54 protein-coding genes (1 of these 54 running past the window's edge) are annotated in these 55,306 nt (G+C 72.7%); 30 read left to right on the forward strand and 24 right to left on the reverse strand.

What is annotated here, in order from left to right; genetic code table 11:
- The first annotated feature begins 18 nt into the window (after positions 1-18).
- Entirely contained in the window at positions 19-1,038 is a 1,020-nt protein-coding gene (locus ACWC97_RS07355) for an SMP-30/gluconolactonase/LRE family protein (RefSeq protein WP_450647951.1), read from the forward strand.
- Between the two features lie 83 nt (positions 1,039-1,121).
- On the opposite strand, the gene ACWC97_RS07360 is transcribed toward ACWC97_RS07355, so the two are convergent.
- A complete protein-coding gene (locus tag ACWC97_RS07360) occupies positions 1,122-1,712 on the reverse strand; it encodes a helix-turn-helix domain-containing protein (RefSeq protein ID WP_450647953.1) in 591 nt (196 codons plus the stop codon).
- Between the two features lie 189 nt (positions 1,713-1,901).
- Between ACWC97_RS07360 and ACWC97_RS07365 the strand changes: the two genes are divergently transcribed.
- Positions 1,902-5,174: a tetratricopeptide repeat protein gene (locus tag ACWC97_RS07365; protein ID WP_450647955.1), complete on the forward strand. Its 3,273-nt coding sequence runs from the start codon at positions 1,902-1,904 to the stop codon at positions 5,172-5,174.
- A 97-nt stretch (positions 5,175-5,271) separates the two neighbouring features.
- Here the strand turns inward: ACWC97_RS07365 and ACWC97_RS07370 are convergent, their stop codons facing one another.
- Positions 5,272-5,508 carry a hypothetical protein gene (locus ACWC97_RS07370; protein WP_352273433.1) on the reverse strand — a complete coding sequence of 79 codons (237 nt, stop codon included), beginning with the start codon at positions 5,506-5,508 and terminating at the stop codon, positions 5,272-5,274.
- Between the two features lies 1 nt (position 5,509).
- Positions 5,510-6,391, reverse strand: a complete 882-nt coding sequence (gene mca, locus ACWC97_RS07375; protein ID WP_450647957.1) for a mycothiol conjugate amidase Mca — start codon at positions 6,389-6,391, stop codon at positions 5,510-5,512.
- 112 nt (positions 6,392-6,503) lie between these two features.
- Between mca and ACWC97_RS07380 the strand changes: the two genes are divergently transcribed.
- A complete protein-coding gene (locus ACWC97_RS07380) occupies positions 6,504-6,920 on the forward strand; it encodes a DUF4307 domain-containing protein (protein WP_385214443.1) in 417 nt (138 codons plus the stop codon).
- A 230-nt stretch (positions 6,921-7,150) separates the two neighbouring features.
- Positions 7,151-7,648, forward strand: coding sequence for a transcription elongation factor GreA (gene greA, locus ACWC97_RS07385; protein WP_352273436.1), 498 nt, complete (start codon positions 7,151-7,153; stop codon positions 7,646-7,648).
- Between the two features lie 97 nt (positions 7,649-7,745).
- On the opposite strand, the gene ilvA is transcribed toward greA, so the two are convergent.
- On the reverse strand, positions 7,746-8,975 hold the full coding sequence (gene ilvA, locus ACWC97_RS07390; protein ID WP_352273437.1) for a threonine ammonia-lyase: 1,230 nt from the start codon (positions 8,973-8,975) through the stop codon (positions 7,746-7,748).
- A gap of 168 nt (positions 8,976-9,143) precedes the next feature.
- Between ilvA and ACWC97_RS07395 the strand changes: the two genes are divergently transcribed.
- The 3 genes from ACWC97_RS07395 to ACWC97_RS07405 all read left to right on the forward strand — a co-directional run bounded on the left by ACWC97_RS07395 (position 9,144) and on the right by ACWC97_RS07405 (position 10,480).
- Positions 9,144-9,641, forward strand: a complete 498-nt coding sequence (locus ACWC97_RS07395; RefSeq protein ID WP_352273438.1) for a MarR family winged helix-turn-helix transcriptional regulator — start codon at positions 9,144-9,146, stop codon at positions 9,639-9,641.
- Between the two features lie 99 nt (positions 9,642-9,740).
- On the forward strand, positions 9,741-10,235 hold the full coding sequence (locus ACWC97_RS07400) for a sigma factor-like helix-turn-helix DNA-binding protein (RefSeq protein WP_450648199.1): 495 nt from the start codon (positions 9,741-9,743) through the stop codon (positions 10,233-10,235).
- Entirely contained in the window at positions 10,232-10,480 is a 249-nt protein-coding gene (locus ACWC97_RS07405) for a hypothetical protein (RefSeq protein WP_450647959.1), read from the forward strand. The genes ACWC97_RS07400 and ACWC97_RS07405 overlap by 4 nt, the downstream gene beginning before the upstream one ends.
- Positions 10,481-10,551: 71 nt before the next feature.
- Here the strand turns inward: ACWC97_RS07405 and ACWC97_RS07410 are convergent, their stop codons facing one another.
- Positions 10,552-11,697, reverse strand: a complete 1,146-nt coding sequence (locus tag ACWC97_RS07410) for a cystathionine gamma-synthase (RefSeq protein WP_352273441.1) — start codon at positions 11,695-11,697, stop codon at positions 10,552-10,554.
- A 68-nt stretch (positions 11,698-11,765) separates the two neighbouring features.
- Between ACWC97_RS07410 and ACWC97_RS07415 the strand changes: the two genes are divergently transcribed.
- Positions 11,766-12,869 carry a hypothetical protein gene (locus ACWC97_RS07415; RefSeq protein ID WP_352273442.1) on the forward strand — a complete coding sequence of 368 codons (1,104 nt, stop codon included), beginning with the start codon at positions 11,766-11,768 and terminating at the stop codon, positions 12,867-12,869.
- A 122-nt stretch (positions 12,870-12,991) separates the two neighbouring features.
- Positions 12,992-13,657, forward strand: coding sequence for a peptide-methionine (S)-S-oxide reductase MsrA (gene msrA / locus ACWC97_RS07420; RefSeq protein ID WP_450647961.1), 666 nt, complete (start codon positions 12,992-12,994; stop codon positions 13,655-13,657).
- A 166-nt stretch (positions 13,658-13,823) separates the two neighbouring features.
- On the opposite strand, the gene ACWC97_RS07425 is transcribed toward msrA, so the two are convergent.
- On the reverse strand, positions 13,824-14,627 hold the full coding sequence (locus tag ACWC97_RS07425; RefSeq protein ID WP_450647963.1) for a MarR family transcriptional regulator: 804 nt from the start codon (positions 14,625-14,627) through the stop codon (positions 13,824-13,826).
- 831 nt (positions 14,628-15,458) lie between these two features.
- Between ACWC97_RS07425 and ACWC97_RS07430 the strand changes: the two genes are divergently transcribed.
- Both ACWC97_RS07430 and ACWC97_RS07435 read left to right on the forward strand, forming a co-directional pair.
- Positions 15,459-15,902: a peptidase inhibitor family I36 protein gene (locus tag ACWC97_RS07430; RefSeq protein ID WP_450647965.1), complete on the forward strand. Its 444-nt coding sequence runs from the start codon at positions 15,459-15,461 to the stop codon at positions 15,900-15,902.
- A gap of 107 nt (positions 15,903-16,009) precedes the next feature.
- Positions 16,010-16,405, forward strand: a complete 396-nt coding sequence (locus tag ACWC97_RS07435) for a YrdB family protein (protein ID WP_450647967.1) — start codon at positions 16,010-16,012, stop codon at positions 16,403-16,405.
- Positions 16,406-16,501: 96 nt separating this feature from the next.
- On the opposite strand, the gene gdhA is transcribed toward ACWC97_RS07435, so the two are convergent.
- Together gdhA and ACWC97_RS07445 are read right to left on the reverse strand one after the other, a co-directional pair.
- Positions 16,502-17,881: an NADP-specific glutamate dehydrogenase gene (gdhA, locus tag ACWC97_RS07440; RefSeq protein WP_450647969.1), complete on the reverse strand. Its 1,380-nt coding sequence runs from the start codon at positions 17,879-17,881 to the stop codon at positions 16,502-16,504.
- A gap of 209 nt (positions 17,882-18,090) precedes the next feature.
- Positions 18,091-18,270: a hypothetical protein gene (locus ACWC97_RS07445; RefSeq protein WP_352273448.1), complete on the reverse strand. Its 180-nt coding sequence runs from the start codon at positions 18,268-18,270 to the stop codon at positions 18,091-18,093.
- 205 nt (positions 18,271-18,475) lie between these two features.
- Between ACWC97_RS07445 and ACWC97_RS07450 the strand changes: the two genes are divergently transcribed.
- Positions 18,476-20,074, forward strand: coding sequence for a hypothetical protein (locus tag ACWC97_RS07450; protein ID WP_450648201.1), 1,599 nt, complete (start codon positions 18,476-18,478; stop codon positions 20,072-20,074).
- 36 nt (positions 20,075-20,110) lie between these two features.
- Here the strand turns inward: ACWC97_RS07450 and ACWC97_RS07455 are convergent, their stop codons facing one another.
- On the reverse strand, positions 20,111-20,623 hold the full coding sequence (locus ACWC97_RS07455) for a hypothetical protein (protein ID WP_352273449.1): 513 nt from the start codon (positions 20,621-20,623) through the stop codon (positions 20,111-20,113).
- Positions 20,624-20,784: 161 nt separating this feature from the next.
- Here ACWC97_RS07455 and ACWC97_RS07460 point away from each other — a divergent pair, with 161 nt between their 5' ends.
- Complete coding sequence (locus ACWC97_RS07460; RefSeq protein WP_450648203.1) at positions 20,785-21,288, forward strand: RDD family protein; 504 nt, start codon at positions 20,785-20,787, stop codon at positions 21,286-21,288.
- A 194-nt stretch (positions 21,289-21,482) separates the two neighbouring features.
- Here ACWC97_RS07460 and ACWC97_RS07465 read toward each other — a convergent pair whose 3' ends face one another.
- On the reverse strand, positions 21,483-22,742 hold the full coding sequence (locus tag ACWC97_RS07465; protein ID WP_352273451.1) for a L,D-transpeptidase: 1,260 nt from the start codon (positions 22,740-22,742) through the stop codon (positions 21,483-21,485).
- A gap of 276 nt (positions 22,743-23,018) precedes the next feature.
- Positions 23,019-23,441 carry a hypothetical protein gene (locus ACWC97_RS07470; protein WP_450647972.1) on the reverse strand — a complete coding sequence of 141 codons (423 nt, stop codon included), beginning with the start codon at positions 23,439-23,441 and terminating at the stop codon, positions 23,019-23,021.
- A gap of 107 nt (positions 23,442-23,548) precedes the next feature.
- Between ACWC97_RS07470 and ACWC97_RS07475 the strand changes: the two genes are divergently transcribed.
- A complete protein-coding gene (locus ACWC97_RS07475; RefSeq protein ID WP_450647974.1) occupies positions 23,549-23,860 on the forward strand; it encodes a hypothetical protein in 312 nt (103 codons plus the stop codon).
- 250 nt (positions 23,861-24,110) lie between these two features.
- Here ACWC97_RS07475 and hutH read toward each other — a convergent pair whose 3' ends face one another.
- The 5 genes from hutH to ACWC97_RS07500 all read right to left on the reverse strand — a co-directional run bounded on the left by hutH (position 24,111) and on the right by ACWC97_RS07500 (position 30,213).
- Positions 24,111-25,670: a histidine ammonia-lyase gene (hutH, locus tag ACWC97_RS07480; protein ID WP_352273455.1), complete on the reverse strand. Its 1,560-nt coding sequence runs from the start codon at positions 25,668-25,670 to the stop codon at positions 24,111-24,113.
- 100 nt (positions 25,671-25,770) lie between these two features.
- Entirely contained in the window at positions 25,771-26,928 is a 1,158-nt protein-coding gene (locus tag ACWC97_RS07485) for a diguanylate cyclase domain-containing protein (RefSeq protein WP_450647976.1), read from the reverse strand.
- Between the two features lie 107 nt (positions 26,929-27,035).
- Entirely contained in the window at positions 27,036-27,848 is an 813-nt protein-coding gene (locus tag ACWC97_RS07490; protein ID WP_352273457.1) for an enoyl-CoA hydratase/isomerase family protein, read from the reverse strand.
- A gap of 87 nt (positions 27,849-27,935) precedes the next feature.
- A complete protein-coding gene (locus ACWC97_RS07495) occupies positions 27,936-29,120 on the reverse strand; it encodes an adenylate/guanylate cyclase domain-containing protein (RefSeq protein ID WP_352273458.1) in 1,185 nt (394 codons plus the stop codon).
- Positions 29,121-29,346: 226 nt separating this feature from the next.
- On the reverse strand, positions 29,347-30,213 hold the full coding sequence (locus tag ACWC97_RS07500; RefSeq protein ID WP_450647979.1) for a biotin--[acetyl-CoA-carboxylase] ligase: 867 nt from the start codon (positions 30,211-30,213) through the stop codon (positions 29,347-29,349).
- A 156-nt stretch (positions 30,214-30,369) separates the two neighbouring features.
- Between ACWC97_RS07500 and ACWC97_RS07505 the strand changes: the two genes are divergently transcribed.
- From ACWC97_RS07505 to ACWC97_RS07520, 4 genes are all read left to right on the forward strand, one after another.
- Positions 30,370-31,962 carry an acyl-CoA carboxylase subunit beta gene (locus ACWC97_RS07505; protein ID WP_352273460.1) on the forward strand — a complete coding sequence of 531 codons (1,593 nt, stop codon included), beginning with the start codon at positions 30,370-30,372 and terminating at the stop codon, positions 31,960-31,962.
- 14 nt (positions 31,963-31,976) lie between these two features.
- Positions 31,977-32,195 carry an acyl-CoA carboxylase epsilon subunit gene (locus tag ACWC97_RS07510; RefSeq protein ID WP_352273461.1) on the forward strand — a complete coding sequence of 73 codons (219 nt, stop codon included), beginning with the start codon at positions 31,977-31,979 and terminating at the stop codon, positions 32,193-32,195.
- A gap of 71 nt (positions 32,196-32,266) precedes the next feature.
- A complete protein-coding gene (gene mmpB, locus ACWC97_RS07515; RefSeq protein ID WP_352273462.1) occupies positions 32,267-32,395 on the forward strand; it encodes a morphogenic membrane protein MmpB in 129 nt (42 codons plus the stop codon).
- 49 nt (positions 32,396-32,444) lie between these two features.
- Complete coding sequence (locus ACWC97_RS07520; RefSeq protein WP_385214501.1) at positions 32,445-33,059, forward strand: nucleoside triphosphate pyrophosphatase; 615 nt, start codon at positions 32,445-32,447, stop codon at positions 33,057-33,059.
- A gap of 30 nt (positions 33,060-33,089) precedes the next feature.
- Here ACWC97_RS07520 and ACWC97_RS07525 read toward each other — a convergent pair whose 3' ends face one another.
- A complete protein-coding gene (locus ACWC97_RS07525) occupies positions 33,090-33,557 on the reverse strand; it encodes a hypothetical protein (RefSeq protein ID WP_450647983.1) in 468 nt (155 codons plus the stop codon).
- A 412-nt stretch (positions 33,558-33,969) separates the two neighbouring features.
- Between ACWC97_RS07525 and ACWC97_RS07530 the strand changes: the two genes are divergently transcribed.
- The gene (locus ACWC97_RS07530; protein WP_450647985.1) at positions 33,970-35,724 is read left to right on the forward strand and encodes an acetyl/propionyl/methylcrotonyl-CoA carboxylase subunit alpha; all 1,755 of its coding nucleotides are present in this window, start codon (positions 33,970-33,972) and stop codon (positions 35,722-35,724) included.
- Between the two features lie 233 nt (positions 35,725-35,957).
- Entirely contained in the window at positions 35,958-36,524 is a 567-nt protein-coding gene (locus tag ACWC97_RS07535; protein WP_450648205.1) for a TetR/AcrR family transcriptional regulator, read from the forward strand.
- Between the two features lie 31 nt (positions 36,525-36,555).
- Here ACWC97_RS07535 and ACWC97_RS07540 read toward each other — a convergent pair whose 3' ends face one another.
- From ACWC97_RS07540 to ACWC97_RS07550, 3 genes are all read right to left on the reverse strand, one after another.
- Positions 36,556-38,622 carry a hypothetical protein gene (locus ACWC97_RS07540; protein WP_352273467.1) on the reverse strand — a complete coding sequence of 689 codons (2,067 nt, stop codon included), beginning with the start codon at positions 38,620-38,622 and terminating at the stop codon, positions 36,556-36,558.
- Between the two features lie 100 nt (positions 38,623-38,722).
- Positions 38,723-39,694, reverse strand: a complete 972-nt coding sequence (locus ACWC97_RS07545; protein ID WP_352273468.1) for a DeoR/GlpR family DNA-binding transcription regulator — start codon at positions 39,692-39,694, stop codon at positions 38,723-38,725.
- A gap of 225 nt (positions 39,695-39,919) precedes the next feature.
- Positions 39,920-41,359, reverse strand: coding sequence for an NAD(P)H-quinone dehydrogenase (locus ACWC97_RS07550; protein WP_352273469.1), 1,440 nt, complete (start codon positions 41,357-41,359; stop codon positions 39,920-39,922).
- A 236-nt stretch (positions 41,360-41,595) separates the two neighbouring features.
- On the opposite strand from ACWC97_RS07550, the gene ACWC97_RS07555 reads away from it, so the two are divergent.
- The 3 genes from ACWC97_RS07555 (at position 41,596) to ACWC97_RS07565 (ending at position 44,659) form a co-directional block, all read left to right on the forward strand.
- Positions 41,596-42,033 (forward strand): gamma-glutamylcyclotransferase, encoded by a 438-nt coding sequence (locus ACWC97_RS07555; protein ID WP_352273470.1) that lies wholly within the window; start codon positions 41,596-41,598, stop codon positions 42,031-42,033.
- A gap of 101 nt (positions 42,034-42,134) precedes the next feature.
- Positions 42,135-42,959, forward strand: a complete 825-nt coding sequence (locus ACWC97_RS07560; RefSeq protein ID WP_352273471.1) for a purine-nucleoside phosphorylase — start codon at positions 42,135-42,137, stop codon at positions 42,957-42,959.
- 59 nt (positions 42,960-43,018) lie between these two features.
- On the forward strand, positions 43,019-44,659 hold the full coding sequence (locus ACWC97_RS07565; RefSeq protein ID WP_450647988.1) for a phospho-sugar mutase: 1,641 nt from the start codon (positions 43,019-43,021) through the stop codon (positions 44,657-44,659).
- Positions 44,660-44,736: 77 nt separating this feature from the next.
- Here ACWC97_RS07565 and ACWC97_RS07570 read toward each other — a convergent pair whose 3' ends face one another.
- Positions 44,737-46,206, reverse strand: coding sequence for an NCS2 family permease (locus ACWC97_RS07570; protein WP_450647990.1), 1,470 nt, complete (start codon positions 46,204-46,206; stop codon positions 44,737-44,739).
- 303 nt (positions 46,207-46,509) lie between these two features.
- Here ACWC97_RS07570 and ACWC97_RS07575 point away from each other — a divergent pair, with 303 nt between their 5' ends.
- A complete protein-coding gene (locus ACWC97_RS07575; protein WP_450647992.1) occupies positions 46,510-47,187 on the forward strand; it encodes a helix-turn-helix domain-containing protein in 678 nt (225 codons plus the stop codon).
- A gap of 195 nt (positions 47,188-47,382) precedes the next feature.
- Positions 47,383-48,333 (forward strand): SDR family NAD(P)-dependent oxidoreductase, encoded by a 951-nt coding sequence (locus ACWC97_RS07580; RefSeq protein WP_450647994.1) that lies wholly within the window; start codon positions 47,383-47,385, stop codon positions 48,331-48,333.
- A gap of 29 nt (positions 48,334-48,362) precedes the next feature.
- On the opposite strand, the gene ACWC97_RS07585 is transcribed toward ACWC97_RS07580, so the two are convergent.
- Positions 48,363-49,028, reverse strand: coding sequence for a PH domain-containing protein (locus ACWC97_RS07585; protein ID WP_385208614.1), 666 nt, complete (start codon positions 49,026-49,028; stop codon positions 48,363-48,365).
- Between the two features lie 113 nt (positions 49,029-49,141).
- Between ACWC97_RS07585 and deoC the strand changes: the two genes are divergently transcribed.
- From deoC to ACWC97_RS07600, 3 genes are read left to right on the forward strand one after another with little or no spacing between them, the layout of a single operon-like run.
- A complete protein-coding gene (gene deoC / locus ACWC97_RS07590; RefSeq protein ID WP_450648207.1) occupies positions 49,142-50,191 on the forward strand; it encodes a deoxyribose-phosphate aldolase in 1,050 nt (349 codons plus the stop codon).
- A gap of 5 nt (positions 50,192-50,196) precedes the next feature.
- Entirely contained in the window at positions 50,197-51,636 is a 1,440-nt protein-coding gene (locus tag ACWC97_RS07595; RefSeq protein ID WP_402389331.1) for an aldehyde dehydrogenase family protein, read from the forward strand.
- Positions 51,626-52,537 carry an aldehyde dehydrogenase family protein gene (locus ACWC97_RS07600; RefSeq protein ID WP_450647997.1) on the forward strand — a complete coding sequence of 304 codons (912 nt, stop codon included), beginning with the start codon at positions 51,626-51,628 and terminating at the stop codon, positions 52,535-52,537. The genes ACWC97_RS07595 and ACWC97_RS07600 overlap by 11 nt, the downstream gene beginning before the upstream one ends.
- A 72-nt stretch (positions 52,538-52,609) precedes the next feature.
- Here the strand turns inward: ACWC97_RS07600 and ACWC97_RS07605 are convergent, their stop codons facing one another.
- The gene (locus tag ACWC97_RS07605) at positions 52,610-53,035 is read right to left on the reverse strand and encodes a hypothetical protein (protein WP_352273478.1); all 426 of its coding nucleotides are present in this window, start codon (positions 53,033-53,035) and stop codon (positions 52,610-52,612) included.
- 63 nt (positions 53,036-53,098) lie between these two features.
- Between ACWC97_RS07605 and ACWC97_RS07610 the strand changes: the two genes are divergently transcribed.
- A complete protein-coding gene (locus ACWC97_RS07610) occupies positions 53,099-53,809 on the forward strand; it encodes a uridine kinase family protein (RefSeq protein ID WP_352273479.1) in 711 nt (236 codons plus the stop codon).
- A 202-nt stretch (positions 53,810-54,011) separates the two neighbouring features.
- Here the strand turns inward: ACWC97_RS07610 and ACWC97_RS07615 are convergent, their stop codons facing one another.
- The gene (locus ACWC97_RS07615) at positions 54,012-54,773 is read right to left on the reverse strand and encodes a SigE family RNA polymerase sigma factor (protein ID WP_352273480.1); all 762 of its coding nucleotides are present in this window, start codon (positions 54,771-54,773) and stop codon (positions 54,012-54,014) included.
- Between the two features lie 202 nt (positions 54,774-54,975).
- On the opposite strand from ACWC97_RS07615, the gene afsQ1 reads away from it, so the two are divergent.
- Positions 54,976-55,306, forward strand: the 5' end (the start) of a protein-coding gene (afsQ1, locus tag ACWC97_RS07620; RefSeq protein WP_352273629.1) for a two-component system response regulator AfsQ1. The gene runs 347 nt beyond the window's last position; the window shows 331 of its 678 coding nt (coding positions 1-331); its start codon is at positions 54,976-54,978; the stop codon falls past the right edge of the window.

Raw genomic sequence — 55,306 nt, forward strand, 5'->3', positions numbered from 1 at the left:
CAGGAAGTGTGATCTCCCATGCAGCAGTTCTCGGCCCGTTCCTTCGCCGTGCTCGCCACGGTCGGCGCCCTGCTCCTCACCGGGTGCGGTACGGAGAGCTTCGACCCCGGGGGTACGGCACCCACCGCCACCGAGGGAAGGACCCTCCGGGCGCAGAAGGTCATGCGGCTGACCCGGCCGCACGCCGGGACCGGGATGACCCTGCTGGAGGGGCCCACGTTCGACGGGAACGGCGACCTGCTCGTCGTCGATGTCACCGCCCCCGCCAGCGAACCCAAGGTCATGCGGGTGGACGTCGGGAGGAAGACCTTCCGCACGTTCCACACCGACGACCGGGGCGCCTACACCTCGGCACAGTTCAGCCCGTACGACGGGCGGCTCTACCTCAGCGACTTCGCGCACGGCGAGATCGTGAGCCTGGCCCCCGGCGGCGGCGATCGCCGGACCTTCTTCTCCGGCGAGGTCGACGGGGCGCGGATGAGCCCGGACGACATCGCCTTCGACCCGGAGGGCAACCTGTACGTCAGTGATTCCCGCGGGCTGTCCGAGAACGAGGCGCGCGGCCGCGTGGTGCGGATCGACCGCGCGGGTGGGAACGCCACGGTCCTGGCCGGGGAACTGGCCGCCCCGAACGGGATCTCGTTCGACGCGGAGTACCGCGGGCTGTGGTTCAGCGAGCTCACCGAGAACCGGATCTCCTACCTGCGCCTCGACCAGAACGGGAAGGTCACGTCCCGGCACACCGCGATCCGGGTGGACGGCGGGATCGCGCAGACCGACTCGATCGCCGTGGACGCGGACGGCAATCTCTACCAGGGGCTCCACGGCCGGGCCGCGATGGCCGTGTACGACCGGTACGGCAAGCGGCTGGCGACCGTGGAACTCCCTTCCGGCACACAGGGATTGGAGTCGGCGACGAACGTGGCCATCACGCCGGGCGGGACCCGGGCCTATCTGACCGTCAGCGGCCCGGCCGGCGGATATCTGTACGCCTTCGACGCGCTCGCGGAGGGCACCCGGCAGTCCAACGGGGGCTGACGAAGGTCGACGACGGAGGTCAACGGAAGCTGACGGAAGTCGGTAGAGACTGACGGAGGCTGGTCCCCGGACCCCGGACCGGCTCAGCCCTCGAAGGGGGCCACCCGTCCCACCTCGACGCCGAGCAGCCGCCAGGCGGCCAGCGCCCGGCGCTCCCTCTCCTCGCGCGTGGCTCCGGCGACCGCGGCGGAGACCATGGCGACCGCGAGCGTCAGGTCCTGCCCGGCGCCCAGCCGATGGCCGCCGGGCAGCCGGCGCCGCAGCGCGCGCTCGACGCGCCCGGAGAGCCCCACCGCGTGGGCGCGGACGTCGGAGCGGCCGCTCGGCCGGTCGGTGTGCAGCAGGCCGATGAAGGCCGACGACTCGATCAGGTGCCAGGTCAGCACTCCGAGGACGTCCGGGAAGGCCATGCCCCCGGTCTCGGCCGCCCGCTCGATCTGCCGGACGTTCTCCTCCAGCACCGCGGCCACCGCGGCGGCCCGGTCCGGGAAGTGCCGGTAGAGCACGCCCTGCCCGACCCCGGCCCTGCGGGCGATCGCGGACAGCGGCGCCTCCAGACCGTGCTCCGCGAAGATCTCCCGGGCGGCGGCGACCAGCGCGGCCCGGTTGCGGACGGCGGCCCTCGGCCCGTCGTTCGCGGGCCGCCGCGCGTCCTGCCCGGTCTGCTCCGTCACCCCGGCAGCGTACCGGCCGGGGGCCCGGGTCTCCCCGGCGTACTCGGGCCCACGCCGTTTCCGCCTCCCCGGCGTACTCGGGCCCACGCCGTTTCCGCCTCCCCGGAGCGGTCCCTCGCCTCGGCGCCCCGTTGCCGGAAGACTGGCGGCGGCAAACAGCACGGAACGTGACCGAAGGGGGACACGTATATGCGGGACAGCCATCGGGCCGAGGTGGAAGGGCTGTTGGTGCGCGCCGTCGAGGAGGAGGTGCGGCGGTCCGGGGGCCGCGCCGATGCCGGGACGTTGACGGCGCGCGGGCGGGAGGCGCTGGACACGCTGGCGGGTGCGGCGGCGGAGGAGTACGCGGCGTACGTCGGGGCGCTGGAGGCGGACCAGGCGGGGAAGCGGCCGTTGTCGGGGCGGCTCAACCGGGCGACGCTGGGAACTCCCCTGCTGGTCACCGGGGTTTCCGCGGTCGCCGCCTTCGGCGCGGACCTCGCGTTCGGCACGACGGCGGGGCCGGCGCTCGGCGCGGGGGCGGTGGTCGCGGTCGCCGGGGCCACCGCGACCGTCGCCCGGGCCACCGCCTCGCACTGGCCCGCCGCCCACCGCCGGGCCGGGGCGCTCGGACAGCCGGGCGGGGCCGAGCAGTTGCGGCTCCAGTGGCTGGCGGCGCTGGAGGTGCGGGGCGTGCGCCCCTTCCTCGACCAGCAGCGGATGCTCACCGCCGCCTCGCGCACCCCGGCCAAGCAGGTGCCGCAGCAGTCGCGGGCCGCCGCGGCGCCGGGCCGCCGCACGGACCGCAGCGCGGCGGCCCGTACCCGGGCGATGCTGGAGCAGTCGTTCGGCCATCTCCCCTCGTCCGACGAGGCGTTCGCGGGTCGGCGGGCCGAGCTGGAGCAGATCGGGCGGTGGGTGCGCGAGGCCCGTGCGGCGACGGAGACCAAGCCGACCGTCGTCGTTCTGCACGGCGCGCCCGGTTCGGGGCGGACCGCGCTCGCGGTGCGGGCCGCGCACAGCTTGAAGGACCTGTTCCGGGGCGCCTGCGTGGTGGATCTGCGCGGCGGCAGCGCCGGGGAGACGCCGCTGCCGACCCGGGACGCGCTGCTGCACCTGCTGAACCGGCTGGGCGCCCCCCGTGAACAGCTGCTCTTCCGGGACGGCGGCTCCGGCCGCTCCGGCGCGGACCCGTCGTCCCGGGGCCCGGCGGAGCAGCAGGTGCGGCGGCTGGGCGAGCTGTACGACCAGCATCTGGCCGGTACCCCCGTGGTGGTGGTGCTGGACGACGCCGCCGACGTGGCGCAGGTGTGCGCCCTGGTGCCCGAGGGTTCGGACAGCCTGGTGCTGGTCACCGCCCGTGAGCCGTTGGAGCTGCCCGCCGATCTGCCGGCCCGGGTGCACCGGCTGGCGGTCGGCCCGCTCGACGCGGTGGGGGCGGAGGAGCTGCTGCGCGAGGCGGCCGGGGCGCCGCAGGAGGGCCCGTACGACTCGCGGGGGACGGACGACGTCGCCGAGCTGTGCGGCGGGCTGCCGCTGGCGCTGCGGATCGCGGGCTCCTCGCTCGGTACGCGCAGCCCCGGCTCGCTCGCCACGGACCTCGCCGAGTACCGGCGGGTCCAGCCGGTGGAGCGGGCGTTGTGGCTGCGCTACACCGACCAGTCCGAGCAGGCGCGGCGGCTGCTGCGCCGGCTGGCGCTGGCCGGCCGGGCCAGTCTGGGGACGGCCGCGGCGGCGGCGCTGCTGGCCGCCGACGAGCAGGAGGCCGAGCGGCTGCTGGGCGAGCTGGCCGGGGCCGGGCTGCTGAGCCGCGTGAGGGGCTCGCGCTACCGGCTGCACGATCTGGTGCGGACCTTCGCCCTGGCCCGGCTGCGGGACGAGGAGGAGCCGGCGGAGCGTACCGCCGCGCAGGAGCGGCTGATCCGCAACTACGCGGATCTGGCCGGTGCGGTGATCCGCATGGTGGACGGCAAGATGTCGACCCGGGCCGGCCAGTTCGGCTCGCACGGCTTCAACTCGCTGGACGCGGCGCTGGGCTGGCTGGACCACGAGACGAGCTTCATCACCTCCGCGTTGCGCCACGCCGAGGGCGTCGACCAGCGGGCGGTGCTGGATCTGCTGGGCGCGCTCTGCGACTACTGTCTGCTGCGCGGCGACCTCTACCGGCTGGGCGAGATCAGTGAGCTGACCCAGGCGGTGGACAAGGGGCTGCTGGAGCGGTCGGTGCAGTGGCGCACCGGGATCGCGGCGCGCCAGCTCGGCGAGCTGGACAAGGCCCGGACGACCCTGTCGTCGGTGGTCGGCCTCTACCGGGAGGCGGAGAACGACGCGGGTACGGCGCTGGCGCTCTGCTCGCTCGGGATCACCCTGCACCACCAGGGCAGTCTGACCGAGGCGGCGGCCCGGCTGCGGGAGGCGATCGGGCTCCAGTCCTCGCCGGAGCAGGCGGAGGACCGGGCGTGGTCGATGCACGCGCTGGCGGCCGTGGAGCGGGACCGGGCCCGGATCTCCGAGGCGCTGACCCTGCTGGACGAGGCGCTGGTGCTGCACCAGGAGGGCGAGTCGCTGCACGGGGAGGCGTGGACCCGGTTCCAGCTCGGTCAGACGCTGCTGGTGATGGGCCGCCTGACACGGGCCGAGGACGCGCTGCGCGAGGCGCTGGAGCTGTACGGCCGTACCCGGGACGAGCGGGGCGAGGCATGGGCGCTGACCCAGCTGGCCCGCGCCCGGCTGCTGGACGGCGACCCGGCCGATGCGGTGGAGCGGCTGGAGGCGGCGCTGGCCCGGCACCGGGACAACGAGGACGCGCGCGGTGAGGCGTGGACGCTGTTCTACCTGGGCCAGGCGCTGGAGGAGGAGGGCGACACCGACGAGGCGGTCCGGCAGCTGGAGCGGGCCCGCACGATGTTCTCCCGGATGCGGGACGGGTACGGGCTGGCGTGCGCCCGCCACCACTCGGGCCGGGTCACCCGGGACCAGCGGGCCGCCCGCACCGGGAACCTCCGCAACTCCGGTTTCGCCCGCCAGCTGCTGACGGACGCCCGCGCCGACTTCCGGCGCATCGGGGTCGCCCACGGCGAGGCGTGGACGTGCCTGGAGCTGGCGTTGATCGACGCGGGCAACGACCGGGCCGGCCAGGCGCTGGAGCTGTGCGGCGAGGCGGTGGAGCTGTTCGGCTCGTACGAGGACGCGCGGGGCGCGGACTGGGCCCGGTTCCTGCGGTGCACGCTGCTGCCGTACGCGTCGCCGGGCGGCAGCGAGGTGGGCACGGTGGTGGCCCAGCAGGAGCTGGCGGAGCTGCTGGCGGCCGGGCACCCGGCGCGCGACGGCAAGCTGACCGACTGCGCCGAGGCGTTCGCGGTCGTGCTGGACCGGGGCGTCGACCTGGAGGACGGCTGGCAGGCGTGGCGTCTGGGCATGACTCCGTCGCACCACGCCCGGGACGTCATGGGCGTGCCGCTGCCGGCCGCGTACAGCGCCTGAGGCACGGCGTACGGCCTCCGTCGACCGGGGGTCAGGTGCGACGGGCGTGGCGGGGCGGCCCCGGTACCGGAAGGGTCCCGGGGCCGCCCGCCGGGTGCTACTTCCCCTTGGCCGGGCCCGCCCCCGCGGCGGCCTCGGCCGGCACCGCGTCCGGGTCCGGGGCCTCCTCGAAGTCGACCCTGCCCATGTGCCGGTTCATGGACTTCATCAGCAGCCACACGCCCACGGCGAGCGCCGCGAAGACGATGAAGCCGAGAACACCGGGGGTCACCTTGTTCTTGTCGAGCTCGGCGGCAAGCGGAACGAGATCGGTCAGTGCCTGGGTCGCGTACATATCAGGCATTGTCGCGGATGCCCGCGAAGAGGTCGCTCTCGGGGAGGGAGGTATCGACGAGGGACTTCGCCAGCTCGTACTCCTCGGTCGGCCAGACCTCCTTCTGGATGTCCATCGGCACCCGGAACCAGCCGCCGTCCGGGTCGATCTGCGTGGCGTGCGCGATCAGCGCCTTGTCGCGGATCTCGAAGAACTCCGCGCACGGGACGTGCGTGGTCAGCGTGCGCTCGTCGCGCTCGAACTCCTTCCAGCGCTTCAGCCAGTCCCCGTACGGCGACTCCAGGCCGCGGGCCAGCAGCGCCTCGTGCAGCGCGACCGTGCGCGGCCGGTTGAAGCCCTGGTTGTAGTAGAGCTTCTGCGGCTGCCAGACGGGGCCGAACTCCGTCTCGGGGAACCGCTCGGCGTCCGCCGCGCCGTCGAAGGCGATCATCGTGATCTTGTGGGTCATGATGTGGTCGGGGTGCGGGTACCCCCCGTTCTCGTCGTACGTCGTGATGACCTGCGGACGGAACGTACGGATGCTGCGGACGAGGCGGCCCGCGGCCACCTGCTCGTCCTCCAGCGCGAAGCAGCCATCGGGCAGCGGCGGCAACGGGTCGCCCTCGGGCAGGCCGGAGTCGACGAAGCCGAGCCATTCCTGCTCGACGCCCAGGATCTCCCGGGCCTCGTCCATCTCCTTGCGGCGCACCTCGTGGATGTTCTCCTCGATGTACGCGTCGCCCTGGAGCTTCGGGTTGAGGATGGAGCCGCGTTCGCCTCCCGTGCAGGTCACCACCAGCACGTCCACCCCCTCGGACACATACTTCGCCATGGTGGCCGCGCCCTTGCTCGACTCGTCGTCGGGGTGGGCGTGGACGGCCATCAGTCGCAGCTGCTCGGTCAAGACTCGATCCTCAGTGATTCGGCATGTGGGCAGGCTTCTATAGTGACCGAACCGGGGGGCGGAAAATTCCTCGATCCCCGGGACGGGGATCCCCGGTACAGGAGGAGCGATCATGACCGCGGTACGCGAGACGACGGTGGAGAACCGCTACGGCCGTTCCGCGGACCAGCAGGCCGACCGCAAGCTCAAGATCATCGGCTCGGTGCTGGGCGTCGTCCTCCTCGGTGTGGTCGGCTGGATCGGCTACGACTACGTCACGGGCCAGGACATCAGCGCCGAGGTGATCAAGCGCCAGGTCGTCTCGGACCAGCAGGTCGACGTCCATCTCGAAGTCCGCAAGGACAAGGACGCCAAGGGCTACTGCACGCTGCGCGCCCAGCACCAGGACGGCAGCGACGTGGCCCGCAAGGACTTCCGGTTCGACGCGCGCACCGACCGGATCGACGAGGTCCTGACCCTGCGGACGACGGCCAGGGCGACCAGCGTGGAACTGCTGGGCTGCACGGCCGACGGCGGGGCGGGGCGATGACCGCGCCCCCGGCCCGGACTCCCGCCCGTACCCCCGCCCACACGCCCGTGCGCACGCACCGTGACTGAACGGTCGTTTCCGTCCTGACCTGCACGGACACGGTCAGGACCTTTTACCTTCTCCCCCTTTTCCTGGGGAATTGTTAGGCTCGTGGTTTCGCCCACCCGTGGTGGCACATGCTTACGGGTAGGGCGATGCTTTGTATTCCCAGTACCGACGAGGAGCACCCTGTGACCCAGACCAGCGAAAACGTCACCTGGCTCACGCAGGAGGCGTACAACCAGCTCAAGGCCGAGCTGGAGTACCTGTCTGGTCCCGCGCGCACGGAGATCGCCGTAAAGATCGCGGCGGCCCGTGAGGAGGGCGACCTGCGCGAGAACGGCGGGTACCACGCGGCCAAGGAGGAGCAGGGCAAGATGGAGCTCCGGGTGCGCCAGCTGACCCAGCTCCTGGAGCACGCGAAGGTCGGCGAGGCGCCGGCCGACGACGGCGTGGTCGAGCCCGGCATGGTCGTGACGATCGCCTTCGACGGCGACCCGGACGACACGCTGACCTTCCTGCTGGCCTCCCGCGAGTACGCGAGCTCGGACATCGAGACGTACTCCCCGCAGTCGCCGCTCGGCACCGGCGTCAACGGCAAGCGGATGGGCGACGACGCCGAGTACGAGCTGCCGAACGGCCGGATGGCCATGGTGAAGATCCTCTCGGCGAAGCCCTACACCGGCTGATCCGGCCCCGCGCCGACCTCCGGGAGCCCCCGGCCCGTACGCGTGTACGTCGGCCGGGGGCTCCCGCGCGTCCGCCCACGGGGCGGGGCCCGGCCGGTCAGTCCATCACCAGGTGTCCCGCCGCGCGCAGCGCGCCGGAGACCTCCGCGCAGTGCTCGGGGCCCTTCGTCTCCAGGTGCAGCTCGACCTCGACCTCGGTGAGCCCGAGGCGGGGGTCGGTCCGTACGTGGCCGATGTCGAGCACGTTGGCGTCGACCGCGGAGAGCACGGACAGCAGCGTGGCCAGGGCGCCGGGGCGGTCGGTGAGCCGCAGCCGCAGGCTGAGGTAGCGCCCGGCCGCCACCATGCCGTGGGTGAGGACGCGCTGCATCAGCAGCGGGTCGACGTTGCCGCCGGAGAGCACCGCGACCACCGGCCCGTGGAACGCCCCCGGATCGCCCAGCAGGGCCGCGACCGGGCTCGCCCCGGCCGGCTCCACCACCAGCTTGGCCCGCTCCAGGCAGAGCAGCAGCGCGCTGGACAGCTCGTCCTCGGAGACTGTGCGCACCTCGTCGACCAGGTCCCTGACCAGCTCGAACGGTACGTCGCCGGGGCGGCCCACCTTGATCCCGTCGGCCATCGTGTGCGGCTCGTCGATCGAGACCGGGCGGCCGACGGCCAGCGACGGCGGGTAGCAGGCCGCTCCCTCCGCCTGGACCCCGACGATCCGTACGTCGGGCCGGACCGCCTTGACCGCCACCGCGATGCCCGCCGCCAGACCGCCGCCGCCGATCCCCACGACGATGGTCCGCACCTCGGGGCACTGTTCGAGGATCTCCAGCCCGACCGTGCCCTGCCCGGCGATGATGTCCGGGTGGTCGAAGGGGTGGATGAAGACCGCGCCGGTCCGTTGCGCGTACTCCTGCGCGGCGGCCAGCGTCTCGTCGACGACCTGCCCCTGGAGCCGGACCCGGGCCCCGTACTGGCGGGTGGCGGCCACCTTCGGCAGCGGTGCCCCGACCGGCATGAAGACGGTGGACTCCACGCCGAGCAGCGAGGAGGCGAGGGCGACGCCCTGCGCGTGGTTCCCGGCGCTCGCGGCGACGACCCCGGCCGCCCGCTCCACCGGGGACAGGCCGGCGATCCGCACGTACGCGCCGCGCAGCTTGAACGAGCCGGTCCGCTGGAGGTTCTCGCACTTGAGGTGGACGGGCGCGCCGACCAGTCCGCCGAGGTGGCGGCTGTTCTCCAGGGGGGTCGTCCGGGCCACCCCGGAGAGCATCTTCTGCGCCCCGCGGACGTCGTCGAGGATCACCGGAGGGAAGTGGCCGGTCACGCGCAGGTTCATACCTCAAGTCTCGCAGCCCCGACGGCGTCTTCCGGCCGCCCCCGGCCCCACCGGCGGCCGCGCCCTGAACCGTTGTCCACGGGTTTGTGCAGCACTGGTACGCGTTGCCCGGTGGCCGCGTACTCTGTCCCCCACCCACCCGACACCGTACGGAGAGAGCTCCCGGCCATGCCCACTCAGGACGCCCCCGAACCCTCGGGTTCCGATCGCGTACTCGACGCCCTGCAGCACCAGGTCGCGGTCTTCGCCCGCCGTGCCGAACAGACCCGTCTCGGCGGTGTCGGACAGGTACGCAACTCCATGGACCGGGCCGCGTACCTGCTGCTCAACCGGCTGGACCGGGAGGGTCCGATGGGCGTGAAGGCGCTCGCCGCGGGCATGGGGATCGATTCCTCGACCGTGACCCGGCAGGTCGCGCCGCTCGTCGACACCGGTCTGGTCAAGCGGACCTCGCATCCGGAGGACGGCCGGGCCGTGGTGCTCCAGCTGTCGCCGCGCGGCCTGGCCCGGCTGGACGAGGTCCGCGACTCCCGGCGCGAGCTGATGACGCAGGTGACGGGCGACTGGACGGACGAGGAGCGCGACACGTTCTGCACGCTCCTCACCCGGTTCAACGTCGCGCTGGCCGCCCGGCAGGCCGCGCACCAGGCCCAGTCCGCCAACTGACGGGGCGGTCCTCCGTCCGGCACCCGGAGGGGGCGCGACCGTTTCCGTCCGTTGCACACCTCTTGACCCGGGCCCGTGCGGCGGGCTCGTATGTGGACTGTGCGAGAGCGCCAGACGGGCCGGGAGCGGCGCCGCGCCCAGGAGTTCGAGACCTTCGTCGGGGGCGCGGCCGGCCGCCTGCTGCACACCGCCACACTCCTGACCGCCGAGCCGATGCGGCCCCCGGGCGCCAATCCGCGGGCCCAGCGGCTGCTGACGGCCGCCCTGGCGCGCACGTACGCGCGCTGGGAGCGGCTGCGCGGCGAGGATCCGTACGACCGGACCCGGCGCGAGCTGGCCGTCCGGTTCTTCCGCGAGACGTGGCGCCACAAGCGGCCGCGCGGCGGGGTGCTGGAGGTGCTGACACCGCTGGAGCGCCTGGTGCTGGTGCTGCGCCTGTACGAGGGGGTCGCGGAGGAGCAGGCCGCGGCGCTGCTCGGGGTGCCGGTGGAGCGGGTGCGGGCGCTCTGCCACCGTTCGGTGGCCACGATGCGCGGCACCCGGCCGCCCACGGCGCGACGGGGTCTGCCCGGCCTGCCGGGGGTGGCGCGGTGAGCCGGGCCGGCGACCGTGAGGAGCAGGTCCGGCGGATGCTGGACGGCCCGCATCCGCAGGTGCCCGCGGAGCTGTCCCGGCGGGCGGCGGAGCGCGGTGGCCGGCTGCTGCGGCGGCGGCTGTTCGTCCGCCGGCTGGTGACGCTGGTGGCGTGCGTGGCGGTGGTCGCGTTCGCGGTCTGGGCGGCGCGGACGCATCCGTGGGAGGTGCCCCCGGCCGAGACGACCCCGCTGGACGGCTGGTGAGCGCTCCCGGACGGACCCCGTTTCCGAGGGACGGGCCCGTCCGGGAGAGCGAACGCCTGCGAGGGCCTCGCCTAGCCGAGCGCCTGCGTCAGGTCGGCGAGCAGGTCGTCGGCGTTCTCGATGCCGACGGAGACGCGGACGAGGTCGGCCGGCACCTCCAGCGGGGAGCCCGCCGCCGAGGCGTGCGTCATCCGGCCCGGGTGCTCGACCAGCGACTCGACCCCGCCCAGCGACTCACCGAGGGTGAACAGCTTGGCCCGGTTGCAGACCTCGACGGCCGCCTCCTCGCCGCCCTGGACCCGGAACGAGACCATGCCGCCGAACGCCTTCATCTGCTTGGCGGCGATCTCGTGGCCCGGGTGCTCGGGCAGCCCCGGGTAGAGGACCTGGGTCACCTTGGGGTGCCGGGTCAGCAGGTCGGCGACCTTGGTGGCGTTCTCGCTGTGCCGGTCCATGCGGACGGCGAGGGTCTTGATGCCGCGCAGCACCAGCCAGGCGTCGAAGGGCCCGGCGACCGCGCCCATCGCGTTCTGGTGGTACGCCAGCTCCTCCGCGAGGTCGGCGTCGTCGGTGATCAGCGCGCCGCCGACGACGTCCGAGTGGCCGCCCATGTACTTGGTGGTGGAGTGCACCACCACGTCGGCGCCCAGCGCCAGGGGCTGCTGGAGGTAGGGGCTGGCGAAGGTGTTGTCGACGACGAGCCTGGCCCCGGCGGCGCGGGCCACCTGGGCGACCGCGGCGATGTCGGTGATGCCGAGCAGCGGGTTGGACGGGGTCTCCACCCAGATCGCCTTGGTGCGCGGGGTGACGGCCGCCCGGACCGCCGCCACGTCCGAGGTGTCGGCGACGGAGAACTCCACTCCCCACCGCGAGACGACCTTGGCGAACAGCCGGAACGTGCCGCCGTACGCGTCGTTCGGGATGACCACGTGGTCGCCCGGGGTCAGCAGCGTGCGGAGCAGGCAGTCCTCGGCGGCGAGCCCGGAGGCGAAGGCGAGCCCGCGGCGGCCGCCCTCCAGGGCCGCGAGGTTCTCCTCCAGGGCGGTACGGGTCGGGTTGGCGCTGCGGCTGTACTCGTAGCCGCCGCGGAGCCCGCCCACGCCGTCCTGCTTGTACGTCGACACCTGGTAGATCGGCGGAACGACGGCCCCGGTCAGGGGATCGGCGGTGTTGCCCGCGTGGATGGCGAGGGTTTCGAAGCTGTGCTGATCACTCATGGGGCCCGAGCGTAGTTCGTCGTGAGGGTGCTCACAGGGCTACTCGGCCGTCCGGTGACAATGGGTGCATGGAGATTCTCTGGTTCCTGATCGCCCTGTGCATGCTCGCCGCGGTCGTCGGCCCCTTCGTGCTGCGCCGCCGGGGCGGAATCCGCCAGGTCGCGCCCGGTTCGCCGGACGCCGCGGATCCGGAGGAGTACGGCTTCGTACGGCAGGAGGAGCTGGATGTCCGGCTGCCGGGCCCGGACCAGGATCTTCTCGATGTGCTCGATGTCGTGCAGCGCACCCAGGACTGGCGGGCGGCCTCGCAGCTGCTGGCCGGTACGCCGAAGGAGGGCGAGGTGCGGTGGCAGCGGGTGCAGGCGTTCGCCGGTGCGGCCTCTCTGGAGCTGGCGCAGCGGCCCGGGGTGGGCGGTGCCTGGCTGCGGACGTGGCGGGCCGAGGCGCCGAAGGACGCGGGCGGTGCGGCGGTGCACGCGGAGTTCCTGGTGCAGCAGGCGTGGCGTTCGTCGACGGCGGGGACGGACGACTTCCGGATCATCCTGGAGGAGGCCCGTACGGTCTGCGGCGAGGCGGCACTGCTGGCACCCGGTGACCCGATCCCGTACATCGTGGAGCTGGCGGTGGGGCGCGGGCTGGGCTACTCCGGCGAGGAGTTCGACCGGCTGTGGGCGAAGGTGATCGACCGGGCCCCGGCGCACATGGGCGCGCACATCGCGGCGCTGCACTACTGGTGCGAGAAGTGGCACGGTTCGCGCGAGGACGCCGACCGGTTCGCCACCGCGGCGGCGGCCCGCGCCCCGCAGGGCTCGCTGCTGGCGGCGCTGCCGCTCTTCGCGGTGTACGAGCATCTGCCCGAGGTCAATCTGGTGCAGGGCTTCTACCGGGGCGCGGTGGTGACCAAGGCGGTCGAGGGCGCGCTGTTCGCGGTGCACGCGGCCCGTCCGGACGACCCGATGCTGGCGCACGTACGCCATCTGCTGGTCCTGTTCCTGGTCCGGATGGAGCGGTGGGCGGAGGCGATGAACCAGCTCGTCCGCATCGACGGTCACGTGGGCGCGCTGCCGTGGACGCAGGACGCGGACCCGGCCGCCGAGTACGCGGTTTACCGGGCGCTGGCGGTGGCCGGCTACGAGGCGAACGGCGGCAGCGCGGCGACGCTGCCCCGGTAGGCGGTGCCCGGGGCAGCGGCCCCGGGGTGGCGGTGCCCGAGTGGCCGGGCGGGCCCGGCCGGAATCCTCCGCGCCCCCGGCACGTTATAGAGACCGCAGACCCGTCCCAGGAGGAGCCCCGCATGTTCCCGCACCGCCGCACCCCCCAGCTCCCCACCCGCGAGGAGGCCCTGAAGGGCCGCCCGGTCCCCGAGTTCACCGTCCCGTCCCGCCACACGGTCCTCGGCAACCCGCTGCTGGGCCCGTACCCCGAGGGCCTGGAGGTCGCGGACTTCGCCCTGGGCTGCTTCTGGGGCGCCGAGCGCAAGTTCTGGCAGACGGAGGGTGTCTGGACGACCCTCGTCGGCTACCAGGGCGGCTACACCGAGAACCCCGCGTACGAGGAGGTCTGCTCGGGCCTGACCGGCCACACGGAGGCGGTCCGCGTGGTCTTCGACCCGGAGGTGGTGTCGTACGAGGAGCTGCTGAAGCTGTTCTGGGAGTCCCACGACCCGACCCAGGGCTTCCGCCAGGGCAACGACGTGGGCACCCAGTACCGTTCGGCGATCCACACCCACTCCCCCGAGCAGCAGGCCGCCGCACTCGCCTCCCGCGACGCGTACCAGAAGGTCCTGACCGCCGCCGGCCACGCGACGATCACCACGGAGATCCTCCCCGCCGAGGACCGCCCCTTCTGGCCCGCCGAGCCCTACCACCAGCAGTACCTCGACAAGAACCCGGGCGGCTACTGCGGCATCGGCGGCACGGGCCTCTCCTGCCCGATCGGAGTGGCCCCGGCGGAGGGCTGATGCGGATGTCTGCCGGGGCTGGTCCGAGTCAGGGACAACTGATTGAAAACAGCCCCGTCGCTCGATAAAGCCCCAGGTCGGTAAGTGTCGTCCCCGCGCGTGCGGGGACGGTCCACGGGCGAGCACGCCCCGAACGTGACGCTTGAGGGCCAACTGTCACATTTCCTCAGACGGTGGGGTCGGGTTCGCGGCAGGGGCGGCAGAGTCCGTCGCGGAAGGCTTCGGGCCTTCCCGGTACGCCGCACTCGGTGCACTCCGGCATCACCCGGCGCACCGGGGCGTCCGCCGGTACGGGCGGAACGGGCGTCGCGGGCAGGAGAGGCGGAAGCTTGTCCTGAAGGCGGCGGCGCACCAACCCGAAGGGAGACCCGACCGCATCGGGAAGCCCGGCCGTCAGGGCCCGGGTCAGGTAGTCGGCATCCACACCCCGCGCGAACCACTCGGCCACCAGCCCCTCCAACCCCGCACAGTCCGCCGCCGACAACGCCAGCCGGGAATCCACCCGCCCCAGCCGCGCCAACGCCGCGAACGCGGGCGAGGGAACACCACCATGCAACTGCGACTGCGGCTGCGGCTGAACCGGGGCCACCGGCTCCGCCGCACGCGGCTGCGGGACCTGCGCGGCAGGTACGGGTACGGAAGCGGGGGCGGGGGCGGGCGTCGAAGGGGCGGGGGCTTGGGGATTGGACTGTTGGGCGGCTCGGTGGTTCTCGGCGGCGAGGAAGGTGGTCCACCACTCGTTGTCGTGGGCGACCCGCGACCAGAACGTCCGCGTGACCCACCGGACCTGACCGTCCTCGATGCTCACGCAACGCCCCCGGCGCAGGTGCCCGGCCACACTCAGCGCCCGTAACGCACTGCCCACCGCCGCCTGCCCGTACAACGGCAGAGACTTCGCAAGCGACTTGATGTCCATCGCCGCACCCTCCGCCAGGGCCGTCACGTATCCGGCGATGTGCCGCTCACGCACCGGCAGCAACGCGAAGTCGGCCTCACACGGCGGTCGTTCCTCCGGAACGGAACGCTTCCCGTAACCGGGATTCGCCCTCGGGTGGAGGCGTGAGGGTGCGGGTGCACTGGGGGCGGGGATAAGGTCGGCTACAGCCACGGGATCGTCTTTCTAATCGGTGCGATCTTGAGGTCAGGCCCCGGTCAGTGCGTCAACACTGTGCCGGGGTCGTTTCGTTCGCACCGTAAGCGGGCGCGACTCTGCGCCGCAACTCGATCACGATTAGTCATAATTGCTGGCCGTGACGGGTTCGGGAGGGCGGGTGGGGTTTCCCAACCCACCCAAGAAACCAACCACTTGGAACACACCGCTCGAACCCCGAAGCCCGAATCCCGGCCCCCGAACCCCGAAGCCCAAGCCCCGACCCAGAGACCCACCCCGCGCCCACGAAAGAGCGAACCGGCCCCTCCCGAAGCTCGACACCCGAAGCTCGGGACTCGGGATTCGGGCCGCCCCTCCCGCAGCAGCCGGGCGCCCGCGGTGCGACCGGTCGAGTGCAGCAAGCATTCCGGCCAGCACCCGACAGAGGCGGCGAGGAGGCATCGAATCCCGGCATCCATGCTGGTCAGAGCCGCCTCGGGCAGGCATTTCGAAGATCCGGGCGACTGACACGCCCAATATGACGACTTACAGTCACTATTGATTTACAGAACGTAACTTCTTTTGCGGGTGGAGACGCCCACCGCGAAATTCGCGGATTCCGCCGCCCCGGCCGGTGCTCGACGCCGGGGTCGGCCCGTTCCTCTGCGCGCCCGGCATGTCCGGGCGGCCAGTCCCTTGGAGAGACGAGAGATGACGATCCGTTTCCCGCGCCCCAAAAGACTCGCCCGCGCCGCCGCCTCGGCCATCGCCGCCGTGGCCGTCGCCCTGCTGCCCGGCTCGGCGAGCGCCAACGCCGCCGCCACCTATCTGCCGCCCGGCGTGGTCAAGCTGCAGGACAGCGAGCCCTGCCCGCCCGCCACGCTCTGCCTCTACCGCGACTACAGCAACCGGGGCCCGGCCTACGGCATCGGGGCGGGCCACCCCGTCGACCTGCACGAGCTGCCCATGAGCGGCGGCGTCCACGGGTCCAGTGCGGCCAATGAGGTCTCGTCGTGGGTTAACCACACCGACCACCTCGCCCTGCTCATCGACACGGACAGCGACACCCTCCGCCCGCTCTTCCCCCGCCAGTCCCTCCAGGAACCGCCGCAGACGAACGACACGGTCGACATCGTCGGCTGGGCGTTGGCGTAGCCGTCGCCAGAAGTGATTCCTGGGCCGTGGCCGTCTCCCCCAGCGGGTGGCGGCCACGGCCGCGACATGTGCGGCGCCCCGCACGCCCCGTCGGCGAGGATGGGGCCATGACAAACGAAGAGCGTGGCGTCCCCGCCGCCCTGGCGGGGCGGCCCTGGTACACGGCCAATGAGGTCCTGGCGTTCCTCGTCGAGCTGGCGGCGCTGGGCGCGCTGGCCTGGTGGGGAGTGGCCGCCGGGGACGGGGTGGCGGCCCGGGTGCTGCTGGGGGTCGGGGCGCCGGTCGTCGCCGCCGTCGTGTGGGGGCTGTTCGCCGCGCCCAGGGCCCGGTTCCGGCCGCCGTTGGCGGGGGTGCTGCTGGTCAAGGCGGTGGTGCTCGGCAGCGGGGCGTACGCGGTGCATGCCGTGGGGCACCCGGTGGCGGCGGTGTGCTTCGCCGTGGTGGTCGTCGTCAACACCGTTCTGGCGGAGGGCTTCCGGCGGCGGACCGGGTACCTGGCCTGACCCGCGCGCCGCCCCCGTACCGCGACGGGGACGCCCCGGGCCCGGCCGCGCGAGGTCGGCGGCCGGGCCCGGGGCGTCGGAAGGCGGCGGGTGCGGTCAGATCAGGCCCTGGGCCAGCATCGCGTCCGCGACCAGCTCGAACCCGGCGATGTTCGCGCCGACCACGTAGTTGCCGGGGCTGCCGTAGCGCTCCGCCGTGGTGTAGCAGGAGTCGTGGATGTGGCGCATGATCTGCGCGAGGCGCTCCTCCGTGTGGGCGAAGCTCCACGAGTCGCGGGACGCGTTCTGCTGCATCTCCAGGGCGCTGGTGGCCACCCCGCCCGCGTTGGCGGCCTTGCCCGGGGCGAAGGCCACGCCCGCCTCCTGGAGGACGCGCACCGCCTCCGGGGTGGTCGGCATGTTGGCGCCCTCGGCGACCGCCTTCACCCCGTTGCGCACCAGGGCGACGGCGTCGGCCTCGTGCAGCTCGTTCTGGGTGGCGCAGGGCAGCGCCACGTCGACGGGGACGTTCCAGACACCGGTTCCCGCGACGTACGTGGCCTGGCTGCCCCGGCGCTCCGCGTACTCGGAGATCCGGCCGCGCCCGGCCTCCTTGATCTCCTTGAGGAGGGCCAGGTCGACACCCTTCTCGTCCACGACGTAGCCGTTGGAGTCGGAGCAGGTGACCACGGTCGCGCCGAGCTGCTGGGCCTTCTCGATCGCGTAGATCGCGACGTTGCCCGAGCCCGAGACGGCGATCCGCTGGCCTTCGAGGGACTCGCCCCGGCTGCGGAGCATCTCGGCGGTGAACAGGACACAGCCGTAACCGGTCGCCTCGGTACGCGCCTGGGCGCCGCCCCAGCCGAGGCCCTTGCCGGTGAGGACGCCGGACTCGTAGCGGTTGGTGATCCGCTTGTACTGACCGAACAGGTAGCCGATCTCCCGGCCGCCGACGCCGATGTCACCGGCGGGTACGTCGGTGTACTCGCCGAGGTGGCGGTGGAGCTCGGTCATGAACGACTGGCAGAAGCGCATGATCTCGGCGTCCGAGCGGCCCTTGGGGTCGAAGTCCGCACCGCCCTTGCCGCCGCCGATGGGCATGCCGGTGAGCGCGTTCTTGAAGATCTGCTCGAAGCCGAGGAACTTCACGATGCCGAGGTTGACCGAGGGGTGGAAGCGCAGTCCGCCCTTGTACGGGCCGAGCGAGCTGCTGAACTCGACCCGGAAGCCGCGGTTCACGTGGATGTCGCCCGAGTCGTCCGACCACGGCACCCGGAAGATCAGCTGGCGCTCCGGCTCGCAGACACGCTCGATGATCCGGGCGTCCACGAACTCCGGACGCTGCGCGAGGACCGGGCCGAGGGTCTCCAGGACCTCGCGGACCGCCTGGTGGAACTCCCGCTCGCCCTGGTTGCGGCGGAGGACCTCTCCGTACAGCTTCTCGATGAGGCGGTTCTCGTTGGCATGCGGGGTCGCGGAATCAGAGGTGGCCTGCATCTGGGTCAATACCTTCCGTCGATGGGCATGGCGCGCGATGACACCCCCGTCCCGGGAGGTGTCGGCGGTCCCCCTCCCCATTGAGGGCGTCGCTCGACATCGCACGCTCTGCGGCTCACGGAAGCGACGTACTGAACCGTTGTGGCAGATCGATTCTCCCAGCTACCCCCCGAGTCCGTGCAAGGGCATCTCCCCTGGTGGACCGGTTCCTAACCGTGGTACTCCCCCCGGCCCCCGCCGCGCAGCATCCACAGACCCGCGCCCGAGGCGAGGACGATCACGCCGGAGACCACGCTCAGCGCGATGTGCAGGCCGTTGTCCTCCATCAGGTTGAGCGAGACGTTCCCGGCGACCGCGCCGAGAAGGACGATCCAGAGCAGGGCCTTCATGGGGTTCCTCCGTGTTGTGGTGTGGTCCCCATCGTGCTCCGTTCGGTGGGTACGCAGGAATGGAGCGACCACCCGAGGCCGTGGTGGAGCTGGCTGTACCCCTGTCGCGTCCTAGGTTTTCCGGGTGGTGATCACCGAGGACACCGGCACGCGCGCCGCTCCGGCCGGATCCGACGGGCGGTGGTGGGCGGCGGACCGGTGGCGGGTGCCGGGGATCGCGGTACTGGTCGCCCTGCCCCTCCAGCTGCTGTGGGCGCTGGTGCTGGCGACCGGGGGCGGCGATCTGGCGGCGCAGCTCGCCTGGGCCGGATTCGCGGCGCGGCATCCGGGGTCCGCGTACAACCTCTCCTGGTACGGAGGGGCGCACCCCGCCAACTACAGCCTGCTGACCCCGCACCTGATGGCGGCCCTCGGGGTGCGGACGGTGACCGTGGCGGCGGGGGTCGGTGCGGCGGGGGCGCTGGGGCTGCTCTGTGTGCGGGGCGGGGTGCGGTGGCCGGTCGCGGTGTCGGTGCTGGGCTCGCTGACGCTCTGGTGCAACACGGCGTCCGGGCGGACCACCTTCGCGGTGGGGGTGGCGCTCGGGCTGGTCGCGCAGCTGTCCGTACGGCGCCGGGCCGGCCTCGCGGCGGGGTGGGCGGCGGTGGCGACGGCGGCGAGCCCGGTGGCGGGGCTGTTCCTGGTGGTGGTGGGCGCGGCGTACGGGCTGGGCGGGCGGTGGCGGAGGGCGGCCGCGCTGGTGGTGCCGCCGATCGTGCTGGTGGCGGCCACGACGGTGGTGTTCCCGTTCACCGGCGAGCAGCCGATGCCGGCGGGCAGGCTGTGGGTGCCGCTCGTGGCCTGTGCCGCGCTGGGGTGGGCGGGGCCGCGCGGGAGAGGGCTCGGGGTGGTCCGCCGTGCGGCGGCGGTGTACGCGGTCGGGGTCGTCCTGTCCTTTCTCGTGGCATCGCCCGTCGGGACGAACGTGGAGCGGCTGGTGGGGGTCGCCGGTCCGCCCGTGCTGCTGGCGGCGCTGGCTTCGGTGCCGATGTCCCCCTCGCGAGGCGCAAGGGCGGGGGTGCGGGCTGTCGCGCTCGCCGGTGCGCTGGTGTTCGTCTCGGGGTGGCTCGCCGACCGGACCGGCGACGACCTGCGGGCGTCCACGGCGGTGCCCGCCTGGGCGGAGCACACCGACGGCGTGGTCGCGGCGCTGCACCGGCTGGGTGCCGGACGGACCCGGGTGGAGGTGGTGCCGGCCCGCGACCACCGCGAGGCCGTGCTGCTGGCGCCGTACGTGAATCTGGCGCGCGGCTGGAACCGGCAGTTGGACGTGGAGCGCGGACGGCTCTTCTACGGCGACGGGCCGACCCCGGCCGCGTACCGGGCCTGGCTGGAGCGGTGGGCGGTGGGCCTGGTCGTGCTGCACGACGGCAGGCCGGACGGCCCGGCCGAGGCGGAGGCTGCGCTCGTCCGGCTCGGCGCCGGCGGGCTGGAGCAGGTGTGGCGGGGCGTGGGGTGGCGGATCTACCGGGTGCGCGGGGCGGTGCCGCTGGTCTCCGCGCCGGGCACGGTGGTGCGCGGGGACGACGCCTCGCTGGTCGTACGGATGCCCGCCGCCGGTTCGGTGACGGTACGGATCGCCCCTTCGCCGTGGCTGCGGGCGGGAGGCGGCGGGTGCGTGCGCGCGGAGGGCGGGTGGACGCGGCTGACGGTGCCACGGGGCGGGGAGTACCGGCTGGACGCGCCGTACCGGCTCCGCCCGTACGGGAGTTGCCGGCTCTCCGGGCACGGCCCCCGGCCCGCGGCGCCGGACCCCGCGCCCTGATCCGGCCCGGCCCCGTGCGGCCCGGCCCCGTGCGCCCTAGTCGGTGACGCCGAGGTCCTGGCGCATCAGTCGGCGCAGGGCGGCGAGGCGGGTGTCGGCCGCCTTCAGGTCGAGGAGGGCCTGCTCGACGTTCTCGCCCTCCCGGGCCAGGCCCCGGTCCAGGCGTTTGACCGTGGCGTCCCCGGCGGCGAGGACCTGGTTGGCCTCGCGGGAGGCCCTCAGTATCCGCTCCGGGACGATCATCTGGGCCTCGGCGTAGCGGTCGCGGTGGTCGAGGCGGGCCTCTTCGAGCTGGGTGCGCTCCTGCTCGGTGTAGACGCCGTCGCGGATGCGGTGCAGGGCGTCCTTGAGGAGGGTGTGGAACTGCCGGGACGCCCGGTTCATGGCCGTGTACTGGGCACGCCGTTCCTCGAACCGCCGCCGTTCGTCGGCCAGTCGGGCCTCGTCGGCGCGCTGACGCGTGGTCATCCGCTGGGACAGCACGGGGGCGAGGAGGGTGCCGAGCACTCCGACTACGGCGGTGATCATGGCGGTGACGGCGACAGTCATGACCGGGAGCCTAAGAGCTCTCCCGTAGTCGCGGTGGAGGGTACTTCGGCGATGATTCGGCCATGACGAATTCACGGGGTGAGGGGCGCCACCGGAACTTCTCCGGAGTGCCCGGATTCGGACAGCCCGCCGGGGCCCGGGTACCGCCGCGCGTGGGCGAGATGCGGCGCTATCTCGCCGTCGGCCTCGATGCCTACCTCTGCCTGATCACCGCCGGACTGCTGGCCAGGCCCCACCTGGACACGGCCACGGCCGCCGAGGCGGCCGGTCTGCTGCTCGGCCCCGCGCTCGTGTTCTCCTTCCTCAACCATGTGGTGCTCACCGCGCTCGCCGGGGCCGGTGCGGGCAAGCTGCTCATGGGGATACGGGTGGTCAGGATGCCCGACGCCGGACGTCCGGGGCCCTGGACGCTGGTGCGGCGCTGGCTGTACGGGCTGAGCTGGACGCTGCTGCAACCCTGGTACGGGCTGCGCACGCTGTTCAAGGGAACGGGAAAGGGAACGGGCACGCGGGCAACGGGGGCGGATACGGGGCCGGGCGTCGGCGCGGGCCCCGGCACGAGGGCCGGCCGCAACGTACTCGGCCGCGCCGACCCCCTCGGCGTGCGGCAGGTCCGCCGCACCGACCTCGCCACCTACCGCGCCGCCACCGCCGCGTACCGCTGACCCCGGCCCCTCGAACCGGTGAGCCCGGCCGCGCCGAGCCGAACGACGAAGGCGGCGGTTGTCCCAGATCCTTCCCGGATCCGGGACAACCGCCGCCTTTGTACGGGGTTCGGGCCGCGCCGGGCAGGGCACGGCGCCGGAAGGCCGCCGGGGCCCGGGAGATGAGGATCAGATCTCGGGCCCGGCGGGGAGGATCAGGCCTCGGAACCGGCCGTCCACTCCGACCAGCTCATGTTCCAGCCGTTGAGGCCGTTGTCGGGGCTGATGGTCTTGTCCGGGGAGTTCTTGACGATGACCACGTCGCCGATGAGGGAGTTGTTGTAGAACCAGGCGGCGGGCTGGTTGGCGTCGCCCGCGCCCTTCACGTCGGCGAGGCCGACACAGCCGTGGCTGGTGTTGGCGCTGCCGAAGATCGACCGCGCGCCCCAGTAGTTGCCGTGGATGAAGGTGCCCGAGGTGGACAGCCGCATGGCGTGCGGCACGTCCTTGATGTCGTACTCGCCCTTGCCGTCGGAGTCGGTGAAGCCGACGGTCGCCCCGTTCATCCGGGTCTCCTTGAACTTCTCGGAGATCACCATCTGCCCGTTGTACGTGGGGTTGTCCGGGGAGCCGGAGGAGATCGGGATGGTCTTGACCGTCTTGCCGTCCCGGGTGACGGTCATCATCTTCGTCTTGGCGTCGACGGTGGAGACCTGGTTGCGGCCGACCTTGAAGGTGACCGTCTTCTGCTGGACTCCGAAGACGCCGTTGGCGCCCTCGACGCCGTCCAGCGCGAGCTTCAGCGTGACGGTGGAGCCGCCCTGCCAGTAGTTCTCGGGGCGGAGGTCGAGGCGCTGGGCGTTGAACCAGTGGCCGACGACCTGCTGGCCGCTGCTGGAGGTCACGGTGATCCCGGCCTGGACGGCCTTCTTGTTCGTGATCGCCTTGTTGAAGTTGATCGAGACCGGCATGCCGACGCCGACCGTGGAACCGTCCTCGGGGGTGAAGTTCCCGATGAAGCTGTTGGCGGGCGAGACGGTGGTGAAGGAGCTGTTCTCGTGGGCCTCCCGGCCCTTGGCGTCCTTCGCCGTGGCGTTGATCTTGTACGTGGTCGAGCGCTCCAGCTGGACGTCCGGCTTCCAGCTCTTGCCGTCGGCGGCGAGCGTGCCCTTGACCTCGGCACCGGCGGCGGTGGTCATGGCCACCTGGGACAGCGTGCCCTTGGCGACGGTGACCTTCGCGTCGTTGTTGATGCTCGCGTTGGTCGCGCCGTTCTTGGGCGAGATCGTTATCTGGGCCTCGGACGCGTCCTGCGCCGCGGCCTTGTCGACCTCGGATGCCTGTGACTGGTTGGAGCCGTCGGCACTGCCCCCGTCGTCGTTGCAGGCCGTGAGTACCAGAACGCCACCGAGCAGTGCGGACGCGGCCATCAGGCCCCTGCGCCGCTTGCTGTCCGTCATCACACGCTTCTCCATCGTTGCCGAATCCCCAAAAACCCCGGACGTAGCCGCCGCACCGGCGAAACCGTCATTGGCTCTAGAACCCGTGGGCAGTGTTCTCCGTTCCACATCCGCGAAGGATGTGGGGAACAACACTCATCGACGCGTCCGCGACCGCGGCGGTTCCCGACCCCGGCCGCCCATCGGCGACCGGCGGGCGGAGCGGCCCCGGCCCGCTCCGAAAGCGGGCCGGGGCCGGTTGTTCACCAGCTCTCGGCCGTGCCGCCCGGGGCGACGCGACCGACGTCGTTCTCATCCATTGTGCGGGACGCCCGCAACCCCCTCCCCGGCGTCGTCGGCCTCCTCCTCGGCGTGGTCGTCGGGGTACGGGTCCGACGCGTCGTCCTCGTCGTCGGGGTCCCAGGGGTCCAGACCCTCCGGGTCGTCCGGGTCGTAGTCGACGGCCTCGCTGCTCCAGGACGCCTGGGCGAGTTCGACCCCGGGCACCCCGCTGACCAGGTCGAACGGGTCGATGAGCGAGGCGAGGGCCTCCGCGTCGTCCTCCCGTACGGCGGCCTCGGCCTGGCGGCGCTCCTCGGCGGGCCCGCCGCCCTGCTCCCCGTACTCGGCGGCGATCGACTCCAGGGCCGTGCCGCCGAGAGCGGCGGAGTCCGTGATCTCCAGCACCATTTCGACGCGAAGCCGAACGAAACGCGCTGACTCAGATGTACTCATGCGCCGGAGCGTAAGCTCCCGGGGCCCCCGGCTTTCCCGCGACCCGCTGCTTTCACTAGCATCGGCGCACGCGTTCAACTCACGGCTGTGACAAGGGGATCGATTCCATGGCCGCCGCCCGTCGCCCGCTCCTGACCGCCACCGCGGCGGCCGCCCTGCTGACCGCACTGTGTTTCGTGCCGTCCGCCAACGCGACGGACGAACCGGCCGGCACGGCACAGGCACGGGGCGGCCCGGCCGTCACCGTACAGGCCCCCGAGGCGGTGCCGGGCCCGTCCGGCGCCGAAGCGGAGACCGCGGCCGGGGCGCGCGCGGGGATCGACGCCACCCCGTATCTGATCGGCGGGGCGACGGCGCTGGGCATCGGCGCCGCGTTCGCCCGCTCGTCGCGAGGAGCCTCGGCGGCGCTCGGGAGCTGACGGCCGACGGAGCTCCCCGCCCGGTGGGACGGTCCGTCCGGCTCCGCCTCCGTCCCGCCACCGCGCGGCACCCGTGGCAACAACAACTCCTCGACCAGTCAGGTCATGGTGGACGACCCGACCGGCGGCACGGTCACCTGCCCGAGGACGCCCCTGGTCCGGCGCACCGGCCACGAACGGGCCCGCGCCCGGTGCTCCTTTCCCAGGAGTCCGGACGCGGGCCCTCGGCCGTCACCGGCCCGCGGACCGCTCAGGCGAGCGGCCCGGTCACCGCCTCGACCGCCTCGACCAGCTTCCCGGACCGTACGAAGGCGTCCGCCCCGGCCAGGTCCGGCGAGAGGAAGCGGTCCGGCCCCGGGCCCTCCACCCCGGCCGCCCGCAGCGCCTCGACGACGGCGCGGGAGGCGGGCGCGGGCACCAGGCCCTCGGCGGCGCGCAGTTCGACGGCGCGGGTCGCCGCGTAGAGCTCGACGGCCACGATCCGGGTGAGGTTGTCCACGGCGGTACGGAGCTTGCGCGCCGCCGACCAGCCCATCGAGACGTGGTCCTCCTGCATCGCGGAGGACGGGATCGAGTCGGCCGAGGCGGGCACCGCGAGCCGCTTCATCTCGCTGACCAGGGCGGCCTGGGTGTACTGGGCGATCATCAGGCCCGAGTCCACCCCGGCGTCGTCTGCGAGGAACGGCGGCAGCCCGTGCGAGCGGTTCTTGTCCAGCAGCCGGTCGGTGCGGCGCTCGGCGATGGAGCCCAGGTCGGCCGCGACGATCGCCAGGAAGTCGAGTACGTACGCGACGGGCGCGCCGTGGAAGTTCCCGTTCGACTCGACCCGGCCGTCGGGCAGGACCACCGGGTTGTCGACAGCGGCGGCCAGTTCGCGGGCCGCGACGGTCGCGGCGTGGTCGAGGGTGTCCCGGCCCGCGCCGTTCACCTGGGGCGCGCACCGCACCGAGTAGGCGTCCTGGACGCGGGGCGCGTCGCCCGTGACCTCGGCGTGCCGCCCGGTGAGGCCGGAACCGGCCAGCACCCGCAGCATGTTGTCCGCGCTGGCGCCCTGGCCGGGGTGCGGGCGGATGGCGTGCAGCTCCGGGGCGAGCACCTTGTCCGTGCCGAGCAACGCCTCCAGGGAGAGGGCGGCGGTGATGTCGGCAGAGGTGTAGAGGCGGCGCAGGTCGGCCAGGGCCATCACGAGCATGCCGAGCATGCCGTCGGTGCCGTTGAGGAGGGCCAGGCCCTCCTTCTCGCGCAGCTCGACCGGGGTGATGCCGTGGGCGGCGAGCAGCTCGCCGGCGGGGCGCACGGTGCCGTCCGGGCCCTCCGCCTCGCCCTCGCCCATCAGCGTCAGCGCGCAGTGCGAGAGCGGGGCCAGGTCGCCGGAGCAGCCCAGCGAGCCGTACTCGTGGACGACCGGAGTGATGCCCGCGTTGAGCACGTCGGCCATGGTCAGCGCGACCTCGGGGCGTACGCCGGTGTGCCCGGAGGCGACCGTCTTCAGCCGCAGGAACATCAGGGCGCGGACCACCTCGCGCTCGACGCGCGGGCCCATGCCGGCGGCGTGCGAGCGGACGATGTTGCGCTGGAGCTGGGCCCGGAGGTCGTGGCCGATGTGCCGGCTGGCCAGCGCCCCGAAGCCGGTGGAGACGCCGTAGACCGGCTCGGGCTTGGCGGCGAGCGCGTCCACGATCTCGCGGGCGGCGGCGAGCGCGTCGAGGGCGGCGGGCGAGAGCTCGACGCGGGCGTTGCCCCGGGCCACGGCGATGACGTCCTGTGCGGTGGTCCCGGACGTCCCCACCACGACTGTGTGCATATCCATATTCAGCAGCGTACGGATTGAATCCCTTCATGTCACTAGCGGTCGCCCGGTTGACCCCTTACCGACCGGAGCGGGGCGCTCCGGCGACCGGAACGGCGCCTCAGGGCCGGCTGCCGCGCAGGTGGCGGCGATCGTGGCCGTGCCGGGGAGGGGCGTCCGCCAGCCGGATCGCCTCGTCGTCCCGCCCGGCCACCACCGGCCCCGTGGCGCGCGCCGCCTTGGCCCGGTACTGGGCCGCGTCCGCCAGCCGGAACAGCCGCCGCGCCGACACCACCGGCCCGACCGGGTCCCCGGTCGACGCGATCCCGCAGGCCACCCCGTTCCCCAGCTCCAACTCGGCCGCCCGGTCGCAGAGTTCGGTGGCCACCCGGATCACCTCGTCCTCCTCCGGCCCCACCGCGAGCAGGCAGAACTCGTCCCCGCCGAGCCGCGCCGCCAGCGCCCCCGGCAGCATCGCCCCGCACCGCGACAGCACCGAGCCGAAACGTTCCAGCAGCCGGTCGCCCACCGCGTGGCCATGGGTGTCGTTGACGCACTTGAGGCCGTTGAGGTCGCACACCACCAGACTGATCACCGAGCCGTCCGCCCGGTGCCGCTCCACCGCCTCCTCCAGCCGGACGTCGACGGCGCGCCGGTTGGCCAGGCCGGTGAGCGGATCGGTGAAGGCGAGCCTGCGCACCTCCTCCAGCCGCTCGGACTGGGCGATCCCGGCGGCGACGACCGCGGCCAGCACGGTCGCGAAGGCCGCGTCCGCCCGGTCGAACACCGGCGCCCCCGGCGGCCGCGCCACGTACAGCTCGCCCCAGGCCCGCCCGTGCAGCACGACCGGCGCGACCACGCAGCAGCCGCGCCCGCGCCGCCGCAGCGCGGCCACCCGCTCGCGCCCGTACCCGCTCCCGTACTCGTGCCCGGCGCCCGGCGCCCCGTCCACCGAGCCGTCCGCGGTCTCCACCCAGGCGTCCGGCTCGCCGCCCCCGGCCCACCGCTCGTGCAGGAACTCGGTGATCTCCGGGAAGCGGTGCACCGGGTACACCTCCTCCTCGGGGAACTCCTCCTCCCCCTCGGCCCGTTCGCCCGCGTTCACCAGCACGCGCAGCCGGCCGGGGCCGCGCTCCCACACCGAGAGCGCGGCGAAACTGCCGCCCAGCGCCTCGCACGCGCCCAGCGCGGCCGCCCGCCACGAGCCCCGCGGGGTGTGTGCCGCCGCCATCGTCTGCGCCAGCGTCACCACGGCCCGCAGCCGTGCATCCTCACCCATCGCTCCAGCTTAGGTATCTTCGCGCGGTTTCGATCGACGGCGGCGGCACGCTCCGTGATCCCACCGCCCGTACGGTCACGCAGCGCGACGCCGGAGGGGCCGCCGCCTCACTCCCCGGGCCAGTTCGGCTTCCGCTTCTCGTTGAACGCGGCGACCCCCTCGGCCCGGTCGCCGGAGAAGGCCACCGACCGCCAGGCGGCGTCCTCCACTTCGAGCCCGGCCCGCAGATCGAGGCCCTGGCCCAGCCGCAGCGCCCGCTTGGCCGCCCGCAGCCCCACCGGGGAGTTGGCGGCGATCCGCCCGGCCAGCTCCAGCGCGGCCGTCCGGTCCCGCCCGGCCTCCACCAGCTCGTCGACCAGCCCGAGGCCGTGCGCCTCGGCCCCCTCCAGCCGCCGGGCCGTGAAGACCAGCTCGGCGGCGCGCGCCGCGCCGACCCGCCGGGGCAGCAGCTGCGTACCGCCGCCGCCCGGGATGACCCCGACCGACACCTCGGGCAGCCCGACCACGGCGGTGCGGTCGGCGACGATCAGGTCGCAGGAGAGCGCCAGCTCGAAGCCGCCGCCGAGCGCGAAGCCGTGCACGGCGGCGATGGTCGGCATCGGCAGTTCGAGCACCCCGGTGTACGCGGCCCGCGCGGTGGGGCGCTGGCGCAGCAGCTCAGCGTCGGTGAAGGAGTTCCGCTCCTTCAGGTCCGCGCCCACGCAGAAGGCCCGCTCATGGCTGGAGGTGAGGACGGTGACGCGTACGCCGGGGTCGGCGGCGAGCGCGTCGCAGGCGGCGGCGATCGAACGGGCCATGTCCGTGGACACGGCGTTCATCGCCTTCGGGCGGTCGAGCACCAGCTCGGCGACGTGCTCCTGCCCCTCGTGGACCCGCACGACGACGAACTCCCCGAACCGCTGCTCGGACGTGACGGCCATGACCTCAACCCCTCCGGTTAACGAGCGTTACCGGAGGGATCCTATGGCGCGTCCCCGACAAGTGCCCCGCGGCGGGGCCCACCGGGCTCAGGAACCGGTCGTCCGCCGCGCCAGCAGCCAGGGCTCCACCACGCCGAGCCCGCGCACCGGGCGCTGCCACATCGGCTGGAGCCCGTAGCGGTACGTCGGCACGGCGGCCGGTTCGCCGCCCTCGCGGCGCTCCTTCTCGGCCACCGCGGCCTGCTCCGCCGCCGCCACCTCGGAGGCCGGGGCCTCGCCGGTGCGGGTCAGCTCCTCGGCGAAGGCGCCGTCCACCAGCACGGCGTCCTTCGGCGCTATCGACGTCAGCCGGCTCGCGAGGTTCACCGTCGTACCGAAGACGTCGCCCATCCGGGTGGTGACGGTGCCGAAGGCGATGCCCACGCGGAGGGCGGGCATCGTCTCGTCCTGGGTCATCGCCTCGATCAGGCGCAGCGCGATCTCGGCGGCGGTGCCCGCGTCGTCGGCGGCGAAGAGGACCTCGTCGCCGAGGGTCTTGATGAGGCGGCCGCCGTGCGCGGCCACCAGGTCGGCCGCGGTGGTCTCGAAGGCCTCGACCAGTTCGCCGAGCTCCTCCTCCTCCAGCCGCCGGGTCAGCCGGGTGAACCCGACGAGGTCGGCGAAGCCGACGGCCAGCCGGCGGTCGACCATCTCCTCGTCGTCGGCGGCCTGCACGACCCGCCCGGTGGCGGCGGCGAGCTGGCGCCGCCACACGTAGACCAGGAACTCCTGGAGCTCCGGCAGCAACAGCTCGACCAGCGGGTACGTGACCTCGGTCCGGGTCATCCCGGGCTCGGGCGGCTCGGTCAGCCCCTCCAGGAAGGAGTCGATCTGCCACTCCGCCAGCCGGGCGGTGGTCTGCCCGGTGGACCGGGCCACCTGGATCGCCATCGGCTCGCTGAGCAGCCCCGCCTCGACGAGACCGGCGAGCCGGCGCAGCGCCAGCACGTCCGCCTCGGTGAGCGCCTTGGCCTGGCCGATGTCGGCGAAGCCCATGGCCCGCCAGAACCGGGAGGCCAGGTCCATCGAGACCCCGGCGGTCCGGGCCGCCTGGAACGGGGTGTAGCGACGGTCGGCGCCCAGGATCAGCTGCTCCAGCCGGATCGCGAGGGGGTCGTCGGTCGGCTCCGCCGTGTGGTCGACCTCGTGATGCGGTGTCGGGTGGACCGAGGGTTCCGAGGGTTCCGACGGGGGCTGTGAGCCCGCACCGGAGGTCGTGTCGTCGACGGTCACCAGCCGCCTCCTGCCCGTTCCCTGCGCACTGCCCTGCCGATCTGTCCGTCGGTGGATCGAGTCAACGATACGGCAGGTGTGCCGTGGCTCACGCCCGAGCGGTGTCCCGGAATGTTCCCGGGCGGCCCCCGGGACAGGGGGTTCCGGCCGGTGACGGGTCTCCGGCCGGGCCCGGATTCACCCCCAGGGGCGTCCCCGGCTGCCCCCGGACGCCCCCGTGGCCGTCTCAGACCAGGCCGCCCGCCACCCCCCGCAGGTGGACGATGTCCCCGGCCGACACGGTCTCCCGCGAGCCGTCCTCGGCGGCCACCACGAGCCGTCCGTCGCCGTCGACCGCCACGGCCTCGCCGACGAGCGTGCGGTCCCCGGGGAGCTGGGCCCGCACCGTCCGGCCGAGGGTCGCGCAGCCCGCCGCGTACGCCTCCTGGAGACCGCTGTCCGCCGCGTCCCCACCGGCCGCGCGCCACTGGCCGTACCAGTGCTCCAGCGAGCGCAGCACACCGCGCAGCAGCGTCTCGCGGTCGGTGGAGACGGCCCCGGCCAGGGCCAGCGAGGCGGCGGTGGGGGCGGGCAGTTCCTCGGCGCGCAGGGAGACGTTGAGGCCCATGCCGACGACGACCCCGTTCCCGGCGCGCTCGGCCAGGATGCCGCCCGCCTTGCGCTCCACCCCGTCCACGGTGACGAGCAGGTCGTTGGGCCACTTCAGCGCCGTGTCGACGCCCGCCGCCCGGGCCAGCCCGGTCGCCACCGCGACCCCGGTCAGCAGCGGCAGCCACCCCCATCGCTCGGCGGGGACGTCGGCCGGCTCCAGGTAGACGGAGCAGAACAGGCCCGAACGGGCCGGAGCCGTCCAGGTGCGATCGAGCCGTCCCCGCCCCGCCGTCTGCTCCTCGGCGACCAGCACGGCGCCCTCGGCGAGCCCCCCGGCCGCCCGGCGGGCCAGGTCGGAGTTGGTGGAGCCGGTGCTCTCCACCACGTCGAGCGCGGTCCACAGGCCGCCCGGCACCAGCAGCCCGCGGCGCAGCGCGGGGACGTTGAGGGGCGGCCGGTCCAGGTCGGACCAGCGGCTGCGTGGCGTATCCGAAGGTGTCATGCAAGCCAGACTAGGTGTGGCAAACGACGCACTGCCGAACCGTATCCGCGCCGATACGCTACGGATCAGTAGGTGTTCAGCGGCTGACCGACGGGTGTCCGCCATCCGATCAGCAGCGCAGCCGTCCCCCGTGACCAGGCAGGGAGCCGTCACCCGATGTCCGAGCCGGAAGAGACCGACATCCACACCACCGCGGGCAAGATCGCGGACCTGCGGCGCCGTATCGACGAGGCGACGCACGCCGGGTCCGCGCGCGCGGTGGAGAAGCAGCACGCCAAGGGCAAGTTGACCGCGCGGGAACGGGTCGACCTGCTGCTGGACGAGGGTTCCTTCGTGGAGCTCGACGAATTCGCCCGGCACCGCTCCACCAACTTCGGCATCGAGAAGAACCGCCCGTACGGCGACGGTGTCGTCACCGGCTACGGCACCGTCGACGGCCGCCCGGTCTGCGTCTACTCGCAGGACTTCACCATCTTCGGCGGCTCGCTCGGCGAGGTCTACGGTGAGAAAATCGTCAAGGTGATGGACTTCGCGCTGAAGACCGGCTGCCCGGTCATCGGCATCAACGACGGAGGCGGCGCGCGCATCCAGGAAGGTGTCGCCGCGCTCGGCCTGTTCGCCGAGATCTTCCGCCGCAACGTCCACGCCTCCGGTGTCGTCCCGCAGATCTCGCTGATCGTCGGCCCCTGCGCGGGCGGGGCGGTCTACTCCCCCGCGATCACCGACTTCACCGTCATGGTCGACCAGACCTCGCACATGTTCATCACCGGCCCCGACGTCATCAAGACGGTCACCGGCGAGGACGTCGGCTTCGAGGAGCTGGGCGGCGCCCGCACCCACAACACCACCTCCGGGGTGGCGCACCACATGGCGGGCGACGAGAAGGACGCCATCGAGTACGTCAAGTCGCTGCTGTCGTACCTGCCGTCGAACAACCTGTCCGAGGCGCCCGCCTTCCCCGAGACGGCGGACCTCTCCACCACGGACGAGGACCGCGAGCTCGACACCCTCATCCCGGACTCGGCCAACCAGCCGTACGACATGCACACCGCCATCGAGCACGTGCTGGACGACGGCGAGTTCCTGGAGACCCAGGCCCTGTTCGCGCCGAACATCATCACCGGCTTCGGGCGCGTCGAGGGCTACCCGGTCGGCATCGTCGCCAACCAGCCGATGCAGTTCGCCGGCTGCCTGGACATCAACGCGAGCGAGAAGGCCGCCCGCTTCGTCCGCACCTGCGACGCCTTCAACGTGCCCGTGCTGACCTTCGTCGACGTCCCCGGCTTCCTGCCCGGCGTCGACCAGGAGTACGGCGGCATCATCCGGCGCGGCGCCAAGCTGATCTACGCCTACGCCGAGGCGACCGTCCCGCTGATCACCGTGATCACCCGCAAGGCGTTCGGCGGCGCGTACGACGTCATGGGCTCCAAGCACCTGGGGGCCGACATCAACCTCGCCTGGCCGACCGCGCAGGTCGCCGTGATGGGCGCGCAGGGCGCGGTGAACATCCTGCACCGGCGCACCCTCGCCGCCGTCACGGACCCCGCCGAGGCCGACGCCACCCGCGCGGAGCTGATCGCCGACTACGAGGACGCCCTGCTCAACCCGTACGTGGCGGCCGAGCGCGGCTACGTCGACGCGGTGATCATGCCGTCCGACACCCGCGCGCACGTCGTGAAGGGGCTGCGCCAGCTGCGTACCAAGCGGGAGTCGCTGCCTCCGAAGAAGCACGGCAACATCCCCCTCTAGAAAGGGTCCTGGCCATGATCAAGGTCGTACGGGGCAACCCGACCCCCGAGGAGCTGGCCGCCGCGCTGGCGGTGGTGCGGGCGCGGGCGGCGTCGGCCGCCGCGTCCGACACCGCCGCGCCGGGCGCCGGTCCGGCGCTGCCCGGCCAGTGGTCCGACCCGGGTCGCATCGCCCGGTCCACCCGGCACCTGCCGGGGCCGCGGGCCTGGGCCCGGACGTACTGGCCCGGATAGGACGAAGCGTCGGTACGCCTGAGTACCCGTACTCAGGCGTACCGGGGGCGGGGGCGGGCAGGATCGTTTCCATGCTGTGGTCCGACCCCGAGAACAAGCCCCCCAAGGAACTGCGCGACGCCCAGGACATGATGCGTCGCGCGGGGCTGCTGCTCGCGCTCGCGATGGTGATCGGCATGTTCGTGGCCGGACTCCGCTGAGCGCCCGGCGCCCCCGTCCGGCCCTGCCGGCCCTGCGGGCTCTTCTACGATGGCGCGTATGACTGATCAGCGCCGTCTCGTGCTCGCTTCCGCCTCCCCCGCCCGTCTCGGCCTGCTGCGGCAGGCGGGTTTCGCGCCCGAGGTGATCGTGAGCGGGGTGGACGAGGACGCGCTGAGCGCCGCGGACCCGGCCGCGCTGGCGCTGGTCCTCGCCGAGGCCAAGGCCGCCGCGGTGGCGGGCCGCCCGGAAGCGGCCGGCGCCCTGGTCGTGGGCTGCGACTCGGTGCTCGAACTGGACGGCGAGGCGCTCGGCAAGCCGGCCGACGCCGAGGAGGCCACCGCCCGCTGGAAGTCGATGCGCGGCCGGGCCGGGGTGCTGCGCACCGGCCACTGCGTGACCGACACCGCGACCGGGCGCACCGTCTCCGCGACCGCCTCCACCACCGTCCGCTTCGGTGAACCCACCGACGCCGAGATCGCCGCCTACGTGGCCACCGGCGAGCCGCTCCACGTGGCGGGCGCCTTCACCCTGGACGGCCGCTCCGCCCCGTTCGTCGAGGCCATCGAGGGCGACCACGGCAACGTCATCGGGCTCTCGCTGCCACTGCTCCGCCGCCTCCTGGGCGAGCTGGGCATCTCCGTCACCGAGCTCTGGACCGCCTGAGCCGCGCCCCGCGAAGCCCCGGCCCCGGCCTCAGGCCGTCGCCGGGGCGTCCGTTCCGGCGGCGTCGGCGGGCGTGCCGGAGGCGGGCGTGTCGGCGGCGCCGGTCCCGTAGGCCACCAGCGTCAGCACGATCAGCCCCAGCACCACCATCATCGAGGCGAACGCGGCCCAGCCGACCAGCCCGACCGTCAGCGCGCCCAGCACCCCGTGCACCACGGCGCAGAGGATCAGGACGATCCGGGCGAACCGGCCCGGGGCCCGGTCGCGGACCCCGGCCAGCAGCAGGAACACCCCGCACAGCAGCAGATAGCAGCCGGCGACACCGCCCAGCACCCAGGTGGACCGGGACATGACGGCGGGATCCGCCCCGGCCAGTGACATGTCCTGGTTCTCGACGACGGTCGCCAGGATGCTGTTGATCAGCACCACACCCACGGCTTCCGCGAACAGCACGAGCGCGGCCACGACCGCCACCGGTCTGCGCACCACGACGCCCACCCCTCTGTTACCTGCAGTACGTGCGACAGCGCGGACCCTACTAACGGGTAATGCTTCGTACAAGAGTTTGGCGATCGCTACTTCCGCGCGGCCACCCGGCGCACCCCGGGTCCGGGTGCGTCCCGTCCGCCCCGTGCGCCACTCTCGGGCGACGGGCAAAGAATCACTCGGCCATTAGTGGAGACTCCACAAAGAAATGCGGAGAGTCGCAGGTCGCATGAACAGAGACCTGGACCACACCTTGTGGCTACTGTGCGGTCATGAATCCCGGCGTACCGTGGTGCCACAAGGGATTTTTCGACCTGAGCAAGCCTCGAATCACGCTCCGTGTGGGCAAGCTCACCAGTGGGGACGGGTCGTAGGGCCGTGTCGGTAGTCCCTAAACTCAGCTTGTTTCAAGGAGGGAGCCATCGTGCGCAAGGTGCTCATCGCCAACCGTGGCGAAATTGCTGTCCGTGTTGCTCGGGCGTGCCGGGACGCCGGGATCGGGAGCGTGGCCGTCTACGCGGACCCGGACCGGGACGCTCTGCATGTGCGTGCGGCCGACGAGGCATTCGCTCTGGGCGGTGACACCCCGGCGGCCAGCTACCTGGACATCGCCAAGGTGCTGCAGGCGGCCAAGGACTCCGGCGCGGACGCGATCCACCCGGGCTACGGCTTCCTGTCGGAGAACGCGGAATTCGCGCAGGCGGTGCTGGACGCGGGGCTGACCTGGATCGGCCCGCCGCCGCACGCCATCCGGGACCTGGGCGACAAGGTCGCGGCCCGGCACATCGCGCAGCGCGCCGGTGCCCCGCTGGTGGCCGGTACGCCGGACCCGGTGTCGGGTTCCGAGGAGGTCGTCGCCTTCGCCGAGCAGCACGGGCTGCCGATCGCGATCAAGGCCGCTTTCGGCGGCGGCGGGCGCGGGCTGAAGGTCGCCCGCACGCTGGAGGAGATCCCGGAGCTGTACGACTCCGCGGTGCGCGAGGCCGTCGCGGCGTTCGGGCGGGGCGAGTGCTTCGTCGAGCGCTACCTGGACCGGCCGCGCCACGTCGAGACGCAGTGCCTGGCCGACACCCACGGCAACGTGGTCGTCGTCTCCACCCGTGACTGCTCGCTCCAGCGCCGCCACCAGAAGCTCGTCGAGGAGGCCCCGGCCCCGTTCCTGAGCGACGAGCAGAACGCGGAGCTGTACGCGGCGTCCAAGGCCATCCTCAAGGAGGCGGGCTACGTCGGCGCCGGCACGGTGGAGTTCCTGGTCGGGCAGGACGGCACGATCTCCTTCCTGGAGGTCAACACCCGTCTCCAGGTCGAGCACCCGGTCACCGAGGAGGTCTCCGGCATCGACCTGGTCCGCGAGATGTTCCGGATCGCCGACGGCGAGGCCCTGGGCTACGGCGATCCGGCCCTGCGCGGGCACTCCTTCGAGTTCCGGATCAACGGCGAGGACCCGGGCCGCAACTTCCTGCCGGCCCCCGGCACCGTCACCGTCTTCGCCCCGCCGACCGGCCCCGGTGTCCGCCTCGACGCGGGCGTGGAGTCCGGTTCCGTGATCGGCCCGGCCTGGGACTCGCTCCTCGCCAAGCTGATCGTGACCGGCGCGACCCGCGAGCAGGCCCTCCAGCGTGCCGCCCGCGCCCTGGCCGAGTTCAACGTCGAGGGCATGGCCACCGCCATCCCGTTCCACCGCGCCGTCGTCGCCGACCCGGCCTTCACCAGCGACCCGTTCCAGGTCCACACCCGCTGGATCGAGACCGAGTTCGTCAACGAGATCAAGCCCTTCACCGCCACCGCCGACGCCGAGACCGACGAGGAGACCGGCCGCGAGACCGTCGTCGTCGAGGTCGGCGGCAAGCGCCTGGAGGTCTCCCTCCCCTCCTCCCTCGGCATGTCCCTGGCCCGCACCGGCCTCGCCGCGGGTGCCAAGCCGAAGCGCCGCGCCGCGCGCAAGAGCGCCGCGGCCGCCTCCGGCGACACCCTCGCCTCCCCGATGCAGGGCACGATCGTGAAGGTCGCGGTCGAGGAGGGCCAGGAGGTCCAGGAGGGCGACCTGATCGTCGTCCTGGAGGCCATGAAGATGGAGCAGCCGCTGAACGCGCACCGCTCCGGCACCGTCAAGGGCCTCGCCGCCGCGGTCGGCGGTTCGGTCTCCTCCGGCGCCGTCATCTGCGAGATCAAGGACTGACCGGGTCCGACCCGCCCGTTCCACCCCGGGGCCCCTGCCGGTCCGTACGACCACCGGCAGGGGCCCCGGGCTTTCCTCCTCCGTACGCGGGCGCCCGGCCCGCTGTGCCTCCCCGCCCCCCCACGGGCTGCCCGCCACCGGTCCGGGCGTGATGGCATCCTGGATCACAGGCGAACGATGGGAGAAGCACCCGCATGGCGACCACCGCGACATGGACACCGCCACCCCGCCCCATGCGTGCCGACGCGCGGCGGAACTACGACCGGTTGCTGGCCGAGGCCCGTGCCGCCTTCGCGGAGCACGGCACCGATGCCTCCCTGGAGGACATCGCCCGCCGCGCGGAGGTGGGCATCGGCACGCTGTACCGGCACTTCCCGAACCGGCACGCGTTGATGAGCGCGGTGTTCCAGGACGCCCTGGCGTCCCTGCTCGCCCGCTCCCAGGAGCTGGTGGAGGCGCCGAGGCCGTGCCACGCCCTGATGGAGTGGCTGGGCGCGATCATCACGCACGCGGGCACCTACCGGGGACTGGCCCAGGCGCTCATGTCGGCCTCCCGGGACGAGTCTTCGGCCCTGTCGCAGTGCAATGTGCCGATGCGCGCGGCGGGTTCGGCCCTGCTCGCCCGGGCGCAGGAGACCGGGGCGGTGCGGCCCGATGTGTCGATCGACGACCTGATGCGGCTGACCAACGCGATCGCGCTGGCCGCCGAGGAGGCACCGGACGACCCCGGGCTGGCGGACCGCCTGCTCACCCTGACCGTGCAGGGGCTGAAGGGGGCGAGCCCGGAGGCGGGCTGCTGACCCCGCCCGCCCCCGGTCGACGGCCGCCCCGTCAGGGCGCCTCCAGCGCCTGGAGCGCCCCGACGAGCCCGGCCGCTTCGACGCACAGCGGTTCCAACTGGTCGACGAGGCCCTGCCGGACCTGGTTCTCGGGGTTCATGATGCGCTCGCCGATCCGGTTCCGGGACTGTTCGAGCTGCTCCCGGTACTGCACCAGATTGTCCATCAGGTAGTCGATGAGATCGGCTCCCCGGACCCCCGTCGCGAGCGTGAACTGCTCTTCGATCGAAGCGACTTCGCCCTCCATCGCGTCGATCCACTCGTCCTGGAGCACCTGTAGGGAGCTGGTCCGCCCCTTCCGGCGCTGGACGCCGAGGAAGACGATGGCGGCGATGCCGGCGACGAAACCGGCGGGCGGGAAGAGCGTCCCGGCCGTGGCCAGACCGTAGAGCCATCCTCCGCCGGCCGCGACCGGGGTGACGATGCCGACCAGCGCGGCGGCCCGCTGCACCACGTCGTGGCGGGTGGCCGCCCGCCCGCCCTGCCGGGGAGGTTCCAGGAGGCTGTTCACGTCGAGCGCGAAGTCCGGAAGCCGTCCCGCGAGGTCCCTGTCGCCGAAGACCCGCTCCACCGCCTGGACCAGGTCCTTCTTGAAGCCCTCGAACTCCTCCGTCCACAGCGTCGCCGGGCCACCGGGCCCCTCGATCCAGGTGTGGAGCACCTGCGCCTTCTGCACCTGGACCTGGTTCGCCCTGGTGGGCTTGGTGAGGTCCGTGGCCCGGATGACGTCGTCCAGCTCGGCGTGGAGGTGGGCGGGCAGGCGGGTGAAGGGGCGGACGGCCCGCGCGATGCGGTTGCGGAGTCTGCGCTCCAGCTCCTCGCGCATGCGCGGCACCGCGGTGTCGAGGAGTTCCATCCGCCGCTCCTCGCTCCTGAGCAGCTCCTTGAGCTCGTCGATCTCCAGGCGTTCCTCGCGCAGCCGCCGGTCGAGCGCCTGGTGGCGCGGGGCCACCAGGATCCGGGCCTCCCGCGCCACCGCGGCCATGTGGCGGACGCCGGTACCGGTACTGATCAGGTCCTCGATCGCCTGGCGCAGGGTCTCCATGCGGCTCTCGGCGCGCTGCCGCTGCGCCGCCTCCCGCGCTCCCTCCGCGTCGAGCTTGGCCGCGCGTGCCTCCAGGGCCGGGGAGACGGGCAGGAAGCCCTCGCCGATGAACCCGAGGTCCGGCTGCCCGGTCGGCAGCGTGAAGTTCTCCCGCAGATAGGTGTTGTTGCGGGTGATCGTCGCCTTCCACTCCGGGATGTCCCGGAGATCGAGATGGGACGCCGCGTCGATGGCGGTGACCACCCACACCACCCGTTTCCCCGAGAGCAGGTAGTGGTCGTACAGGAAGCGGATCAGGTCGAGATCGCGCTCCGAGAGGGTGCGGCTCGCGTGGGACACGTACATGAAGCAGTCCGCGTCGGCCATCGCGGTCCGGACGATCATGTCGTGGACCGGGTTCGGGGAGCCGTAGCCGGGCAGGTCGTGGAGTTTCGCCGGGAGCCTGGCGCTGTCCAGCAGGATCTCCAGCTCGGCCACCTCGCGGCCGCGGTGCGGACGGAGCCGGTCGGTCATGTTCCCGTCCTGCATCGCGTACGCCGCGACCACGGAGGGGGCCGGGGAGTTCCCGACGTCCTCCCACTCCTCGCCGGAGTCGGTGAAGCGCACCCGCAGATAGCCGGTGCCCGAGGCGTCGACGCCGGACTGGCCGTCCACCGGGACCACACTGGCGGGACACGCGGTGGTGGGCACCGGGGACGACGGCAGCAGGCCGACGAACTTGTCCGCCGTCCGGCCGTCGGCGGTCGGCACCTCGACCAGTTCGAGCCCGCCCTGCAGGCCGCTCAGCAGGAAGCTCTTGCCGGACGAGAACGACCCCAGCAGCGCCACGTTGATGAGGGTCGAGGCCGCGCGCGTTCTCAGCCGGGTCATCGTGCGCGCGTCCTCGCGGGTCTCCTCCGGCCATCCGGCCGGCGTCTCCGGGGCGTCCGCCGCGGCGCGCAGCCACTCCACGCACTGGTCGAGAACGGTGCGCAGCTCGTCACGTACTTCGTTCAGGTCTTGTGGCACAGTCACGCCCCACGTATAGCGCAGGGCTCCGGTGCGGGGTGGACGATTGGGAGATTCCCCCGACGGGACGCGACCGGCACGGGCCGTGCTGTCGCGCCCCGCCGCCCTACCGGCGCCGCAGGTCCGCCACTCTGGACCGCTCCCCCTGGCCGTCGCCCAGCCCGGACGGGCCCCGCAGCGGCTGAGGGCCCTGGCCGCCGGGGCCGCTGTGTGCCGTACGGCGCTGACCGGGCAGCGGCATCTCCCGCCTCCCCGGCCGGCCGTGCGCGGGGGGCTCCGGCGCACCGGGGCCGCCCGCCGCGCCGGCCACCGCGATCTGCACCCCCTGGTCCGCCAGGGCCTGGAGCTCGGTGGCGGCCCGGTCGTCGTGGCCGGGGGGCTCGTCCGTCACCAGGCGGGTGATGAGGTCCGTCGGCACCGTCTGGAACATGGTGTCGGAGCCGATCTTGGTGTGGTCGGCCAGCACCACCACCTCCGCGGCGGCCTGCACCAGCGCCCGGTCCACGCTCGCGGAGAGCATGTTGGAGGTGGACAGGCCGCGCTCGGCGGTGAGCCCGCTGCCGGAGAGGAAGGCGCGCGCGACCCGCAGCCCCTGGAGGGACTGCTCGGCGCCGCTGCCCACCAGGGCGTAGTTGGACCCGCGGAGCGTGCCGCCGGTCATCACGACCTCCACCCGGTTGGCATGGGCCAGGGCCTGGGCGACCAGCAGGGAGTTGGTGACGACGGTCAGCCCGGGGACCCGCGCGAGCCGGCGGGCCAGCTCCTGCGTGGTCGTCCCCGCGCCGACGACGATGGCCTCGCCCTCCTCGACGAGTCCGGCCGCCAGATCCGCGATGGCCGTCTTCTCCGCGGTGGCGAGATGGGACTTCTGCGGGATGCCGGACTCCCGCGTGAAACCGCCCGGAAGTACCGCACCGCCATGACGGCGGTCGAGGAGTCCTTCTGCCTCCAGCGCCCGCACGTCCCGCCGTACGGTCACTTCGGAGGTCTGGACGACGCGGGCGAGCTCACGGAGCGATACCGCCCCGTTGGCGCGCACCATTTCGAGGATCAACTGACGACGTTCTGCAGCGAACACGGAACTGACAGTAACGTGACTGCCTCAGTCTTTTCAGCACTTTGCACCGAATAACGGAAGTTGTGCATGCGACAGGTCACCGAGTGGTATACGCGGCCCTGTTGTTGTTCCGCACCGGTCGAACACGGTCATCCGGACACCCCCGGAACCGCCGGGAGGCCGCCGGGAAAGCCGCCCATGAGCAGCGGCTTCCCCGGCGGCCTCCCGGTCGGCGAGCGGTGCGCCCTACGCCTCGCCCGTCTGCTTACGGGTGTGCAACTGCCGTGCCACTTCCGCGATCGAACCCGACAGGGACGGGTACACGGTGAAGGCGTTCGCGATCTGTTCCACCGTCAGGTTGTTGTCGACCGCGATCGATATGGGGTGGATGAGTTCACTCGCGCGGGGTGCCACGACACAGCCGCCGACCACGATGCCGGTGCCGGGGCGGCAGAAGATCTTGACGAAGCCGTCCCGGATGCCCTGCATCTTGGCGCGCGGGTTGCGCAGCAGCGGGAGCTTGACGACGCGGGCGTCGATCTTCCCCGCGTCGACGTCGGCCTGGGTGTAGCCGACGGTGGCGATCTCGGGGTCGGTGAAGACGTTCGAGGAGACGGTCTTCAGGTTGAGCGGGGCCACCGCGTCGCCGAGGAAGTGGTACATCGCGATCCGGCCCTGCATGGCGGCGACCGAGGCGAGGGCGAAGATCCCGGTGACGTCACCGGCCGCGTAGACGCCGGGCGCGCTGGTGCGGGAGACCTTGTCGGTCCAGATGTGGCCGGACTCCTTGAGCCGGACCCCGGCCTCCTCCAGGCCCATGCCCGCGCTGTTGGGGATCGCGCCGACCGCCATGAGGCAGTGCGAGCCGGTGATCACCCGGCCGTCGGCGAGGGTGACCTCGACCCGGTCGCCGACGCGCTTGGCGGCCTGGGCGCGGGAGCGGGCCATCACGTTCATGCCGCGACGGCGGAAGACGTCCTCCAGCACGGCGGCGGCGTCCGGGTCCTCACCGGGCAGCACCCGGTCGCGGGAGGAGACCAGCGTGACGCGCGAGCCGAGCGCCTGGTAGGCGCCGGCGAACTCGGCGCCGGTGACACCCGATCCGACGACGATGAGCTCCTCGGGCAGCTCGTCGAGGTCGTAGACCTGGGTCCAGTTCAGGATGCGCTCGCCGTCCGGCAGCGCGTCCGGGATCTCCCGGGGGTGGCCGCCGGTCGCGATCAGCACGGCGTCGGCGGTGAGCCGCTCCTCCGTGCCGTCGGCGGCGGTCACGACGACCGTGCGGGAACCGTCGGCGGCCTGGAGGCCCTCCAGCCGGCCCCGGCCGCGCATCACCCGGGCGCCGGCCCGGGTGACGGAGGCGGTGATGTCGTGGGACTGGGCGAGCGCCAGGCGCTTCACCCGCCGGTTGACCTTGCCAAGGTCGACGCCGACCACACGGGCGGCCTTCTCCGTGGGCGGGGTGTCGTCGGCGACGATGATGCCCAGCTCCTCGTAGGAGGAGTCGAAGGTGGTCATCACCTCCGCCGTCGCGATCAGGGTCTTCGAGGGCACGCAGTCGGTGAGCACGGACGCGCCGCCGAGGCCGTCGCAGTCGACGACGGTCACCTCCGCGCCGAGCTGGGCGCCCACCAGCGCCGCCTCGTAGCCGCCGGGTCCGCCGCCGATGATCACGATCCGGGTCACGAAAAGTCCGCCTCGCGTGTGTCATCCCGCGGCCGTCTGCTGCCCCGGCCGGGGGTCCGGGGAGCGCCCCCGGGGAATGCAGTACGTACTTCATTGTCCCGCACGCGCCAAAGTGCTTCGCCCCGGGGCCCTCCATCCGTGCACCGGGGCCGGTCCGGAGCGCGGAGGGCAATCCCCGGGGTGGTCTTCCCGGCGGAATCGCCGTTCCCCCCGTCCCCTCCCGTACCCTCGGACCCATGTCGCTCTACGCCGCGTACGCCGGCAACCTCGACGCGCGGCTGATGACGCGCCGCGCACCGCATTCCCCGCTGCGCGGCACCGGCTGGCTCAACGGCTGGCGGCTGACCTTCGGCGGGGAGCAGATGGGCTGGGAGGGCGCGCTCGCCACGGTCGTGGAGGCACCGCGCTCCCAGGTGTTCGTCGCGCTGTACGACCTGGCGGCGATGGACGAGGACTCCATGGACCGGTGGGAGGGCGTCGGCCTCGACGTCTACCGCCGGATGCGGATCCGGGTGCACACCCTGGACGGCGAGGAGCCGGCCTGGATCTATGTGCTGAACGGGTACGAGGGCGGCCTGCCGTCCGCCCGCTACCTGGGCGAGATCGCCGACGCGGCGGAGTCCGCGGGCGCCCCGCACGACTACGTGATGGAGCTGCGCAAGCGCCCCTGCTGACCGCCCGGCCCGCACTTTTGTAGGAACGCACCAGCAGTCGTGGCGATAGTCCGTACCAGGGCATCTACGCGCGTAGGGAATCACCGGCTACCCTCGTCGGCGTGAACGCATCAGTTATTCCGGACCAGATCCAGGGCGACCCGTACGCCGCCGCCGCCGACGCCGCCGCCCGCCTGCGCGAGCTGACCGGCGCCGAGACCCACGACGTCGCGCTCGTGATGGGTTCCGGCTGGGCGCCCGCGGGCGATGCGCTCGGCACCCCGGAGGCCGAGTTCCCGGTGACCGAGCTGCCCGGCTTCCCGGCCCCCGCCGTCCAGGGGCACGGCGGCACGATCCGTTCGTACCGGATCGGGGAGAAGCGCGTGCTGGTCTTCCTCGGCCGTACGCACTTCTACGAAGGCCGGGGTGTCGCCGCGGTGGCGCACGGGGTCCGTACCGCCGTGGCGGCCGGGTGCCGGACAGTCGTCCTGACCAACGGCTGCGGCGGTCTGCGCGAGGGCATGCGCCCCGGTCAGCCGGTGCTCATCAGCGACCACATCAACCTGACGGCGTCCTCCCCGATCGTCGGCGCCAACTTCGTCGACCTCACCGACCTGTACTCGCCCCGGCTGCGCGCGCTGTGCCAGGAGATCGACGACACCCTCGAAGAGGGGGTCTACGTGCAGTTCACCGGCCCGCACTACGAGACGCCCGCCGAGATCAACATGGTCCGGGTGATGGGCGGCGACCTGGTCGGCATGTCCACCGTCCTGGAGGCCATCGCCGCCCGCGAGGCCGGTGCCGAGGTGCTGGGCATCTCCCTGGTCACCAACCTCGCGGCGGGGCTGAGCGGCGAGCCGCTCAACCACGAGGAGGTGCTCCAGGCGGGGCGCGACTCGGCCACCCGGATGGGCTCGCTGCTGGCCCGGGTGCTCGACCGCATCTGACGCGTACGGGGCCCGCCGGCCCATCCCACCGTGTAGCACCCCGCAGGAAGGCGGACACCGTGCAGCAGGACCTCATCTCCCGGGCCAGGACGTGGCTCGCGGAGGACCCCGATCCCGAGACCCGCGAGGAGCTGGCCCGGCTCGTCGAGGCCGAGGACCTCGACGAGCTGGCCGCACGGTTCGCCGGCACCCTCCAGTTCGGCACCGCCGGGCTCCGGGGCGAGCTGGGCGCCGGGCCGATGCGGATGAACCGGTCCGTGGTGATCCGCGCCGCCGCCGGGCTCGCCGCCTACCTGAAGGCCCGGGGCCAGGGGGACGGGCTCGTCGTCGTGGGTTACGACGCGCGCTACAAGTCGGCCGACTTCGCCCGGGACACCGCCGCCGTGATGACCGGCGCGGGACTGCGGGCCGCCGTGCTCCCCCGCCCGCTGCCCACCCCGGTCCTCGCCTACGCCATCCGGCACCTGGGCGCCGTCGCGGGCGTCGAGGTGACCGCCAGCCACAACCCGCCGAGGGACAACGGCTACAAGGTCTACCTCGGCGACGGCTCGCAGATCGTCCCCCCGGCGGACGGCGAGATCGCCGCCGAGATCGCGGCGGTCGGCCCGCTGGACGGCGTGGCCCGCCCCGAGGACGGCTGGGAGGTCCTGGGCGAGGAGGTGCTGGACGCCTATCTGGCCCGTACCGACGCGGTGCTCGGGGCCGGTTCGCCGCGTACCGCCCGGGTCGTGTACACGGCGATGCACGGGGTCGGTACGTCGGTGCTGACCGCCGCCTTCGCGCGGGCCGGGTTCCCGGCGCCGGTGCTCGTCGCCGAGCAGGCCGAGCCCGACCCGGCTTTCCCCACGGTGGCCTTCCCCAACCCGGAGGAGCCCGGCGCGATGGATCTCGCCTTCGCGACCGCGCGCCGTACGGGGCCCGACATCGTTATCGCCAACGACCCGGACGCCGACCGGTGCGCCGTCGCGGTGCCCGATCCGGCGGCGGACGGGGGCTGGCGGATGCTCCGGGGCGACGAGGTCGGGGCGCTGCTCGCCGCGCACCTGGTGGACCGGGGGGCGACCGGGGTCCTCGCCGAGTCGATCGTCTCGTCCTCGCTGCTGGGCCGGATCGCCGAGAAGGCGGGACTGGGCCACGAGGAGACGCTGACCGGCTTCAAGTGGATCGCCCGGGTGGACGGTCTGCGGTACGGGTACGAGGAGGCGCTCGGCTACTGCGTCGACCCCGAGGGCGTCCGCGACAAGGACGGGATCACGGCCGCGCTGCTCGTCGCCGAACTGGCCTCGGTGCTGAAGGAGCGGGGCCGTACGCTGCTCGACCTCCTGGACGACCTGGCGCTCACCCACGGGCTGCACGCCACCGACCAGCTGTCGGTCCGGGTGGAGGACCTGTCGGTCATCTCGGACGCCATGCGGCGGCTGCGCGGGACGCCCCCGACCGCGCTGGCGGGTCTGCCCGTGGTCTCGGCCGAGGACCTGACCCGGGGTTCGGACCGGCTGCCGCCCACCGACGGTCTGCGCTACCGGCTGGACGGCGCCCGGGTGATCGTCCGCCCGAGCGGCACCGAGCCGAAGCTCAAGTGCTATCTGGAGGTGGTCGTTCCGGTCGCCTCGACCGGGGAGCTGCTGGCGGCCCGTACGAGGGCGGCGGAGCTGCTCGACGGCATCAAGCGCGATCTGGCGGCCGCCGCCGGGATCTGACGGACCCCTCGCGCACGCCCCCGCCCCGGACACCGGCACTGCCGGGTCCGGGGCGGGTGTCGTCGGGGCCGTGCGGACTACTTCATGCCGAGCAGCTGCTCGATCGGGTCGATGGCGAAGTAGACCAGGAAGAGCGCCGAGGTGCCCCAGAGCAGCCAGTGCACCTCGCGGGCCTTGCCCAGGCACGCCTTGATGACCACGTAGGAGAGGAAGCCGGCGCCGATGCCGTTGCTGATGGAGTAGGTGAACGGCATGACGGCGATGGTCAGGAAGGCCGGGATCGCGACCTCGTACCGGTCCCACTCGATGTGCTTCACCTGGGTCATCATCAGGAACCCGACCGCGACGAGGGCGGGGGCCGCCGCCTGGAGCGGCACGATGGTGAGCAGCGGGGTGGCGAAGAGGGCGAGGCCGAACAGACCGCCGGTGACGAGGTTGGCGAACCCGGTGCGCGCGCCCTCGCCGACGCCCGCGGCGGACTCGATGTACGCGGTGGCGGACGACGAGGAGGCGGCGCCGCCGGCGACGGCGGCCGCACCGTCGATCAGCAGGACCCGGCCGAGTCCGGGGACCTGGCCGCGCTCGTCGAGGAGCCGGGCCTCGGCGGTGACACCGACCACGGTGCCCATCGTGTCGAAGAAGTCGGACAGCAGCAGGGTGAAGACGAACAGCAGGACGGTCAACACGCTGACGTGGCTGAACGCGCCGAACAGGTCGAACTCGCCCAGCAGCCCGAAGTCGGGTGCGGCGAAGGGCTTGTCCGGCATCGACGGGGTGATCAGGCCCCAGGACTTGACGTCGGCGACGCTGTTGATGACGACGGCGGCGACGGTCATCACCAGCATGCTGATGAGGATGGCGCCCTGCACCTTGCGGACCAGGAGCACGATCGTCAGGAGCACGCCGACGCAGAAGATGAGCATCGGCCAGCCGGTGAGGGTGCCGGTGCCGATCTGAACGGGCACGGTGCTGTTCGCGGCGTCGGGGACGCGGGTGACGAAGCCGGAGTCGACACAGCCGATGAAGGCGATGAACAGGCCGATGCCGACGCTGATGGCCTGCTTGAGGGGCTGCGGGATGGCGTGCATGATCGCCTCGCGCAGACCGGTCATCACCAGCACGGTGATCAGCAGACCTTCCAGCACGATGATGCCCATCGCGTCGTCCCACCCCATCATCGGGGCGACCTGGAAGGCGGTGACGGCGTTGAGTCCCAGACCCGCGGCGAGGGCGAGCGGAAGGTTGCCGCCGACACCCATGATCACGGTCATCACGGCGGCCACCAGGGCCGTGGAGGTGACCAGTTGGACGTTGTCCAGCTGATGGCCGTACTTGTCCTCGGTACTCCCGAGAATAATGGGATTGAGTACGAGAATGTATGCCATCGTAAAGAAGGTGGCGAATCCGCCGCGTATCTCACGACCAAAAGTGGAGCCGCGTTCACGTATTCGGAAGAACCGGTCGACCGGCCCCCCGGATCCGCGTCGCGGCCCGTCGTCGAATCTGTGCCTCGGCTCTTCGGCCGCGCCGGTCGCGCTGCTGTACATGACTGCTTCTCCTGAAACCGCGTTACGGAAAAAAGACAGCGGCGCCGGAGTGCGCATCAACCGCGCGCGACGGCACATACGACGCCTGAGGGATCCCCGTAAGCCCTGGCAGGACATCCCGTAGGCAGCGGATCCTATGTGCCGGGGGCATGATCCCGATTGCCTTGAGGTATCGATTACCTGTCCTTCTCGTACCGCTCCTGTCGGTTCCTCTGAAATCGACGACGACCTATCAAGGCAAAACGGGATGCGGGCGACATGGGGCATGGAGTTGATCGCGGTCGACTCCTTACCCTCGGCCCCGTGCACTCACCGCTTCCCTTCAACGCGCGAGCCGCCCGCATCCTGCGCGAGAAACTCGGGATGGCTCCGGGTCATGTCGCCTACGGCATGCGCGCCTCGTACGGCATGGCCTACATCACTCCCGACCACATCACCGCCTGGGAGCGCGGCACCGCACTGCCCAACGCGGGTGAACTCACCGCGCTGGCCGGTGCGTTGTGGTGCAACCCCAACGAACTCATGGGCGCTCCCCGCACGCTGAGGGAGCACCGCATCGCCCGCGGGCTGGCCGCCGAGGACGTCGCCCGCGCCACCGGCGTCGGCGTCGACGACTACCTCCGCATGGAGGAGACGGGCCAATGGACCGGCGGTAAAAGGCAGTCCGCCGCCCTCGCGACCGCACTCGCCCTGCCCCCGCGCGACTTCATCGCCATCACCGGCCTGGAGGGCGAGCTCGCCCAACTCCTCACCGAGGCCGTCTCCACCCGCTGGCAGGCGCACATCCGGGCCATCGCCCGGCTCATCGCCGTGGACCGCCGCGAACTCCAGGACCCGCTGCGGGACATGCACCAGGAGTACCAGACGCTCATGGCGGCCACCCTCAGCCGGGCGAGCGGCACCACCGCCTCGGGCGAGGACGGCCGACGCTACCTGGAGGACATCATCGACCACTTCTGGTCCCGGATCCCGGAGAACTGAGCCCGCGCGACACGGTCGGCCGGGCGACGGGACAGGGCGGTACGGGGCGGGCGGCACGGACCGGCCGGGACCGGCGTCGGGGTGTCGGGAATCTGTCGGCGGCCTGTCGACGACCTGTCGTCGAGGGCTGCGACCTTGGTTCCGCCGGAGGCTCCGCACGAGCACTCCGCCCCGGAACGCGAGGAGCCCGTCACCATGTCCACCACAGCCCGGCACCAAGCGTGGGACGTCCACCGACCGCCGTCCGCCGAGGGCAGGACCTTCCTGGTCACCGGGGGCAACGCCGGGATCGGCTACTTCACCGCGGAACAGCTCGCCGCCACCGGCGCCGTCGTCGTACTCGGCAGCCGGGACCGGGCGAAGGCCGAGGCCGCCATGGCCTCGATCCGCTCACGCGTCCCCGGCGCGCGACTGCGCCGCCTCGGGCTCGACCTGGCCGACCTGCCGTCCCTGAAGTCCGCCGTGGACGCCCTGGACCTCGACCGTCTCGACGCGGTGGTCCTCAACGCGGGTGTCGCCCTGGACGACCCGCCGCGCCGGGAGACCGCGGACGGCCATGAGCTGATGTTCGGCACCAACCACCTCGGCCACTTCGCGCTGACCCGGTGGCTGGCCCCCCTGCTGTCCGCGGCGCCGGCCGGCCGCGTCGTGACGGTGGGAAGCTTCGCGGCACGCTCCGAGCGACTGGACCTCGACGATCCGCAGTCGACCCGGGACTACCGCCCCAAGCGCGCCTACGGCCGGTCGAAGCTGGCCCAGATGTGCTTCGGCTTCGAGCTCGACCGTCGCCTGCGGGCCGCCGGCAGCACCGTGCTCAGTGTGGTGGCCCACCCCGGCGGCGCACTGGACTCCCTCACCCCGCCCCGGGCGCCGACGGGCGCGGCGACCCGGGGCGAACGGCTGCGCGCCCTGCCAGCCGCCCTCCTGGTCCAGGGCAAGGACGCCGGAGCGTGGCCCGTCGTCCGCGCCACCCTCGACCCGGAGGTGCGAGGCGGCCTGCTGTGGGGGCCGCGGGCCTTCAAGCTTCGCGGCAGACCGCGGCGCGAGCCCGTCCCCTCCCACATGACCGACCCGGCCGTCGCCGCCCGCCTGTGGGCGATCAGCGCCGAGCTCACGGGCACCGATCCGGACGACGGTTTCCGGTAGGCACCCTCCGGGGCGGGTACGGCCGGCGCTCAGCCCATGGCGAGGAGGACCACCAGCAGCACCGCGCCCACCACCGCCGGCACGATCACCTCGAACGCCCAGCGCACCGACACCGACGGCTCCGCCGGCCCCTCGCCCGCCGCCTTCGCGGCGCTTCCCGCCCCTGCCTTCGCCCGCTCCGCCAGCTCGCGCAGATCGGCCATGGTCTGGTCGGCCGTGGCGGTCCGGTTCCTGGTGTCGCGGACGTCGGCCGTCACGGACGTACGGTCGTACGGGTCGTCCAGCGAGCGCCGGGACTGGCGGCGCGCCGCCTTCTTGCGCTGCCGCATCGACACCGGGACCGCCCACAGCTGGTACTTCGCGCCGCCCTCGGTGAACAGTTCGCTCGAATACCCGGCCCGCAGATCCGCCACCGCGGTCCACGGCATGGTGATCGTGCGGAACGGGTTGCGGATCCGGATCCGCTCGTCGTTGGCGGACACCACGGGCCGCAGCGTGAACGCGGTGACCAGCGGCACCGAGGTCAGGATGCCCGCGAGCGCCAGCCACGGCACCCGCCCGTGCCCCCGGATCAGCGCGTCGCCGCCGATCCAGCAGATGAGCAGGAGCAGCAGGACGCCTCCCGCCATCCCGGCGGGCGAGCGGAAGGTCCGGTCGGCGTAGACCGGCTCGGCGGGCGGCGTGGGGCTCGTCATGCGCCCGATTCTGCCTGACGGCCGCCCGGGGCGCCGGAGCGGTACGGGGCCACCGGGAGAAGAGGGGCCCCTGTACAGGCCGCTACGCGCGTAGATATGCTCATCTGGTGACCATGCCCACCACAGCTCCCTCCCCCAAGCTCTCGGCTGCGTTCGAGCAGGGCGGTACCCCCCTCGCCGACGCGACCGCGTCCGACAGTGCGCTGCGCCGCTTCCTGCACGGGCTGCCCGGCGTCGACGCCGTCGGCCTCGAAGCGCGTGCCGCGTCCCTCGGAACCCGTTCGATCAAGACCACGGCCAAGGCGTACGCCATCGACCTGGCCATCTCGATGATCGACCTCACGACGCTGGAAGGCGCGGACACCCCCGGCAAGGTCCGGGCCCTCGCCGCCAAGGCCCTCAACCCCGAGCCGCTGCGCTACACGCCGCACCGGCTCGCGGGCGACCCGGCCGACGCCGAGCCGGACCGCCCGGCCCCGCGCACGGCCGCCCTCTGCGTCTACCCCGACATGGTGCCCACCGCCGTCGCCGCGCTGGCCGGCTCCGGGGTGAAGGTGGCGTCCGTGGCGACGGCCTTCCCCGCCGGGCGCGCCGCGCTCGACGTGAAGCTGGCGGACGTCCGGGACGCGGTGGCCGCCGGGGCCGACGAGATCGACATGGTGATCGACCGCGGCGCCTTCCTGTCCGGGCGGTACCTGAAGGTGTACGAGGAGATCCTCGCCGTGAAGGCGGAGTGCGTCCGGCCCGACGGCACCGACGCCCGGCTGAAGGTGATCTTCGAGACGGGCGAGCTGTCCACGTACGACAACATCCGCCGCGCCTCCTGGCTCGGGATGCTGGCGGGGGCCGACTTCATCAAGACGTCGACCGGCAAGGTCTCCACCAACGCCACGCCCGCGAACACCCTGCTGATGCTGGAGGCGGTGCGCGACTTCCGGGCGCAGACCGGTGTCCAGATCGGGGTGAAGCCGGCCGGCGGCATCCGCACGTCCAAGGACGCGATCAAGTTCCTGGTGCTGGTGAACGAGACCGCGGGCGAGGACTGGCTGGACAACCACTGGTTCCGGTTCGGCGCCTCCAGCCTGCTGAACGATCTGCTGATGCAGCGTCAGAAGCTCAGCACCGGCCGTTACTCCGGCCCCGATTACGTGACGGTGGACTGATCCCCATGGCATCTGCATTCGAGTACGCCCCCGCCCCCGAGTCCCGCGCGGTCGTCGACATCGCGCCCTCGTACGGCCTGTTCATCGACGGCGAGTTCACCGACGCGGCCGACGGGAAGGTCTTCAAGACCGTCTCGCCGAGCAGCGAGGAGGTGCTCTCCGAGGTCGCCCGCGCCGGTGCGGCCGATGTGGACCGGGCCGTGAAGGCGGCCCGCAAGGCGTTCGAGAAGTGGTCGGCGCTGCCCGGATCGGAGCGCGCCAAGTACCTCTTCCGGATCGCCCGGATCATCCAGGAGCGCAGCCGCGAGCTCGCCGTTCTGGAGACCCTCGACAACGGCAAGCCGATCAAGGAGACCCGCGACGCGGACCTCCCCCTGGTCGCGGCGCACTTCTTCTACTACGCGGGCTGGGCCGACAAGCTGGCGCACGCCGGTTTCGGCGCGGACCCGCGCCCGCTCGGCGTGGCCGGCCAGGTCATCCCGTGGAACTTCCCGCTGCTCATGCTGGCCTGGAAGATCGCCCCGGCGCTCGCCGCCGGCAACACGGTGGTCCTCAAGCCCGCCGAGACGACCCCGCTCTCCGCGCTGTTCTTCGCGGACATCTGCCGCCAGGCGGGCCTGCCCAGGGGGGTCGTGAACATCCTCCCCGGCTACGGGGACGCGGGCGCCGCCCTGGTCGCGCACGAGGACGTGAACAAGGTCGCGTTCACCGGCTCGACCGCGGTCGGCAAGGCCATCGCCCGCCAGGTCGCCGGCACGGACAAGCGGCTCACCCTCGAACTGGGCGGCAAGGGCGCCAACATCGTCTTCGACGACGCCCCGATCGACCAGGCCGTCGAGGGCATCGTCACCGGCATCTTCTTCAACCAGGGCCAGGTCTGCTGCGCCGGTTCCCGGCTGCTGGTGCAGGAGTCGGTCCAAGACGAGGTGCTGGACGCGCTGAAGCGGCGGCTCGCCACGCTCCGGCTCGGCGACCCGCTGGACAAGAACACCGACATCGGCGCGATCAACTCCGCGGAGCAGCTGGCCCGGATCACCGCGCTCGCCGACACCGGCGAGGCGGAGGGCGCCGAGCGCTGGACGGCCCCCTGCGAGCTGCCCGCCGCGGGGTACTGGTTCGCCCCGACGCTGTTCACCAACGTCACCCAGGCGCACACCGTCGCCCGGGACGAGATCTTCGGCCCGGTTCTGTCGGTGCTGACCTTCCGTACCCCGGACGAGGCGGTCGCCAAGGCCAACAACAGCCAGTACGGCCTCTCGGCCGGCATCTGGACGGAGAAGGGCTCCCGCATCCTCGCGGTGGCCAACAAGCTCCGGGCCGGCGTCGTCTGGGCCAACACGTTCAACAAGTTCGACCCGACCTCGCCCTTCGGCGGCTACAAGGAGTCGGGCTTCGGCCGCGAAGGCGGCCGCCACGGCCTGGAGGCGTACCTCGATGTCCGATAACCGACTGAGCGTCTTCAAGACCTACAAGCTGTACGTCGGGGGCAAGTTCCCCCGCTCCGAGAGCGGCCGGGTGTACGAGGTGAGCGACTCCAAGGGCAGGTGGCTGGCGAACGCCCCGCAGTCCTCCCGCAAGGACGCGCGCGACGCGGTCGTGGCCGCCCGCAAGGCGTTCGGCGGCTGGTCGGGCGCGACGGCGTACAACCGGGGCCAGGTCCTCTACCGCGTCGCCGAGATGCTGGAGGGCCGCAAGGAGCAGTTCGTCCGGGAGGTCGCGGACGCGGAGGGCCTGTCGAAGTCCAAGGCGGCGGCCGTGGTGGACGCGGCGATCGACCGCTGGGTCTGGTACGCCGGGTGGACCGACAAGATCGGCCAGGTGGTGGGCGGGGCGAACCCGGTCGCCGGCCCGTTCTTCAACCTGTCGACGCCGGAGCCGACCGGGGTGGTCGCGGTGCTGGCGCCGCAGAAGTCGTCGTTCCTGGGCCTGGTCTCGGTGATCGCCCCGGTGATCGCCACCGGCAACACCGCGGTGGTCGTGGCCTCGGCGGACGCCCCGCTGCCCGCGCTGTCGCTGGGCGAGGTGCTGGCCACCTCCGACGTGCCGGGCGGCGTGGTGAACGTCCTGTCCGGGCGTACGGCGGAGATCGCGCCCCCGCTCGCCTCCCACCAGGACGTCAACGCGATCGACCTGACGGGTGCGGACGAGGCGCTCGCGAAGGAGCTGGAGATCGCTGCGGCGGACAACCTGAAGCGCGTCCTGCGCGCCCGGGACACGGGCGCGTCCGGCTCCGCCGAGCCGGACTGGACGGCCGACCCGGGCACCGACCGCCTGACGGCCTTCCTGGAGATCAAGACGGTCTGGCACCCCACGGGCGCCCTGGGCGCCTCGGGCTCCGCGTACTGAGGACGCGCGAAGCGGCCCGCTCCCCCGGGTTCACCGGGAGGGAGCGGGCCGCTTCCGGGTCCGGGAGCCGGTCTACAGGCCGCCGCGCAGCCCCTCCGCCAGCGGTCCCACCAGCGGCAGGTCCTTCAGGGCCCCGCCGCTGGTCAGCGGGTCGGTGAGGGCGGTCGTGGAGAGCGGCTTGAAGTCGGCGACCTGCGTCTCCAGCCCGTTGGTCAGCGGGTCGGTGCCCGTACCGGCCAGCGGGTCGAGCCGCAGATGCGTCACCGGGGCGACGCTGTGCTTCAGCGCCACCCCGAGCGCCCCGGTGGTCGCGCCGAGGGCCGCGTCGGCGTCCTGGCCGAGGCCCGAGCCGGTGTCGGCGCCCACGGCGGGGGCCGGGGCCGGCGCCGCCTGGGCCGCCGCACCGCCCGCGCCGAGCGCGGCGCCCACCGCCGTGACGGTCAGACCGGCCCTCAGCAGGGCGCGGCGACGGGACCGGGAGAGTGCGTGACGTGCCATCAAGTTCCCACCTGTTCGAATCCACCGTGTAATCGTCTGAGCGCGTAGCGTAGTTGAAATGTGATGCTGGATACCAACAAAGGCACCGGGGGATCCCCTGCGCGGGTCAATGCCTCACACTCGTGTTCTGTGAATGCCCAACCGACCCCGACCCGCGTGGTGCTGCTCGCCGGCCCGTCCGGCTCCGGCAAGTCCTTCCTCGCCGCCCGCAGCGACCTGCCGGTGCTGCGTCTGGACGACTTCTACAAGGAGGGCGACGACCCGTCACTTCCGCTCGTCCCCGGCAGTACGGACATCGACTGGGACTCCGCGCAGTCCTGGGACGCGGACGCGGCGGTCTCCGCCATCGTCGACCTGTGCCGTACGGGACGCACGGACGTCCCGGTGTACGACATCTCCACCAGCTCCCGGACCGGCCGCGAGACCCTGCACATCGACCGCACCCCGCTCTTCGTCGCCGAGGGGATATTCGCGGCGGACATCGTCGGGCGGTGCCAGGAGCTGGGGCTGCTCGCCGACGCGCTCTGCCTGCGCGGCCGCCCGGCGACGACGTTCCGCCGCCGGCTGGTCCGGGACCTGCGCGAGGGCCGCAAGTCGGTGCCGTTCCTGCTGCGGCGCGGGTGGCGGCTGATGCGGGCGGAGCGGCGGATCGTGGCGCGCCAGGCGGCGCTGGGGGCCCACCCGTGCGGCAAGGAGGAGGCCCTGGGCCGACTCGCCGCGGCGGCCGCGGGCCGCTGCCGCCGCGCACCGGTGAGCACCCCCGTCCCGGAGTAGACCGGCCCCGCCCCGTTCGCGTGCGCCCGGCCGGTACGAGGCGCACGGACGCATGCGAACGGGGCCGGACAGGCCCCCCGGCCCACCCGACCCCGCAGCTTTTCCCCGTGTTCCCCGATGTCCCCCAGTTCGCCGCCTCCCCCGAAGCGGCGCCCCCCGTGGGTTCCCCCGTGTCCCCCGTGTCCCCCGTATCCCCCCAGCCTCAGGCCACCAGCTCGCCGAAGGACTCCTCCTGGTCACGGCCGAAGCTGAGGACCTCGTCCTCGCGCAGCCGGCGGAGCGACCGCCAGATGCTGGACTTCACCGTGCCGACGCTTATGTCGAGAATGGACGCGATCTCCGGGTCCGTGCGGCCCTCGTAGTACCGGAGGACCAGCATCGTCCGCTGGAGTTCGGGCAGCCGCGCCAGCGCCTGCCAGAGCACGGCGCGCAGTTCGGTGCCGCGCATCGCGTCCGTGTCGCCCGCCGTCTCCGGCAGCTCCTCGGTCGGGTACTCGTTGAGCTTGCGCCTGCGCCAGGCGCTGATGTGCAGGTTCGTCATGGTGCGGCGCAGATAGCCGCCGACCGCGGCCTTGTCACTGATCCGGTCCCAGGCCCGGTATGTCGAGAACAGGGCGCTCTGCAGCAGGTCCTCGGCCTCGAACCGGTCACCGGTCAGGTGGTAGGCGGTCGCGTACAGGGAGGCGCGGCGCTCCCGGACGTAGGCCGTGAACGCCGCTTCGGCGTCCTCGTCCCGCGCCGGGACCGTCCGCTCCCCCGAGCCCTCCCCGTACACGCCGCGCCCGTTGTTCCCCCCGGTTCCCCCCACAGGAACGTCGACCACCGTCATGAACGGCGTGTGCTGGCGTCCGACGTTGCGTACGCACCCCCGCACACCCGCCGTGCCGGACTTCTCGGCCCCCCGGCCGGCATCGTGGAGACGCGTGACAACTGCGCTTGCGGTGATGCTGTGAGTTGCGTTCATCTCGCGCCCCCCATCGGTGGAGTCCGTCCGTTCCTGTGTCCATGAGCTTGGCCGGGCAGTTTCATCACCCTGTCCGCCGACTGTCACAGAGCTGTCACAGCCATCGCCCGCCCCGTGTCCGGGGCTTCGGTGGGGCGTGAGTGACGCACGAGTAGGGACCAACTGTCGAACTGGGGCTCTGCCATGGGTCAGAATGACCAGCGTGCCTTTCCTGTTGCTGATCGAGGACGACGACGCCATCCGCACGGCCCTCGAACTCTCGCTGTCACGCCAGGGCCACCGTGTGGCCACCGCGGCGACGGGAGAGGACGGCCTGAAACTGTTGCGTGAGCAGCGGCCGGATCTGATCGTGCTGGATGTGATGCTGCCCGGTATCGATGGTTTCGAGGTGTGCCGGCGCATCCGGCGCACCGACCAACTGCCGATCATTCTGCTGACCGCCCGGAGCGACGACATCGACGTCGTGGTCGGGCTGGAGTCCGGCGCCGACGACTACGTGGTCAAACCCGTGCAGGGCCGGGTGCTCGACGCCC

The sequence above is a fragment of the Streptomyces sp. NPDC001108 genome (assembly GCF_053598535.1).

What these genes read in the sequence shown, in the direction of transcription:
- ACWC97_RS07355 (WP_450647951.1), top strand. Translation starts at nt 19, where the DNA reads ATGCAGCAGTTCTCGGCCCGTTCCTTCGCCGTGCTCGCCACGGTCGGC.
- ACWC97_RS07365 (WP_450647955.1), top strand. Translation starts at nt 1,902, where the DNA reads ATGCGGGACAGCCATCGGGCCGAGGTGGAAGGGCTGTTGGTGCGCGCC.
- ACWC97_RS07370 (WP_352273433.1), bottom strand. Translation starts at nt 5,508, where the DNA reads ATGTACGCGACCCAGGCACTGACCGATCTCGTTCCGCTTGCCGCCGAG.
- ACWC97_RS07380 (WP_385214443.1), top strand. Translation starts at nt 6,504, where the DNA reads ATGACCGCGGTACGCGAGACGACGGTGGAGAACCGCTACGGCCGTTCC.
- ilvA (WP_352273437.1), bottom strand. Translation starts at nt 8,975, where the DNA reads ATGAACCTGCGCGTGACCGGCCACTTCCCTCCGGTGATCCTCGACGAC.
- ACWC97_RS07395 (WP_352273438.1), top strand. Translation starts at nt 9,144, where the DNA reads ATGCCCACTCAGGACGCCCCCGAACCCTCGGGTTCCGATCGCGTACTC.
- ACWC97_RS07410 (WP_352273441.1), bottom strand. Translation starts at nt 11,697, where the DNA reads ATGAGTGATCAGCACAGCTTCGAAACCCTCGCCATCCACGCGGGCAAC.
- ACWC97_RS07415 (WP_352273442.1), top strand. Translation starts at nt 11,766, where the DNA reads ATGGAGATTCTCTGGTTCCTGATCGCCCTGTGCATGCTCGCCGCGGTC.
- msrA (WP_450647961.1), top strand. Translation starts at nt 12,992, where the DNA reads ATGTTCCCGCACCGCCGCACCCCCCAGCTCCCCACCCGCGAGGAGGCC.
- ACWC97_RS07430 (WP_450647965.1), top strand. Translation starts at nt 15,459, where the DNA reads ATGACGATCCGTTTCCCGCGCCCCAAAAGACTCGCCCGCGCCGCCGCC.
- ACWC97_RS07435 (WP_450647967.1), top strand. Translation starts at nt 16,010, where the DNA reads ATGACAAACGAAGAGCGTGGCGTCCCCGCCGCCCTGGCGGGGCGGCCC.
- gdhA (WP_450647969.1), bottom strand. Translation starts at nt 17,881, where the DNA reads ATGCAGGCCACCTCTGATTCCGCGACCCCGCATGCCAACGAGAACCGC.
- ACWC97_RS07445 (WP_352273448.1), bottom strand. Translation starts at nt 18,270, where the DNA reads ATGAAGGCCCTGCTCTGGATCGTCCTTCTCGGCGCGGTCGCCGGGAAC.
- ACWC97_RS07455 (WP_352273449.1), bottom strand. Translation starts at nt 20,623, where the DNA reads ATGACTGTCGCCGTCACCGCCATGATCACCGCCGTAGTCGGAGTGCTC.
- ACWC97_RS07460 (WP_450648203.1), top strand. Translation starts at nt 20,785, where the DNA reads ATGCGGCGCTATCTCGCCGTCGGCCTCGATGCCTACCTCTGCCTGATC.
- ACWC97_RS07465 (WP_352273451.1), bottom strand. Translation starts at nt 22,742, where the DNA reads ATGGAGAAGCGTGTGATGACGGACAGCAAGCGGCGCAGGGGCCTGATG.
- ACWC97_RS07470 (WP_450647972.1), bottom strand. Translation starts at nt 23,441, where the DNA reads ATGAGTACATCTGAGTCAGCGCGTTTCGTTCGGCTTCGCGTCGAAATG.
- ACWC97_RS07475 (WP_450647974.1), top strand. Translation starts at nt 23,549, where the DNA reads ATGGCCGCCGCCCGTCGCCCGCTCCTGACCGCCACCGCGGCGGCCGCC.
- hutH (WP_352273455.1), bottom strand. Translation starts at nt 25,670, where the DNA reads ATGGATATGCACACAGTCGTGGTGGGGACGTCCGGGACCACCGCACAG.
- ACWC97_RS07485 (WP_450647976.1), bottom strand. Translation starts at nt 26,928, where the DNA reads ATGGGTGAGGATGCACGGCTGCGGGCCGTGGTGACGCTGGCGCAGACG.
- ACWC97_RS07490 (WP_352273457.1), bottom strand. Translation starts at nt 27,848, where the DNA reads ATGGCCGTCACGTCCGAGCAGCGGTTCGGGGAGTTCGTCGTCGTGCGG.
- ACWC97_RS07500 (WP_450647979.1), bottom strand. Translation starts at nt 30,213, where the DNA reads ATGACACCTTCGGATACGCCACGCAGCCGCTGGTCCGACCTGGACCGG.
- ACWC97_RS07505 (WP_352273460.1), top strand. Translation starts at nt 30,370, where the DNA reads ATGTCCGAGCCGGAAGAGACCGACATCCACACCACCGCGGGCAAGATC.
- ACWC97_RS07510 (WP_352273461.1), top strand. Translation starts at nt 31,977, where the DNA reads ATGATCAAGGTCGTACGGGGCAACCCGACCCCCGAGGAGCTGGCCGCC.
- mmpB (WP_352273462.1), top strand. Translation starts at nt 32,267, where the DNA reads ATGCTGTGGTCCGACCCCGAGAACAAGCCCCCCAAGGAACTGCGCGAC.
- ACWC97_RS07520 (WP_385214501.1), top strand. Translation starts at nt 32,445, where the DNA reads ATGGCGCGTATGACTGATCAGCGCCGTCTCGTGCTCGCTTCCGCCTCC.
- ACWC97_RS07535 (WP_450648205.1), top strand. Translation starts at nt 35,958, where the DNA reads ATGCGTGCCGACGCGCGGCGGAACTACGACCGGTTGCTGGCCGAGGCC.
- ACWC97_RS07555 (WP_352273470.1), top strand. Translation starts at nt 41,596, where the DNA reads ATGTCGCTCTACGCCGCGTACGCCGGCAACCTCGACGCGCGGCTGATG.
- ACWC97_RS07570 (WP_450647990.1), bottom strand. Translation starts at nt 46,206, where the DNA reads ATGTACAGCAGCGCGACCGGCGCGGCCGAAGAGCCGAGGCACAGATTC.
- ACWC97_RS07580 (WP_450647994.1), top strand. Translation starts at nt 47,383, where the DNA reads ATGTCCACCACAGCCCGGCACCAAGCGTGGGACGTCCACCGACCGCCG.
- ACWC97_RS07585 (WP_385208614.1), bottom strand. Translation starts at nt 49,028, where the DNA reads ATGACGAGCCCCACGCCGCCCGCCGAGCCGGTCTACGCCGACCGGACC.
- deoC (WP_450648207.1), top strand. Translation starts at nt 49,142, where the DNA reads ATGCCCACCACAGCTCCCTCCCCCAAGCTCTCGGCTGCGTTCGAGCAG.
- ACWC97_RS07595 (WP_402389331.1), top strand. Translation starts at nt 50,197, where the DNA reads ATGGCATCTGCATTCGAGTACGCCCCCGCCCCCGAGTCCCGCGCGGTC.
- ACWC97_RS07600 (WP_450647997.1), top strand. Translation starts at nt 51,626, where the DNA reads ATGTCCGATAACCGACTGAGCGTCTTCAAGACCTACAAGCTGTACGTC.
- ACWC97_RS07605 (WP_352273478.1), bottom strand. Translation starts at nt 53,035, where the DNA reads ATGGCACGTCACGCACTCTCCCGGTCCCGTCGCCGCGCCCTGCTGAGG.
- ACWC97_RS07610 (WP_352273479.1), top strand. Translation starts at nt 53,099, where the DNA reads ATGCTGGATACCAACAAAGGCACCGGGGGATCCCCTGCGCGGGTCAAT.
- ACWC97_RS07615 (WP_352273480.1), bottom strand. Translation starts at nt 54,773, where the DNA reads ATGAACGCAACTCACAGCATCACCGCAAGCGCAGTTGTCACGCGTCTC.